This window comes from Bacillus sp. 22483, assembly GCF_052044605.1.
Lineage (GTDB): Bacteria > Bacillota > Bacilli > Bacillales > Bacillaceae > Bacillus > Bacillus altitudinis.
In genome coordinates this window covers 115,344-173,014 of record NZ_JBQENU010000007.1, presented here as the reverse complement: position 1 = coordinate 173,014, position 57,671 = coordinate 115,344, and the positions used below count along the sequence as shown (strand labels likewise).

At 40.6% G+C, this 57,671-nt stretch carries 47 protein-coding genes and 1 pseudogene (2 of these 48 cut by a window edge); 9 read left to right on the top strand and 39 right to left on the bottom strand.

All coding sequences use genetic code 11. The features are described from left to right. The 14 genes from tuaH to ACTJJQ_RS12450 all read right to left on the bottom strand — a co-directional run. A protein-coding gene (gene tuaH, locus ACTJJQ_RS12515; protein WP_440600242.1) for a teichuronic acid biosynthesis protein TuaH crosses the window boundary here: on the bottom strand, positions 1-507 show its 5' end (the start). 741 nt of this gene lie to the left of the window's left edge; 507 of the gene's 1,248 nt are visible here — the first part of the coding sequence; it begins with the start codon at positions 505-507; the stop codon falls past the left edge of the window. Continuing rightward, on the bottom strand, positions 476-1,231 hold the full coding sequence (gene tuaG, locus ACTJJQ_RS12510) for a teichuronic acid biosynthesis protein TuaG (RefSeq protein ID WP_065461158.1): 756 nt from the start codon (positions 1,229-1,231) through the stop codon (positions 476-478). Before tuaG ends, tuaH begins: the two co-directional genes overlap by 32 nt. A gap of 24 nt (positions 1,232-1,255) precedes the next feature. Next, positions 1,256-1,933, bottom strand: a complete 678-nt coding sequence (gene tuaF, locus ACTJJQ_RS12505) for a teichuronic acid biosynthesis protein TuaF (protein WP_024719248.1) — start codon at positions 1,931-1,933, stop codon at positions 1,256-1,258. A gap of 61 nt (positions 1,934-1,994) precedes the next feature. Beyond that, a complete protein-coding gene (gene tuaE, locus ACTJJQ_RS12500) occupies positions 1,995-3,461 on the bottom strand; it encodes a teichuronic acid biosynthesis protein TuaE (protein WP_159145158.1) in 1,467 nt (488 codons plus the stop codon). A gap of 39 nt (positions 3,462-3,500) precedes the next feature. Then, a complete protein-coding gene (locus ACTJJQ_RS12495) occupies positions 3,501-4,430 on the bottom strand; it encodes an NAD-dependent epimerase/dehydratase family protein (protein WP_045033975.1) in 930 nt (309 codons plus the stop codon). A gap of 14 nt (positions 4,431-4,444) precedes the next feature. Then, positions 4,445-5,782, bottom strand: coding sequence for a UDP-glucose 6-dehydrogenase TuaD (gene tuaD, locus ACTJJQ_RS12490; RefSeq protein WP_017368147.1), 1,338 nt, complete (start codon positions 5,780-5,782; stop codon positions 4,445-4,447). Between the two features lie 75 nt (positions 5,783-5,857). Next, the gene (tuaC, locus tag ACTJJQ_RS12485; protein WP_041507844.1) at positions 5,858-7,042 is read right to left on the bottom strand and encodes a teichuronic acid biosynthesis protein TuaC; all 1,185 of its coding nucleotides are present in this window, start codon (positions 7,040-7,042) and stop codon (positions 5,858-5,860) included. Next, a complete protein-coding gene (gene tuaB, locus ACTJJQ_RS12480; RefSeq protein WP_041507845.1) occupies positions 7,039-8,490 on the bottom strand; it encodes a teichuronic acid biosynthesis protein TuaB in 1,452 nt (483 codons plus the stop codon). The genes tuaC and tuaB overlap by 4 nt, the downstream gene beginning before the upstream one ends. A gap of 18 nt (positions 8,491-8,508) precedes the next feature. After that, positions 8,509-9,168, bottom strand: coding sequence for a sugar transferase (locus tag ACTJJQ_RS12475; protein WP_440600241.1), 660 nt, complete (start codon positions 9,166-9,168; stop codon positions 8,509-8,511). Between the two features lie 198 nt (positions 9,169-9,366). Further along, complete coding sequence (locus tag ACTJJQ_RS12470) at positions 9,367-9,936, bottom strand: hypothetical protein (RefSeq protein ID WP_019743577.1); 570 nt, start codon at positions 9,934-9,936, stop codon at positions 9,367-9,369. A gap of 144 nt (positions 9,937-10,080) precedes the next feature. Beyond that, positions 10,081-11,571 (bottom strand): N-acetylmuramoyl-L-alanine amidase, encoded by a 1,491-nt coding sequence (locus ACTJJQ_RS12465; RefSeq protein ID WP_440600240.1) that lies wholly within the window; start codon positions 11,569-11,571, stop codon positions 10,081-10,083. 138 nt (positions 11,572-11,709) lie between these two features. After that, entirely contained in the window at positions 11,710-13,200 is a 1,491-nt protein-coding gene (locus tag ACTJJQ_RS12460) for an N-acetylmuramoyl-L-alanine amidase (protein ID WP_073412878.1), read from the bottom strand. A gap of 21 nt (positions 13,201-13,221) precedes the next feature. Then, on the bottom strand, positions 13,222-15,330 hold the full coding sequence (locus ACTJJQ_RS12455; RefSeq protein WP_440600239.1) for a SpoIID/LytB domain-containing protein: 2,109 nt from the start codon (positions 15,328-15,330) through the stop codon (positions 13,222-13,224). A 25-nt stretch (positions 15,331-15,355) separates the two neighbouring features. Then, a complete protein-coding gene (locus ACTJJQ_RS12450) occupies positions 15,356-15,679 on the bottom strand; it encodes a hypothetical protein (protein WP_024719258.1) in 324 nt (107 codons plus the stop codon). A 182-nt stretch (positions 15,680-15,861) separates the two neighbouring features. Between ACTJJQ_RS12450 and tagU the strand changes: the two genes are divergently transcribed. Continuing rightward, a complete protein-coding gene (tagU, locus tag ACTJJQ_RS12445; protein ID WP_440600238.1) occupies positions 15,862-16,782 on the top strand; it encodes a polyisoprenyl-teichoic acid--peptidoglycan teichoic acid transferase TagU in 921 nt (306 codons plus the stop codon). Between the two features lie 234 nt (positions 16,783-17,016). Here tagU and wecB read toward each other — a convergent pair whose 3' ends face one another. Then, positions 17,017-18,156 (bottom strand): non-hydrolyzing UDP-N-acetylglucosamine 2-epimerase, encoded by a 1,140-nt coding sequence (gene wecB / locus ACTJJQ_RS12440; protein WP_008343196.1) that lies wholly within the window; start codon positions 18,154-18,156, stop codon positions 17,017-17,019. A 268-nt stretch (positions 18,157-18,424) separates the two neighbouring features. Between wecB and galU the strand changes: the two genes are divergently transcribed. Continuing rightward, on the top strand, positions 18,425-19,306 hold the full coding sequence (galU, locus tag ACTJJQ_RS12435) for a UTP--glucose-1-phosphate uridylyltransferase GalU (protein WP_008343198.1): 882 nt from the start codon (positions 18,425-18,427) through the stop codon (positions 19,304-19,306). Positions 19,307-19,332: 26 nt separating this feature from the next. Here the strand turns inward: galU and tagH are convergent, their stop codons facing one another. From tagH to tagD, 10 genes and pseudogenes are all read right to left on the bottom strand, one after another. Then, the gene (gene tagH, locus ACTJJQ_RS12430) at positions 19,333-20,931 is read right to left on the bottom strand and encodes a teichoic acids export ABC transporter ATP-binding subunit TagH (protein ID WP_440600237.1); all 1,599 of its coding nucleotides are present in this window, start codon (positions 20,929-20,931) and stop codon (positions 19,333-19,335) included. Between the two features lie 19 nt (positions 20,932-20,950). Further along, complete coding sequence (locus tag ACTJJQ_RS12425; protein WP_025208081.1) at positions 20,951-21,790, bottom strand: ABC transporter permease; 840 nt, start codon at positions 21,788-21,790, stop codon at positions 20,951-20,953. 237 nt (positions 21,791-22,027) lie between these two features. After that, entirely contained in the window at positions 22,028-24,709 is a 2,682-nt protein-coding gene (locus ACTJJQ_RS12420; protein ID WP_440600236.1) for a glycosyltransferase, read from the bottom strand. 6 nt (positions 24,710-24,715) lie between these two features. After that, on the bottom strand, positions 24,716-25,465 hold the full coding sequence (locus ACTJJQ_RS12415; protein ID WP_144679126.1) for a hypothetical protein: 750 nt from the start codon (positions 25,463-25,465) through the stop codon (positions 24,716-24,718). A 53-nt stretch (positions 25,466-25,518) separates the two neighbouring features. Continuing rightward, the gene (locus ACTJJQ_RS12410; protein WP_144679125.1) at positions 25,519-26,796 is read right to left on the bottom strand and encodes a nucleotide sugar dehydrogenase; all 1,278 of its coding nucleotides are present in this window, start codon (positions 26,794-26,796) and stop codon (positions 25,519-25,521) included. Positions 26,797-26,810: 14 nt separating this feature from the next. Next, entirely contained in the window at positions 26,811-28,100 is a 1,290-nt protein-coding gene (locus ACTJJQ_RS12405) for a glycosyltransferase (RefSeq protein WP_144679124.1), read from the bottom strand. Beyond that, positions 28,097-29,311 (bottom strand): glycosyltransferase family 4 protein, encoded by a 1,215-nt coding sequence (locus ACTJJQ_RS12400; protein WP_144679123.1) that lies wholly within the window; start codon positions 29,309-29,311, stop codon positions 28,097-28,099. The genes ACTJJQ_RS12405 and ACTJJQ_RS12400 overlap by 4 nt, the downstream gene beginning before the upstream one ends. Positions 29,312-29,597: 286 nt before the next feature. Next, positions 29,598-30,785, bottom strand: a pseudogene (locus tag ACTJJQ_RS12395) (CDP-glycerol glycerophosphotransferase family protein); the annotation flags it as partial. Positions 30,786-30,821: 36 nt separating this feature from the next. Then, the gene (locus ACTJJQ_RS12390) at positions 30,822-32,291 is read right to left on the bottom strand and encodes an alpha-glucosyltransferase N-terminal domain-containing protein (protein ID WP_144679122.1); all 1,470 of its coding nucleotides are present in this window, start codon (positions 32,289-32,291) and stop codon (positions 30,822-30,824) included. Between the two features lie 95 nt (positions 32,292-32,386). Next, positions 32,387-32,776 carry a glycerol-3-phosphate cytidylyltransferase gene (gene tagD, locus ACTJJQ_RS12385; RefSeq protein ID WP_008343212.1) on the bottom strand — a complete coding sequence of 130 codons (390 nt, stop codon included), beginning with the start codon at positions 32,774-32,776 and terminating at the stop codon, positions 32,387-32,389. A gap of 370 nt (positions 32,777-33,146) precedes the next feature. Between tagD and ACTJJQ_RS12380 the strand changes: the two genes are divergently transcribed. Both ACTJJQ_RS12380 and ACTJJQ_RS12375 read left to right on the top strand, forming a co-directional pair. Further along, entirely contained in the window at positions 33,147-33,917 is a 771-nt protein-coding gene (locus ACTJJQ_RS12380) for a WecB/TagA/CpsF family glycosyltransferase (protein ID WP_025208087.1), read from the top strand. 11 nt (positions 33,918-33,928) lie between these two features. After that, positions 33,929-35,116, top strand: coding sequence for a CDP-glycerol glycerophosphotransferase family protein (locus ACTJJQ_RS12375; RefSeq protein ID WP_440600235.1), 1,188 nt, complete (start codon positions 33,929-33,931; stop codon positions 35,114-35,116). Positions 35,117-35,133: 17 nt separating this feature from the next. On the opposite strand, the gene ACTJJQ_RS12370 is transcribed toward ACTJJQ_RS12375, so the two are convergent. The 12 genes from ACTJJQ_RS12370 to ACTJJQ_RS12315 form a co-directional block, all read right to left on the bottom strand. Then, a complete protein-coding gene (locus ACTJJQ_RS12370) occupies positions 35,134-37,764 on the bottom strand; it encodes an N-acetylglucosaminidase (protein ID WP_440600234.1) in 2,631 nt (876 codons plus the stop codon). Positions 37,765-37,888: 124 nt separating this feature from the next. Further along, a complete protein-coding gene (manA, locus tag ACTJJQ_RS12365) occupies positions 37,889-38,839 on the bottom strand; it encodes a mannose-6-phosphate isomerase, class I (protein WP_041507862.1) in 951 nt (316 codons plus the stop codon). Positions 38,840-38,986: 147 nt separating this feature from the next. Beyond that, positions 38,987-39,808 (bottom strand): carbohydrate ABC transporter permease, encoded by an 822-nt coding sequence (locus tag ACTJJQ_RS12360; RefSeq protein WP_058337004.1) that lies wholly within the window; start codon positions 39,806-39,808, stop codon positions 38,987-38,989. Next, on the bottom strand, positions 39,805-40,776 hold the full coding sequence (locus ACTJJQ_RS12355) for a carbohydrate ABC transporter permease (protein ID WP_024719268.1): 972 nt from the start codon (positions 40,774-40,776) through the stop codon (positions 39,805-39,807). The genes ACTJJQ_RS12360 and ACTJJQ_RS12355 overlap by 4 nt, the downstream gene beginning before the upstream one ends. Positions 40,777-40,833: 57 nt before the next feature. Then, entirely contained in the window at positions 40,834-42,102 is a 1,269-nt protein-coding gene (locus ACTJJQ_RS12350) for an ABC transporter substrate-binding protein (RefSeq protein WP_035389707.1), read from the bottom strand. Positions 42,103-42,201: 99 nt separating this feature from the next. After that, on the bottom strand, positions 42,202-43,623 hold the full coding sequence (locus ACTJJQ_RS12345; protein ID WP_058337005.1) for a response regulator transcription factor: 1,422 nt from the start codon (positions 43,621-43,623) through the stop codon (positions 42,202-42,204). Continuing rightward, on the bottom strand, positions 43,617-45,059 hold the full coding sequence (locus ACTJJQ_RS12340; protein ID WP_440600233.1) for a histidine kinase: 1,443 nt from the start codon (positions 45,057-45,059) through the stop codon (positions 43,617-43,619). Before ACTJJQ_RS12340 ends, ACTJJQ_RS12345 begins: the two co-directional genes overlap by 7 nt. Beyond that, a complete protein-coding gene (locus ACTJJQ_RS12335) occupies positions 45,056-46,057 on the bottom strand; it encodes a sugar-binding protein (RefSeq protein WP_440600232.1) in 1,002 nt (333 codons plus the stop codon). The genes ACTJJQ_RS12340 and ACTJJQ_RS12335 overlap by 4 nt, the downstream gene beginning before the upstream one ends. Positions 46,058-46,127: 70 nt before the next feature. Further along, positions 46,128-46,583: a GNAT family N-acetyltransferase gene (locus ACTJJQ_RS12330; RefSeq protein WP_440600231.1), complete on the bottom strand. Its 456-nt coding sequence runs from the start codon at positions 46,581-46,583 to the stop codon at positions 46,128-46,130. A gap of 109 nt (positions 46,584-46,692) precedes the next feature. After that, entirely contained in the window at positions 46,693-47,301 is a 609-nt protein-coding gene (locus ACTJJQ_RS12325; RefSeq protein WP_440600230.1) for a bifunctional 4-hydroxy-2-oxoglutarate aldolase/2-dehydro-3-deoxy-phosphogluconate aldolase, read from the bottom strand. Continuing rightward, a complete protein-coding gene (locus ACTJJQ_RS12320) occupies positions 47,273-48,289 on the bottom strand; it encodes a sugar kinase (RefSeq protein WP_076821224.1) in 1,017 nt (338 codons plus the stop codon). Before ACTJJQ_RS12320 ends, ACTJJQ_RS12325 begins: the two co-directional genes overlap by 29 nt. An 86-nt stretch (positions 48,290-48,375) precedes the next feature. Further along, positions 48,376-49,386 carry a LacI family DNA-binding transcriptional regulator gene (locus tag ACTJJQ_RS12315; RefSeq protein WP_017368168.1) on the bottom strand — a complete coding sequence of 337 codons (1,011 nt, stop codon included), beginning with the start codon at positions 49,384-49,386 and terminating at the stop codon, positions 48,376-48,378. 257 nt (positions 49,387-49,643) lie between these two features. On the opposite strand from ACTJJQ_RS12315, the gene kduI reads away from it, so the two are divergent. The 5 genes from kduI to ACTJJQ_RS12290 all read left to right on the top strand — a co-directional run bounded on the left by kduI (position 49,644) and on the right by ACTJJQ_RS12290 (position 55,066). After that, the gene (gene kduI / locus ACTJJQ_RS12310) at positions 49,644-50,471 is read left to right on the top strand and encodes a 5-dehydro-4-deoxy-D-glucuronate isomerase (RefSeq protein ID WP_008343239.1); all 828 of its coding nucleotides are present in this window, start codon (positions 49,644-49,646) and stop codon (positions 50,469-50,471) included. A gap of 4 nt (positions 50,472-50,475) precedes the next feature. Then, positions 50,476-51,249 (top strand): 2-dehydro-3-deoxy-D-gluconate 5-dehydrogenase KduD, encoded by a 774-nt coding sequence (gene kduD / locus ACTJJQ_RS12305; protein ID WP_048001908.1) that lies wholly within the window; start codon positions 50,476-50,478, stop codon positions 51,247-51,249. Between the two features lie 104 nt (positions 51,250-51,353). Then, positions 51,354-52,820, top strand: a complete 1,467-nt coding sequence (locus ACTJJQ_RS12300) for a spore germination protein (protein ID WP_017359996.1) — start codon at positions 51,354-51,356, stop codon at positions 52,818-52,820. 3 nt (positions 52,821-52,823) lie between these two features. Continuing rightward, positions 52,824-53,924 (top strand): GerAB/ArcD/ProY family transporter, encoded by a 1,101-nt coding sequence (locus ACTJJQ_RS12295; protein ID WP_017368171.1) that lies wholly within the window; start codon positions 52,824-52,826, stop codon positions 53,922-53,924. Continuing rightward, the gene (locus tag ACTJJQ_RS12290; RefSeq protein WP_025208098.1) at positions 53,921-55,066 is read left to right on the top strand and encodes a Ger(x)C family spore germination protein; all 1,146 of its coding nucleotides are present in this window, start codon (positions 53,921-53,923) and stop codon (positions 55,064-55,066) included. The genes ACTJJQ_RS12295 and ACTJJQ_RS12290 overlap by 4 nt, the downstream gene beginning before the upstream one ends. Before the next feature lie 204 nt (positions 55,067-55,270). On the opposite strand, the gene ACTJJQ_RS12285 is transcribed toward ACTJJQ_RS12290, so the two are convergent. Beyond that, complete coding sequence (locus tag ACTJJQ_RS12285; RefSeq protein WP_440600229.1) at positions 55,271-56,668, bottom strand: glycosyltransferase; 1,398 nt, start codon at positions 56,666-56,668, stop codon at positions 55,271-55,273. Positions 56,669-56,963: 295 nt separating this feature from the next. After that, a protein-coding gene (locus tag ACTJJQ_RS12280; RefSeq protein ID WP_281201195.1) for a sugar porter family MFS transporter crosses the window boundary here: on the bottom strand, positions 56,964-57,671 show its 3' portion. The gene runs 657 nt beyond the window's last position; 708 of the gene's 1,365 nt are visible here — the last part of the coding sequence; its start codon lies beyond the right edge, outside the window; its stop codon occupies positions 56,964-56,966.

The window sequence follows — 57,671 nt, the reverse complement described above, 5'->3', positions numbered from 1 at the left end:
CATATAAGAGAGAATGTTGTTTTTTCCGCTGATGGGCTCTCCCCACAGGTCACTGCAATCATACACAATATGTTTCCATTCAAATAAAGAAGATAAGAGCGGAAATCCTGGAAACGTATACCATAAACAGACGGCTATGCCCTGCTTTTCTTCTTGACGCAAATGCTCAAGAAGAGGAGATAACTTATGGAAATAAAACATATCTTGATAACGGCCAAAGCGAAAAAACTTGCTCTTGAGCACATCAGGAATGGTCATTTGCTTCATTCGATTCGTTATAGGCTGAAAGGGAGCTGAATGACGAATGGCAGATGGGCATACCCAGATGACCTCTTTCGTTTCTGGATCAGATGCAAGAAATTCCGCCAGTCGATGCCGTCTGTACCTTAGGCCATCCTGTCCCCATTCTCCCGTTGCGACAATCACATGTATGATCGACTCTGCTTTCACCTTTATCACCTTTTTTCCCTTCTGTTTATAAGCGTTTCTTGACAGCATTTGTGGCATAGTGCATAAAACACCAAGATGCTTTCACAAAATGAAGCTGCTCAATTTCTCTGTAGACAAACCATGTTTTTTTCGCTGCTTTCCACTTGTTACTAGAAATCGAGTTTCCCACGATGCGATATTCACTGAGTGGCTCACTCATTCCATAGGCAGTAAATCCTTTTTTTAAAATAGAGAGCCATGTGGCTAAGTCCTGCCTTGTTCGAATGTTTGGCATTTCCACACGTCCTACTTGTTCAAGATCGAGCATCACCGTCAAACAGCCGATAATCGTATTTTTTAAAGCTTCATTGTAGTTCAACTGAGCCGGCGCTGTGACGGTTTTTTGTAATGGCTCTCCATTTTCTGAAATGATGTCATATGCCGTGAAAGTAAAGGCATGATCATTTTCTAACATAAACTTGACCTGCTTTTCGAGCTTTGTCTGTTTCCACATATCATCGCTATCTAAAAAAGCGATAAAGCGGCCTTTCGCCTGTTTGATGGCTGTGTTTCTAGCAATAGCGGCTCCTCCGTTTTCCTCTAAATAAATGACGTTGATTCTGTCGTCCGTCTGACTTAATTCCCCTAACAGCTTCCTTGTGCCATCTGTTGAGCAATCATCTGCAATGATGAGCTCCCAGTTGGAATAGGTTTGGGCAAGGACGGAATGAACTGTATCCGTTAAATAACGTTCCGCATTATACGCCGGTGTAATAATTGATACTAACGGTTGATTGTTCACCTAAGACTCATCTCCAGTTCATCATTAAGATTCTTTGAACACTTCAGGTAACACCACAAACATAAGCGAGATGCTAAGGCCAATGACAAGTCCAAGCAGTGCTCGTTTTTTCGCTGACATGCCTTTGCCTGCTTCATCAAGCACTTGGGCAGGATCGACAATCTTTGCCTGCTTCATCCCGAGCTTTGTCGATTCCAATTCATATAAAAATCGTTCTTTATCGACCTTGGAGTCATTGCTGACAGATTCATCTTCAAGAGCGGATAGTCTTCTTTCAATGACTTGCTGTCTTTTCGTAAATAAGGCTTTGTCCTGCTTTAAAAATGTATCTGACACTTGTTTCACTACCGCCAAAGCTCGAGCTTGATCAGCATCTGTAAACGACAACTGCAATTGTGTATCGGACTGGTTCGTGAGAATCAAACGATTTTTCACATCCTGCCTTTCTTCTTCCTTTACATCACGGAGTGCTTGATTCAGAAATGCATCACTTTTTAATAGAGAAGTCACTTCTTCCATATTGTTATACACACCGTCGTCATATTTCCCAAGCGTCAAGGTCACAGCAGCTGTGTAACTAGATTGTTCTACTGTCCCCTTGGCAAAAAAGAAACCAAAAGCAGCCAATACAACGGGCAGCAGCACAAGCCAGACGATATATTTTTTCATTCGCTTCCCTATTCTTAACATAAAACCAGACATGCTCATTCTCCCAACATTGACGTATTTGCTTTTTCACTAGTGTAGCCATACAAACTCAGCATCACACGTTTGCCCACGGCTTGAAGCGCTGTTTATTTTTCATGATATTGACCGCTGCGATCACCAGCCCTAGAAACACCCAGTGGAAATATAAATTCGATACGGAACTAGGACTGATACTTGAGACGAGAAAGCTCAGCATGGCAGCAAATAGACCTTCAATGATCATCTTGGCTGATCTCGTGTCAGCCAATTGGTATTGTTTGTACAGTGAGAACATGAGATAGGCGTACACTGAGATATAACCTAGCATGACGGCAAACCCAAAATTCGTCATCACCTCTAGCAGCCAATTGTGAACTTCCACGACCTGATCTGTATCAAAGATAGAAAAGTGAGCTAAGTAATAAGACACATTGCCCGCTCCGACTCCGAAACCGTATGAATTCGTAAAGAAATACCAAGCGTTTTTGATTAAATTCGCCCGGGCAATGTTGGACGGAAGTGGTTCGCTGAAAGAATGAGCGACCTGAGAAGCGAGAAACAAGTCATAAAAGACAGAATAGATTTTGGCTGAAAAAATGGCGATACAGATGATAACAAGCCCGCCTGCTGCCATGATAGACCACTTTTTTAAAAAGCGAGGCATCAACAGCCATACATAGATTGCCGCTCCGGCTAATATGCCAAGCAAGCTGGCGCGCGATTCTGTTAACAAAATGAGATACAGCGCTAAGATGGCTCCTAGTAATCCGAACGCTTTGATATAACCATTTTTCATTTGGCGCATGCACGCCACATATAAGAAAAAGCTAATAGATAAAAAAGTCGCAAAATCATTTTGGTTAAAGAAGACAGCTGTAGGATAGTGCTGTTTGTATGCTGGTCCAAGATACAATGAGGTATTCGGTAAATGGTTCAAGGTCAAGTGATTATAGAACCCGATTCCCATCACAAATACGGTCATGACTAGCCAAATACTATAAAAAGTCACGATCTGATCCATTCGCTGAATGTACATGACCACAAGAAAGACAAAACCCATTCCCATCGCAAGAAGAGACATATATTTCAGGCCGTCTGTGACCGAATGAGCCCAAAGCAGTGAGATGAGTCCGTAAAGAAACCATACAGCGAAAAAACCAAGAATGCCTTTAACGCGAATTTGCTGCCACTGGGATATGTACGTTCCTTTGTCCCTCATCCGCCATATGAATAAAGCAAAGACAGCCAAGAGCATGATGCGGTAGAGAAAGAGACTAAAGAATCCGGCACTGATAGAGAAAAAAGCGTTATTGAGAAATGTTAATGCAATCAAAAGGTAAATGGCTGACATGAATATGTGCTCACCATTCATGTAGAGCTTCATACATATAGCAGCCGCTATGAGCACCACAATCAAAACCGGAATGACCACCATCTTCTTTAACCCGATAGGCTGTGTGGATGCCATTTGTACAAGCCCGATACCTGCTGCTAATAAAATACATCCGATTATGATTTGCCATGCTGTTTGTTTCACACTCATACCCTTGTTCCTCCTAAGCAACCCATCCGATTTGAGGGATTAAGCCTTTACTTCCTGTTCATAGTAGGAAATGGTACGAGCCAAACCTTCTTGTAAACTCACAACAGGCTCCCATGCTAAGACTTGTTTCGTTTCCTCATTTTCCAATGTACTATGCACAATATCTCCTGCACGCTGAGGCTTATAAATCGGTTCAAGATCTGATCTCGTGACTCGCTTCATCGTTTGAAACAGCTCATTCACCGTGATGGAATGACCACATGAGATATTTAAACAAACGTTTGATTGAGCTGTTAAAGCTGCAACATTCGCTGCGGCTAGATCGCCTACATAGATGAAATCTCTTGTTTGTTCCCCGTTTCCAAAGATGAAAGGTGCCTCATGCTTTGCAAACTTATCAGAAAAAATTGAGACAACACCGCCTTCACCAAGTGCGTCTTGGCGCGGACCATATACATTGCTGTACCGCATAATACAATAGTCCACATCATAGAGTGATTTTGCCATCTGTAAGTATCGTTCAACTGTCAGTTTCGACAAGCCATAAGGTGAACCAGGCTGCAGTGGATGAGCTGTGTCGACCGGCAGATAGACTGGGTCTCCATAGACTGCTGCCGATGAGGCAAACACCACTTTCTCCACCCCGGCTTCAGCCGCTGCTTTGATCACATGCAGCGAACCTTTAATATTGACCTCTTCGTCGTAGACGAAATGTTGAACCGAAACGGCTACACTCACTTGCGCTGCAAGATGAATGATATAATCTGGTGCAATGTGTTTGATCAAATCGACCGTTTCTGATTTTGTGACATCTGCTTCAATGCATTGTACGGAAAGATGAGCGATATTTTCCTTTGATCCAGTTGAAAAGTTATCAAGAACGATGGGCTCATAACCTTTCTCTAATAAAGCCTCTACCGTATGAGATCCTATAAATCCACTTCCCCCAGTTACCAATACTTTCTTCATCCAAGTCCCCCCTATTATTGTGCCTTCGATACCAATTCTGTTTCCCATACGCCTGGGCGGCCGATGGACTGGTAAATAAATCCTCTCTCTTTCATTTCTGCTGGATCAAACAAATTCCTTCCATCAATTAAAATGGGAGAACGAAGCAGCTGCTTGATCTGATCCTTATCCATCTTCTGTACGTCATCCCATTCCGTTAAGATGAGACAAGCATCTGTATCTTTCACTGTTTCATAGAGATCATTGCTGAAGACCGCCTGCGGGCCAAGCTCTCTTTCTGCTTCTACATAAGCAATTGGATCATAGGCTTTGACAAAAGCTCCGAGCTCTCTCAGCATTGGGATAATATCTAGTGCTGGGGCTGAACGCATATCGTTTGTATTTGGTTTAAATGCGAGCCCTAAAACGGAAATCGTTTTTCCTTTAATATCACCGAACACACTCATCAGTTTGCTGACAAGATGGGCTCTTTGGTGGTTGTTTGTTTCAATGACAGATTCGATCAGCTTGAACCGGTAGCCAGCTGTTTCGGCAATTTTGAGAAGAGCCATCGTATCTTTTGGGAAACAAGAACCACCAAATCCAATGCCTGCTTTTAAAAATTTATGCCCGATACGGCTGTCTAATCCAACGCCTTCGCTGACTTTTTCCACATCAGCACCAACTCTCTCGCAAATGTTCGCAATGTCATTGATGAATGAGATTTTTGTGGCGAGCATGGCATTTGCCGCATACTTAATCATTTCTGCACTTTCTAGATTGGTCTCAACCACTTCTGTTTGAAACGGATCATGCAATTTTTTAATGATCGTGGATGCATGTGCGCTTGTTGAGCCAATGACCGCTCTCTCCATATTCATCGTATCTTGAATAGCTGAACCTTCCCGCAGAAACTCTGGATTGGAGACGACATCAAATGGATATTTACTGCGTGAAGCCTTTTGAACAATGGCTTGAACAAGACGTCCTGTTCCAACCGGCACTGTGCTCTTATTCACGATGATTTTGTAGCCATTCAGGTGTTCCCCAACCGTTTGAGCCACAGCTTTCACGAATGTTAAATCCGCTTCCCCCTGAGGTGTCATTGGTGTTCCTACCGCAATATAAATAATCTCTGATTCTCGAATTGCAGCGGGAATATTGGTTGTAAAACACAATCTTCCCTCTTCTGTATTCTTCTCAATCAATTCCTTTAAGCCCGGTTCATAAATTGGAACGAGACCGCTTTTTAAGCTGTTGATTTTTGATTCGTCGATGTCACAACAAATGACGCGATTTCCGATATCAGCAAAACAAGTACCCGATACTAACCCGACATATCCTGTTCCAATCACAGCAATTTTCTTCAACATGTTTCATCCTCTCAGTAAAAGCATATTGGTCGTTCCAAACTGTTTATCTATCAGTCTTTGCACATTTCATCCTGTTTAAACGGTGGATGTTGATTGATTCAGCACCTTTTCATATTGCTGAATCAGGAGCTTAGCATTATGTGATGATGAATAATCTGTATGGACGATGTGGTGAAGATCGTTCTTCACTTGCTCGTTCCATCTGTTTTCATAAAGATAAGCGTGAATCGCTTCTTTTAACTGACTCGTTGAACGCGGTTCAATGAGCAGATGTTGATAGGTAGAAAATAGTGATGGGAGACCACCAACCCGTGTTGCGATGACAGGCATTTTTAAAGCGAGCGCCTCAAGAACGACAGTCGGCATTCCTTCACTGTAGGAAGGAAGGGCAAACAGGTCAGCTGCCATTAAATAATGTTTGACTTGTTCATTCGGCACCTGCCCCGGGAGTATAATGGATTCTCCCGCCCGTTCGGTCAGCTCCTTTGCGAGGGGGCCTTTTCCGACAAAGACGACTTTTACACCCTCCATCCCGCTGACAGCTTCCGCTAATTCAAGCAAACCTTTCTCTTTGACTAAACGGCCGACATAAACGACGAGCTTGTCGTGAAGCGGTAAACCAATCTGCTTTCTGATGGCTGTTTGATCCCCCAGTGTTCTAGCAAATGACTTGAGCGGAATTCCAAGCGGGAGGCATTGTGCATCCACCTCTGTCATGTCATGTGTTTTCTTTGCCAGCTCTTCACTCACTGTGAGAACAGCAGACGCCTGTTTTACTGCTGCTTTAAAGGCTGCAAGCGCCCCTTGACTATAGGTTGGATAGACGTTCACATCACTGCCGTGTAAGGTCAGAAGATAAGGGATGTTTGCTTCCTTTTTGATCACAGCTGCTGCGCCGCCAGACGGCATGGCAAAGTGCGCATGGATGAAATCCGGTGACAGTTCATAACGCTCCATTGTGCGCAGGACAGAAGCTGCGATTCGTTTACTCGGCTGAGCCCATTTTAGCTGTCCAGGCAGCGCTGTATAGGGCGGTCTGTAAACCGGCACGCCGCACCTCACTTCCTGCTGGGGAAGATCTTTTCTCTGACGATAGGAAGTTTTAAGCATCCGTAAGATGGGCGGATTGACAGGAGTAGGACAAATCACGCTCACTTCTACGCCCTGTTTGACCAGCTCCTGCACTTGCGTTTCATGGAAGACGCCTTCACTTGGATGTTTTTCACTAGGATATACACTTGTCAGCCATAGCACCTTCATGACGAACGACCTCTTCTCCATAATTTTCCTGCCATTTGCGGATACATTTTGACAAGTAGCAAGCTATATAAAACCGCACTTAAACCAATCGTCAGTAGTAATTGAAGCAGTATATCCGCTGATGTCAGCTTCATCCCTTGATGAATAGTCACTGCGCAGGCGGCCATTAACAACGTCATGACAGCAGGCTTTACGAGAGATTTTACATATACCTTCATATCTAGCTGAATGACATAAGCCATCAGCCACCTGCCGACAATGAAATTCAGCAGACTGACCCCTGAGTAGACCCAAGCTACAGTCAATAGACTGCCAGTATGGACTCCTGCATATAAGGCGCATCCATATACGATGAGCATGCCTGTATCCCAATAAAATGCTAAGTCAGCTCTCCCTTTTGCAAGAAGGATGGAACCATTTGGATTCATCAGCACACGGAGTAGACCGACAATGCACAAAATATTCAAAACCGGGACCGCCACTAGCCATTTCTCTCCAAACACCACTTCTATAAAGCTATCTGATACGGCAGCAAGACCGATGAGTAGTGGAAAACTAATGAGTGCAAGCATATTCGTCATGCTGAGGAAGCCCTCACGCAGCCTAGAGTGATCACGCTGACTTTTTGCGAAAACTGGGAAAGCCACTCTCGTCACAATCGGGTTAATTTTCAGCACCGGAATTGTGACGATTTGATAAGCCAGGCTGTAAATCCCTAAAGCCTCTGCTCCAAGAAACCGTCCTATTAAAATCATGTCGATGTTTGAACCTGCCCGATTGACGAGTCTTGACGCAAGCTGGAAAGCCCCGAAGGAGAAAAACTCTTTCACTTCCCCTAATGCGAAAACGGGTGCTGGGCGCCACTTCTTCCAATAAGCCGCTGCATACATGAGTCCTTTTCCTGATTGAAGCAGTACTTGAGAGATCACATAGGCCACAATTGGATTGATAAAAAAGGCTAGGATGAGTAGAACAATCAATGAAATGATCGTTGCTATCGTCTCAATCGTACTTAAGGTTTTAAAGGCTAAATCTTTCTGCATCATATATTGGTATTGCTGACCAATTGGTGCAATGAGAAACATGATTGATAATAATTTGAGCAAGCCTTCTAGCTCAGGTCTGGCATAAAAGGCGGCAATCAAGGGACTTGCGAGGATCAATACACAAAACAAGAGAATCCCCGTCAGCAAGTTGATCCAATATAATGTAGATAACTGACGTTCTGTCGTTTGTTCCTTTTGAATGATCGCAGCACCGATGCCTAGATCAAGTAAAATCTGTGTAAATATTGTGACAGTTGTGATCATGCCAACGAGTCCAAATTCTTTCAGTGACATTACGTTTCCTAAAAAGGCGAACTGTGCAATTTGGATGATGGTAATGATCAATGCGGACAAGCTTGTCCATTTTGCTCCGCCCAGCAGGCGATTTTTCATACTTGCCATTTCTCTTCCCTACTTTACTTATCTGGCTCCGTCACCAGTCACGATGACTTTTAACGTTTTTACCATAATCTTCGTGTCGAGAGAAAATGTCAAGTCTTGAATATACTGTAAGTCGTGTGATAATTTTTCACTTGGACTCATTTCATATCCCCCATTTACTTGAGCGAGACCTGTCAGCCCCGGCTTCACTGTCAGTCTTTTTGTAAAGCCTGGAATCGTCCGATTAAATTCGGCAGTAAACATTGGTCTTTCAGGACGTGGACCTACAATACTCATTTCTCCTTTTAACACGTTGATAAATTGCGGCAGTTCATCAATTCTTGTTTTTCTGATGAATGCCCCCACTTTGGTGATACGAGGGTCATTTTTTTGCGCCCATTTCGCTCCTCCGCTTTCTGCGTTGGTTCTCATCGATCTGAGCTTCCATAATTTAAAGTAGACACCGTCTTTTCCGACCCTTTCCTGCATATAAAAGGCTGGCCCTGGTGTTTCTAGCTTAATTAAAAGGGCAAACAGTAAAATGATTGGCGTACTCAACATCAATCCGATGAACGAGAACACGACATCTATGAAACGTTTTGCAAATAAATATCGAACCATATGTTCTGTTAAAGCAAAAGAGTGGTTTCGTCTCACTTCATATTCTCTGTAAAGGTTCATCGCTTTCTCTGCGCTCACTGACCTGCACCTCACCATTCAAAGTAGTTGTTGTGTAAAGAGATGTTCTATGAAAGTCAGTTTAGCAGAGCAACATTAAGCAAATGTAAATGGGCTGTTAAGTCTTGTAAAAGTGTGTTAAGAATGTGCCCTTATATCAAGTTATGCCCTTTTAAACGTAAAAAAGACCCGCATATCTGCGGGTCTACGTGTCTTTTTTTATTTTGCCTTTACGGATTCGATCGTCTTCAGTCTAAGCGTTCCGTTTGCATCTTTTGTATACGTTACTTTCACTTTTGATTCTTCTTTTAGGCTGTTCACTTGTTTAGAAAATGTATTTCCGAATTGAATGGCTACTTCTTTTCCATCAATGTTGACAGCAATTGTATGTCCATCAGCCAAACCGACATATGTGCCTTCTTTGGTGACTTCATTTTTCTTCGTTGTAGATTCTTTTTTTGTTTTAGATTCAGCTTTTGACTGATCATTTGTCGTTTCTTCTTTTGTGATTTCCTTACTTGAGCTTTCTTTTGCATCTTCATCAGATTGACCTGCTTGGTCTTCTGTTTGAGCAGCTGTTTCTTTGCTTTCATCATCTGCTTTTTCACTTGCAGACTTGTCTTCCGTCTTTTCATCTGTTGCATTTTCTTTCTTTTGATCTGCTGCTTCAGTTGTTTCTTTTTTGCTGTTATCCGTATTGTTATCGTTTGACTGATTTGATGTGCCGCATGCTGTGAGCATTACACCTAGAAGTAAGACTAAAAACGGCATTGTGATTAATTTTTTCAAGATCGTCACCTCTTCATGATTTGTCGATTTGCTGTCATTGGAAGGCAAATACGTGAAAAATCCACCCTCTATGTTTCGATTATAACAAAAATAACCTGAAATGAAATGTATTTTTAACTTGACATATCATTCATCCGATCTATTTTATTCAAAATATTGAGATACACCTGCTGCGATTCCTGAAGCCAGTCGCTCCTTGGCAGTCGTTGATTTTAATATACTGGCATCAATCGGACTGGTTACGAACCCCGTTTCAAGCAAGATGCTGGGCATTTTTGAATACTTGATCACGTAGAATCCTGCTGTTTTCACACCGCGATCTCTTGTGCCAAGGGCTTTCACCATCTGGGGCTGTACCTTTTGTGCCAGCTTTAAACTATTGGCCGAAGCATACGTCGCATCATAATACGTTTCTGTTCCATTTGCACCGCTATGATCATTTGCATTGGCATGGATGCTGATGAACACATCCGCACCAGCCTGTGATCCTTTGCTTACACGTGTTTGCAAGGAATCAAATGTATCAGATGTTCTAGACATGACCGTCAGCGCACCCGCTTGTTTGAGCCTTGCTTGCAGTTTTAACGCGACATCCAGATTAACATTTTTTTCAAACAGCCCATTTCCTACCGCTCCAGCATCCTGTGCACCATGACCTGGATCAATAAAGATGGTTTCACCTAACACATGATTTTTCAGCTGTGTGATCACACTGGTTCGTATGGTTGATGTTCCGCCCAACACTGTAAATGTTGAAATCTTTTTAGACCCAATGACACGACGAATCGCATCTGGCACTGATTGAGCGTCTGTAAGAAGAAGGGTTTGCCCTTGCTTGGCTGCCGTACTTGCCGCAGCTGCCGCATCGGCATATGCATAGCCGTTACTCATATACGTTTGGGTTGTCTTCATTGGGTATGTGTTCGCAATTCGGGCTGCCACTTCATACCGATTGGCTCCGCTGATTCTCACGGGTGATGGCAGTTTTTGATAGGCTGCTTGATTGACACTTGTTTCCCCGCCAATCGCAATCGTCCGTTTCACCGCTTTGCTTTTTAATAGATTGGCTGTTTCCTGCCGCAGCCCCTTTGCATCGGTTAATAAAATAGGAAAGCCCTGTTTTGCAGCATACGGAGCAATCGCCACAGCGTCTGCATAAGCAGAACCATTCACAATCACAGCTGTATCAGCACTCTTCATTTGCTTAGCAACGTTTGCCGCCAATTCATATCGATTCTTTCCTTGTATTCGCGATACGGATAGATTCATTGCTTTTAGCTGCGCTACGACTTTTTGCGAAATACTTGCGGTTCCGCCAAGAATGATAACACGCTTCGTTTTCAACTGCTGAAGACCTGACTTAGTTGCACCTGAAAGACTGCTAGTATTCGTTAACAGCACTGGGGCTCCTTGCTGAAAGGCATACGGCACAGCACTTAGCGCATCAGCATAAGCTTCACCGCCTACTAAAACAACTGTAGGTGCTGTCGACCAGCCTCGTTTTGCAGCGTTAACTGCCACCTCATATCGATTACTTCCCTCAATTTTCGATACATTGTGCTGCGCAAATGCTGATGGTGCATACAAACATAGTGAAACCACAATCAAAACAAAACATTTGATATAAGAACGCATGAAGTCAACCTCCTTGGTTTTGAACCCTTCATCCTGGAACCCGGAAACACTTCATGTACTTTTAAAAAAGGCTGCCGAGAGTCGTTTCTCGAGCAGCCTAAGAGGTGTATCTTCGGCACCCCTCATCTGTATGTTTTCTTATCTAAAATAGCCTGAAACACCGCTTGAAATACCTGACGCCAATCGATCTTTATAAGTAGCGGATTTCAAAATATTTGAATCAACTGGACTGGAAACAAAACCAGTTTCTAAGAGAACACTTGGCATCTTAGAATATTTAATGACGTAGAAGGCAGCTGTCTTCACGCCACGGTCTCTTGTGCCTAATGCACTGACCATTTTAGGCTGAATATTTTGCGCGAGCTTCAAGCTGTTTGTTGCCGCATATGTTTTGTCATAATATGTTTCAGTTCCATTTGCACTGCTGTTATCATTTGAGTTCGCATGGACACTGATGAAGATATCTGCATTTGCTGACGCACCTTTGCTCACCCGTGTTTGAAGACTGTCGAATGTGTCTGATGTTCTTGACATGGTAGTGAGTGCACCAGCATTTTTCAGTTTAGTGTTCACTCTCTTCGCTACGTCTAAGTTTAAATTTTTCTCATAAAGACCATATCCTACAGCACCAGAATCTTGAGCACCATGGCCAGGGTCAAGAAATACTTTTTTACCTACAACTGGGTTCTTTAATTGAGATGCTACAGTATTCGTCACTGTCGTTGAATTTCCGACTACTGTGAATTTCGATATGTTTTTACTGCCGATAATTGACCGAGTATGGACAGGCAGAGTTTTCTCATTTGTTAATAAAAGAGCTTTCTTTTCTTTCGCTGCAATTCCAGCAGCTGCTGGTGCAGAGGCATAACCAAATCCTCTCGCGACATACGTATTGCTCGTACTTAGTTTATACTTATTCACAATCTTTGCTGCAATATCATAGCGGTTAGCGCCCTTTATTCTCGTTGGCGACTTTAGCTTGTTGTATGCTGCTTTGGTAACATACGATTCGCCGCCAATCACAATTGTTTGCTTAATATTACTAGCTTTTGCGAAAGTTGAAATTTCAGAACGAAGTCCCTTTTTATCTGTATATAAAATTGGGAAACCTTTTTGTGCAGCATATGGCGCAATCGCAATCCCATGCGCATACGAATGACCTTCTACAACCACTACACCAGCTGGTTTTTTCATTTGCTTTGCAATATTCGTAGAGATTTCATATCTGTTCTTTCCCGTAATTCGTTTTGTTGAAATCCCTAGTTTTTTTACTTGATTGATGACATTATTTGAAACACTTGCCGTCGTTCCAATCGCAATCACATTTTTCGCTTTTAATGACGTTAATCCTTTCTTCGTTTCTGATGAAAGGTTTTTACTATTTGTAAAAAGAACTGGCGCATTATGTTGATACGCTAAAGGGACAGCTGCTGTTGCATCAGCGTAAGCTTTTTTCCCTACTAGCACAACGGTATTCGCTGTTCCCCAACCTTTTTTCGCCACATTGACAGATAAAGAGTAACGATTTCCCCCATCTATTCGTGATACAGAATTGTCCGCTGAAGCTGTTGGAACAATAATGAAAATGGCGATGAGGCTGAGGATGGCTGTTTTAATCATTGAGCGCATCTTCTGTGTCCTCCCTTAACTTTAATAATTTGTTAGTTTTGTACCTGGATAGTAGAACGAAAGTATAGAAGAATACGAGTTTCCAGATTCAGCTCTAGCTTTGGCGCCGTATTGACTCATCCCAATGCCGTGACCATAACCTTTTCCTGAAATCGTGAAATCATTTGTATTATTCTTTACTGACGCAAACGTACTTTTCACCTTTGTTGCGCCCATGACTGTTCTAAACTCTGTCATTTTCATACTTGCCGTTGTACTTTTGTTCACTGTATACGTACCTGTTTTGTTTTTCAGATGGTAATTCAGCTTGATTGAAACGGTCTTCGCACGCTGACCTTTTGTTTTTCCTGAGAATGTCAGGCTTGAAATAGATGCAATTCTCATGTCAGATGCAGCTGCTTCTTTATTTTTCAACAGCCATGATTTTAGACCAGCAAGGTCGGCAGCATTGGCTTCTTTTGCCTTAGACCACTCAGAAGCTGCTGTACTTGCAGTCAACGTAGTGCCTAATTGCTTTTTAGACAACTTCAGTGTCCACGCATTGACAGGATCTTTTGTGTCCTGCTTGGCGACTAAGTATGGCAGTGCATTTCCCCATACTTCTTCACTCGCCTCAGTGTATCCACCATTACTAGAATAATAGGTGGCTGAAATAAGTTGATTGTTGTATTTTAGAACCTTGCCTTTTGTGGCATCAACAGCTTTTGTCGAATTTGTGTACCAGTTATATCCTCCATATACTTGGAAGGCTGTTGTATCAGGTACGACTTTTCCAATACTTTTCACTGAATACGTTCTAGCGGCAACCGCTTGTGCTTTTAATGCCTCAACATGCCAGCTTGCAGGCATTTCGTTTGGCACAACACCTTTTAGATAGTCTTCAAATGGAATATTTTCATTAGTCGGCCTGATATATCCTGATTCAATAGCAAAGTTGACGTTACCTAAGTAAGGCTTCCCTGCGATTTGAAGGACATTTTTGGTTGAATATTTCTCAGGAACAACTCTTACTGTGTTATATGTCTTAATGCCTTTTAATGAAATTTTTCCGTTAGAAATATTCAATTGGTAGTTTTGATTTTTTTTCAGATAGACTTGTTTGGCTAAAGCGTTTTTGAGCGTATCTGAAAGCACACTTGAACTGCCTGCTATATGATATGTATGTGTGCCGTTTTCTTTTAAAAGTTTCTTTAAAGAAGAAGAGAAAGAATCTTTTTTGACATAAATCATAGTACGATTATTTTTCGCTGCTAAAAGTGACATAGGAATTGCATATTTTGAGCTAGAACCTTTAGCAAGATATACTTTATCTACATTTAACTTTAATTTCTTGATGATGTTAACTGAAAGTTCATAGCGGTTTTCACCACTGATTCGTGTAACTTGTGAAGTCTTTTTTAATTGTTTTTCTACTTTTTCGCTAATGCTTTTTGTACTTCCAACTACAATTACCTTACTAGGAATCTTATAAGTCGGAATTGAATTTTTCTTTGTTAATAAGATTGGATACCCATTTCTAGCTGCATAAGAGATCATGGATGTCCCATTCATAAAGGAAGCCCCACCAGCAACAATTGCCTGCTTATAACTCCCCATCTCTTTGGCTACTTTTTGAGATATTTCAAATTTATCTTTTCCACTTATTCTTCTAATCTTCCCGTACTTTTTTAAGGTTTTCTCAGTTGTAGACGAAATACTTTTTGTATTCCCAATGATTAAGATGTTATCGGGTTTCATTTTTTTAATTTGGTTCTCAGTTGCTTTTGTTAGCTTCGCAGCACCAGAATAAAGAATTGGTGAATTTAATTTATAAGCCAATGGAGAAACGGTCATTGCATGATCGAAAGCATCCTTATTTACGACAACGATAGTTGATGGATTCTTCCAGCCAGCATCAGCAATACTATTGGCTACTTCGTATCTATTATTCCCCTCATATCTTTTCGTCACAGCAACATTGGATCCTGACAACTTGTATTCCCCAGTTGTTGAAATATCCATGCTTGTTTTGTTTCCGATATAATTAGACAATTTCACTGAAATTGTCGAGCTGGCCATGGCAGACTGAAAAGGTGCAATTAGTAGTGTCATTGTCATGAGAACGATAAGTGTAATGCCTGTTTTCTTCAATTTTGTTCATCCCGCCCATCTTTTTTTACTTCTGTTTTTCAATTTTTTGAATTTCTTTTTGACCATTGTCATTGATAAAGTAAGAGATTTCTACTTTGTCACCTGGTTTAAATTCATTTAATACATCTTTAAAATTATCCGTAAATTCATAGCTTAAGGTCGTATTCACTTTTTTTACTTCGACTGTATGTGCATCAGCCATTCCAATAAATTCAGCTTTTTCTTCCAGCACCTGAGGAGTTGAACTGCTTGTCTTGTTTTCTCCTGAGGATTGCTCAGCCGTTCCACATGCTGTGAGCACGATACCTAGTAGTAGTATTAAGAACGGTAAAACGACGATTTTCTTCATTTTTTTCACCTCATGTCTTTGTATCGTCTTATAACTTAATATTTTAAGGTAAATTTAAGGTTTTTTGAAACCTTTTTTTTGTTACAACGTCTATATCTAGGTTCAGAGTAAAAAAATAACTTGTTTATCAAGATTCGTAAACCTATAATCATGGAAGAATCATAGAAAAGGTGAGGGACAGAATGAGAGCAGAGAGAAAAAGAAATAAGAAAAAAGCACTTTGGATTATTTTATCTATTATTGGCTTGTTTGTATTGGTAACGGGCGGCTATGCCTATCATCTTTGGAATACAGCCGCATCAACTGTCGCAGGCATTCAAGAGAACTTAAAGAAGTCAGATAAGCGTGACAAAGATGTCGATTTAAGTAAAAAAGACCCGATCTCCATTTTAGTCATGGGTGTCGATGAAAGAAAGAATGACCGAGGCCGTGCAGATACATTAATATACATGACAGTGAATCCGAAAACGAAAACAACTGAGATGGTGAGTATCCCCCGTGATACGTATACAAAAATTGTCGGAAAAGGCACAATGGATAAAATCAACCACTCCTACGCTTTCGGCGGTACACAAATGGCTGCAGATACAGTAGAGGAACTGCTTGATGTACCTGTAGATTACTTTGTAAAAGTGAATATGGAAAGTTTTAAAGACATTGTGGATACACTTGGCGGCATTACGGTGAACAGCACGTTTGCTTTCAGCTATGATGGCCATTCATTTGGTACAGGAGAAATTAACCTGAACGGCGATCAAGCCCTTGCCTATACAAGAATGAGAAAGCAAGATCCTAAAGGTGATTTCGGCCGTCAGCAAAGACAGCGTCAAGTCATTGAAGGCATCATTGCAAAAGGCGCTAACATTTCATCTATTACGAAATTCGGCGATATGTTTAAAGTCGTTGAAAACAACATGAAAACCAATATGTCCTTTGACGACATGTGGACGATGATGAATGATTATCGTGATGCAAGACAAAATGTGAAACAGCACGAGCTAAAGGGAACAGGCACACGGATCAATAATATTTATTACTATCAGCTTGATGACAGCAGTTTAGCGAAAGTGAAGAAGGAATTGAAGGATAGTTTGGAGCAGTAAAAAAGAAGACTACAGGAATGTAGTCTTCTCCGATTGTTGACAAAGGGCTAAAATGAACTTTATTTTAGCCCTTTGTCTTCTTTTCAGCGTGATAGAAAGCCCTTGAAGTCTAGGAAGGACGAGAACTGGAGCGGAGCGAATTTGATATTCGTGAGTACCAGCACGCAGGACTGACAAAGAATGCGAAGGTTTGTCTACACGCTGAGAAGACTACAGGAATGTAGTCTTCTTTTTTTATGATTGAAATGGGGCTGGTTTTTCATCACTTAAACCAAAACGATGAAGGAGTTCTTGGACAATTCGTTTCGACGCTTGTCCATCACCATATGGATTAGACGCCTTTGACATGTTGTCGTACTCTTTCTGATCGACTAGAAGCTGTTTTGCCATGTTGTAAATGGTCTCTTCATCTGTACCTGCGAGCTTAAGCGTACCAGCTTTCACGCCTTCAGGACGTTCTGTTGTATCACGAAGCACTAATACTGGCTTTCCTAAAGAAGGGGCTTCCTCTTGCACACCGCCTGAATCCGTTAAAATAAAGTGCGACGCAGCAGCGAAGTTATGGAAATCAACCACTTCAAGCGGCTCAATTAAGTGCACACGATCAAGATCACTGAATTCTGTCTGAGCAGCATCACGAACAGCAGGATTTAAATGAACAGGGTATACGACTTGAACATCTTCAAATTCTTCGACAACACGGCGAATCGCTCTAAACATGTTCTTCATCGGCTGACCAAGATTTTCTCTGCGATGAGCCGTTAATAAGATCATTTTATCTGAACCGATCTTCTCTAAAATTGGATGTTGATATTGTTCTGTGACTGTTGTTTGCAGGGCGTCAATGGCGGTATTCCCTGTCACACAGATGGTCTCTTCTTTTTTATTTTCTACTAAAAGATTCTGCTTCGCCTCAGCCGTAGGGGCAAAATGAATGTCAGCAATAGTGCCTGTCATTTGGCGGTTCAATTCCTCAGGGAACGGCGAGTATTTATTGTGTGTTCTTAAACCCGCTTCAACGTGGCCGACAGAAATTTGGTGATAGAACGCAGCCAAACTTCCTGCAAAGGTTGTCGTTGTGTCGCCATGAACAAGCACAATATCAGGTTTTTCTTCTTGGAATAATTGATCTAGTTTCAACAATGCATTTGATGTAATTTCAGATAATGTTTGGCGCTGCTTCATGATGTTTAGATCATGGTCTGGCGTAATAGAAAATGCCTCAAGAACTTGATCTAGCATTTCTCTATGCTGAGCTGTGACAGTGACAATTGAATTTATTTGTGGATGTTTATTAAGTTCAAGGACAAGTGGAGCCATTTTGATTGCTTCAGGTCTAGTACCGAAAATAGTCATTACATTTAGTTTTTTCACTTGTTTATGCCTCTTTCCTAGTATAATACTTTCAATTATACACAATTTGGAGGATAAATTTAATGATATAAAAAAGAAATTTACATTGAATTAACGTTATCATTCACCCTCCTTTACATTTAACATATAAAATGTAAACTATCTAAAAATCATTTTTAGTGAAATCATTTGTCTTTCCTATGATTTGTAAGTTACACTTTATAAAGACGACCAAGAACTAACATTGATTATTAAATCGGTTATCTATGTAAGGAAGGTGCAAAGTTCATTGAAAAAAGTACGTAAAGCCATTATACCAGCTGCAGGTCTCGGGACACGTTTCCTCCCTGCCACAAAGGCTATGCCTAAAGAAATGCTGCCAATCGTTGATAAACCAACTATTCAATATATTATTGAAGAAGCTGTTGAGTCAGGAATTGAAGACATTATTATTGTCACTGGAAAAGGGAAAAGAGCCATTGAGGATCATTTTGATTTTGCGCCAGAGCTTGAGCGCAACCTTGAAGAAAAAGGAAAAAGTGAACTTTTAGAAAAAGTGAGAAAATCCTCTAATATTGCTGATATTCATTACATCCGCCAAAAGGAACCTAAAGGACTCGGACATGCCGTTTGGTGCGCACGCAACTTTATCGGTGATGAACCCTTTGCTGTTTTATTAGGTGATGATATTGTCCAAGCCGAAACACCTGGACTTCGCCAGCTGATGGATGAATATGAAAAAACCCTATCATCAGTGATCGGCGTTCAACAAGTAGCAGACAGCGATACGCATCGCTACGGGATCATTGATCCTCTTACCCAAGAAGGACGCCGCTACCAAGTGAAAAACTTTGTTGAAAAGCCGCCGCAAGGAACCGCACCATCCAATTTAGCCATTTTAGGGCGCTACATTTTCACGCCAGAGATCTTTATGTACCTTGATCAACAAGAAATTGGTGCAGGCGGAGAAATTCAGCTGACAGATGCCATCCAAAAGCTCAATGACATCCAGCGTGTATTTGCCTATGATTTTGAAGGAAAACGATATGATGTCGGAGAGAAGCAAGGTTTCATTGAAACGACGCTAGAGTTTGCCCTTCAAGATGAAGAGCTAAAGAAAAAACTCATTCCATTTATGAAACAGCTACTTGAGAAAGAAGAAGTGAATTAAAAAAAGCTGCCGGCATCGGCAGCTTTTTATTTGCTCGCTGAAACAGTCAGCGTATGCTGTTCATTATCGATAACAAATAGATGATTTTCGCCTTTTACTGCGAATTTCGTTTGTTTTTCATTCATCCAGACATTTTGTTCTGTCAGCCCAAGCGTTGAAGGAGAGATGGGCATGATCTCGTGGAACACCATCGTATTTGCCTGGCCATTTTCAATCACATAATCGGTTTTCTCAGTGGTCAGCCGCTCAATGGTATCGCCTTGTTCACTTTTGACCGAGCTAAGTGTCTGCATTCTTTGCTTCAGCACAGACTCTTCTTTTCCAAGAAAAGAAAGTAAGTACTCATACGAACCTGCAGATGCAGGCGATACATAAGAATTAAACTGACCTGGTCCGATGGATAATGGCTTCAATTTATCCGTCGTCTTAAAGGCTTTCGGCTCCACAAAATACGTTCCTGCTGCTGTTTTAATTTGAACGATTTTTTTATTTTCACCTACAGCCTGTACTTCTTGTCCAAACGACAACGAGACGTCTGCCTTTTCCTTCATGGCTTGGTCTTTATAGACTGTTAATGGATCTTCCACAACAATACCTTGTTGATCAACCTTTTTTAAAGACGTATCCTTCGGCTGAGAACTTGTGGACTGGGGCACTTCTGTTTTATTTAACGTAATGGCCCCAAAGGTGGCCAGCGTTCGAAGTGGGCGATCTGAAAACATCGAAAGAGCAAGTAAAATCGTCAAGATTGTAACAAAGGTCACTTGAAATGCAGGACCAAAAAATGAACGTTTCTCTCCTCTATCTTTATAACGAGTGACTTTTTCTGCCTTGTGTACTCCTTTTCGAGCTTCCTTCTGTTCCATGTGATATTCTTGTTTCTCTTTCTTAGAAAGCTTGTTAAACCAATTCACAAACCCTTTGTATTCTTCTACGACCTTATCCGTAGCATCAAACATACGAAGCTCGCCATAATGCATCCATGCAACTCGGTCGCAAATTTTTTGGATTTGGCCAATGGAGTGACTGACAAAAAAGATCGTCTTTCCTTGCTCTTTAAATTCTGTAATGCGATCCACACATTTTTGATAGAAGGTTTGATCTCCTACAGACAGTGCTTCATCAATAATGAGGATATCTGGATCAATATGTGCAGAAATAGCAAAACCAAGTCGAGATTTCATTCCACTTGAATAGCTTTTTACAGGCTGTTCAATAAAATCACCAATATCCGCAAACTCTACAATTTGTTCATAAAGATCGTCTATTTCTTTGTTCGTCAACCCCATCATTAAGCATTTCAAACGAATATTGTCTTTCCCGCTTAATTGGTTGTTCAACCCTGCTGCAATGGCAATTAACGAGGGCTGACCATCCATTTCAATTTCACCGCTTGTTGGGGGAATGATTTTTGCTAAAAGATTAGACATGGTCGATTTTCCAGACCCATTGATCCCAACAAAACCAATTGTCTCACCCTCATATACATCAAAGGAAACGTTACGAACAGCAAAGAAACCTTTATTGTTTTTATTCGGAAAAAACAGCCCTTTGATTTTATCTGACTGCTTTTTATATAGAAAATACTGCTTGGATACGTTTCGAAACGAAACCTTTAGTTTCATCGTATAATCTCCTTACTTTTTAAAGAAAATCGACAAATTTATCCCTAAATTTCAAATGAAGCAATGAACCAACTATTAAAAGAAGAAGTGTAATCAGCCAAAAATAAAGCGTATATTTGACATCTTGAAAAAACCAATCTCCTTTAATAAAACTTTTCCTAAATCCATCAATAATATAATATAAGGGATTTAATTTTAGGGTAGTCGCAATCCATTCATACTTACCCGTGAATTTATCTCCAATATCCCATAAGATAGGCAGCAAAAACATGAGTAATCTTGTCAAGGATTGCAATAGTTGTTGATAATCTCGAACAAGAACACTAATCGTTGAATTAAACAGACTGAAAGCGAACATAAACGCAATCATACAGATAAAATAATAAATATATTGAATCCAATGGATATCAGGATAGATGCCATTTGCTATGAGCATAATCACATAAATAACCATCATTAAAAAGTAGCTGAATAAATTAGAAGTGATGACTACTGAAGGCAAAGCACTAATAGGAAAATTCATCTTAGATACTAAGTTTATGCGTTTAAAAACACTATTCGCACCCTCTGTAATCGTCGAACTAATAAAAAACCATGGAATTAAACCTGCTAACATCCAAATAAGAAAGGGTATACTTACATGAGAACCGTCTGCCATTTCTGCGGTTCTTCCGGCCCCTCTAAGACCTAAACCGAACACAAACCAATAAGCCATAATTTGAATTAGTGGGTTCAATAATTGCCACAGAACGCCCAAATAATTCAATTGATATTTTGATTTGGTTTCATATACAGCTAACCTTAAAATTAATGGCATTGAACCAAACTGCTCTTTTAGAATTTTATACAATGCATTCACTCTAATCTTCCTTAATTTTAATTGAATAGAATAGACTTTAAATTGATAAAAGCACCGCTCATAATTGTAACAGAAAAATTCCTTCTTTTCATCTTTGATGTATAAACAAACTTTTACATCTCGTCTTCATTATACAGACAGCTATTAATCAGGCAGTAGAATTTATGTTTTTAGACGATGTTCTTAACATACACTTCAAATACTAAACGCCTTATGTTAAACATAAGGCGTTTAGTATCAATCATTATCTTTCAGAAATTCTAATATCTTATGGCTTTTCCATTTCATACCTTCATACAAATTCAATATATCTCTTAATATTCTTTTTGCCGCTTCTTTATCATCATGTTCAATATTACTCAACTTTTTCAAATACCAATTTTCTACATAATTTTCTAATTTATCTTGCTTGTAAGATGTTAATAAATTTTCCCTTTTTAACCAATCAATTCTTTCCTTTTCGAGTATGAAATACTTTTCAAAGAATTTCTTATTGATTCGATTAATCGAAGAATTTTCTACCATGGCATAATAAATATGGACGGGTGTATTGATCACCTTGAAAGATTTGGTCTTCAACAACATTTCATGAAAGAACAAAGTATCTTCACCTATTGCTCCTTCAACCATTTTGAGCTCGTGATTTAGCAATAAGTCCCTTTTAACGATTAAGGCCTGAATACTCATGGCTTTAAATGAGGCTTTAATTAAAAAGTCTGAATGAGGTCCCCGTCTGTAATCAATTCCTTTATTAAGAGACATCATATTAGGATAATAAGAAGACAACCCTTTGACATCAGAAAGCCTAACCATGTCTCCAATAAACATGTCATGATCTTCTTCTAAGGAGCCATCTAACAGCTCTTTATATCCGTCTGTTATCGCTTCATTATCAGGATCTAAGTAAGTTATCCATTTTGCTGTAGCAAACTCCAAACCCTTATTTCTAGGCCTAGATGCGCTACCACTTCCACCTTCTGGATACATATACGTTTTCACATTGTCATAATGTTTATCAAGTGTATGCACTATGTGAGGTGTCATATTATCGGTTGATCCATCATCAATAATGATTATTTCCATTTTTTCAAAAACAGAACTTCTTTGTAAGCTTCTGAAACATTTGTAAAGCAGATGTCGTCCATTATTATATACAGGGATAATGACCGACAAATCATATTCACGTACTTGCTGATTTTTCTCTATCCCATATGAAGTTGTTGATAGCTCTAATGGATCGATACTGTATCCATTAGGAATGGACGTATTTGAAATCTCCTTAATATCTTCCCATTGAAACGAGTCTCTCCAAAACACTGTTCTAAAACGATCTTCTATTTTTTCGATATAATTATGTTCTACACCATTTGTAAACTCACCGTTATGCTCATAAGCATCTTTTGTGACATAGTCACAATTCGTGTACTTGAATGCGTTGATCATATCTTCTAAATAAAATTGACCATATTCATATTTACTGCTAAAAAAAGCTACGATATCAAAACTTCTGTACAGATCATCTGTCATTTCATCTTGAGAGACAAGCTTTTTATCAGGGTAGGATTGTTTATTAAACATGTTGATTGTATGGTCGTCTAATTTTTCCGCAATTACAAGAACATCTCGTTTCTGAAGATTATTCTGACGATCACTAACTACTTGTATCAATTCTTGTACCCTATGAAAAGCAGTTTCTGACCTTAAAACTGTTCGCACACCTTCCATTTGCGTTTGATACCTTTCTTTATCTGACAATTTCTGCAGATAAACTTCTAGCTCTTTACTCGTATTAGCTAAGAACACATTAGGGAATTTACTATTGATACCAACACTGTAGTTCGAAATGACAATTGTCCCTGTTGCTTGAAGTTCATAGACTCGATTGGCAAACATTGTATTGCTATCTTTTACAGAGTTAAGGTTTAAAGTAAAGTCATATAATTTGTGTATCTTTTGTAGAGTTTCGTGATCCGTTGACTCTACAATATAAGGCACATATTCCTTAGGATAAAAATGACGGTCTGATCCTAATTCGAAGTTTCTGTCTACAATAGTCAAATCTTTACCTGCATTTATGACGCCTTCAAATAATTCTCGTGTATCTTCTTGCCTCGTAGGATACTTTTGATACCAAGAACCTGCAAATAAAATATCTTCTCTTCTATTTATTCTAGTCCCGATTGGATTATGATAAAGCGGGTTTACTGCAAATTCTAGTACATTATATGTTTTAGCATTCGGACAATCTTTTTTGTAATCATTTAACACTTCACTACAAGTTGTAAAGATATGATCCGCTTGCTTCGCTAAGTCAACATAATATTCATAGTTAACGGGGTCTTCTTTAGAATAGAATGCAACAGGAATATTTTCACTTTTGAAAAATTGAATAATTGCTTTAATTTCGTTCCTTACCTTTTTAATTTTTGGATTGCCGAGTCCTTTCCATTTACCATCCAATCCTTTCCAAGCAGTGGACAATAAAAACAAATCAATTTTATCAGCTTCTTTTTTATAATTATCCTGATTAATATAAATGAAATTCGCTGCATCTTTTAAACTTTTATATAAAAATTCATCTGCGATAATCCCAATTGAAGCATTATTTTTTTGAAAGTATTTTGTTCCATTACTTGAAGGTAAGTTGGCAATTTGGGCTTTGACGGAATCATAAAAGCCCTTTTTGTAATTTTTTTTCAGATATTGTACATATTCTTTTCTCTTGTCTTCTAAAATCTTCACATCATTTGAGAGTTGTGAAGATTTGAAATCAGGCGTTTTTTCCAATAAACTTTCTAACTCTTTAAAGTCTTTATTTTGATTAAAAACTTTTAACATTTCTTTATAATATGCGAGCTCCTGATTTGCACTTGATTTTTTCTTTTGATTTAGCATTAAATGGTTCTGGTAATTCCCCACACAAATTCACCTATTCTTTCTTTTTTGAGATTTATATCTCCAGTAAGCTAGTGTCAATCTACCTAATTTGGATGAGGATAGAGCTTTGTAACGTTTTTTTATTAGGTTTAGTTCTTTTTCCATCTTATTAGCTTGTTCTAATATTTTTCTCTCATTATTCACCAAATTTAACTTCTCTTCCTTTGACTCTACTAATCTTTTTAGAAGTTTTGATGTTAATTCAGTGTTTTGATTTTGACTTTCATTTTGACTATTATCTTCTACCTGCTTTATTCGAGATAGTATACTCAATAGATTTTCCGCAAAGTCTATCTCACTAGAACTTATAGGAATCGCAATAAATCCTGTCCATGAAGACCTGATGACTTGTTCAATACGAAAATTCTTTTTATGCATGTAAAGTATTAAAGAAACTATTGACTTTACTTGCAATGAATTTTGATTATGGTTAATCCAAAATAACAGCACACCATCATCTTTTAAAAATGGTAATGCATCATCAACTAATCGATCAACATCTGACATAAATTCAGTTGCATTTCCTAACACAAACGTATCTATTTTCTCTGACTGATTGGACAAAGAGCCTTGTTCAATCACTTCTTTGCCAATATAGGATAGATAATTTCTTTCTGCTTCTTCTAAATCAAATTGAAAAAAAACTCTTTTTCCCCTAGTGTTTGTTAATAACCATTTTTCTGGTTGGTCAGCATTTTCTTTAAATGTCTTAATAATTTCTGTTGAAGGTATATCCATTGCTACTCCTTTCTACTAAAACCGAGCTTTACATTCACCAAGGAAAAGCAGATTTAAACCAAGGCTTCTTCTTTTTTTATTTCAGAAGAGAGATTTCCAAAATTAATATAAGTGAAATGTTCATGTCGGTTTTGCAGAACATTTTTTGTGTCAAAAATCATTTTATTTTTCATGCCATCAAGTCTATCAAAATCAAATTCTTTAAACTCTTGATGATCGGTTAGAATCAAAATTAAATCAGATTGTTGAACAGCTTCTTCTAAGTTTTTAATGACAAACTCCTCATCCACATGCGGATCATATGCATCGATTTCATATTTATTCTGATTTTTTAATAAATGATAGATTTCCATTGCTGGGCTTTCTCGAATATCATCGACGTTTCCTTTGTACGTAAGTCCAAAAATAGTCACCTTATTTCCTTCTACTTTTTGCATAAGTTTCTCAACATTTTCGACGACATAGTATGGCATAGATGTATTAATAGAGCGTGATAAGTTAATCATTTTCGCTGTTTCAGGAGCCTTCGCTACAATAAAATACGGGTCTACTGCTAAACAATGTCCGCCGACACCAGGTCCAGGTGTATGCAGGTTAACACGTGGATGCTTATTCGCCATTTCAATGACATCTAGCGCATTAATGTCTAGATCATTACATACTTTGGTAAGTTCATTTGCCAGTGCTATGTTAACATCTCTAAATGTATTTTCCATTAGTTTAGACATTTCAGCGGTTTTGGCATTTGTTCTAATAATTTCACCTTGAACAAACGTTTCGTATACTTTTGCTCCCGCCTCTGTACAAGCTTCTGTAATCCCGCCAACGATCCGGTTATTAAAGATTAGTTCATGAAGAATCTGACCCGGCAGAACTCTTTCCGGACAATGTACTAGATATAGATCTTCACCAATAACGTAACCCTTTTCTTCGAATAATGGTTTAATCACGTCATCCATGCTTCTTGGACCAATAGTAGATTCGATAATTACAACATTCCCTTTTTTCAGGAATGGAATTACTTTCTCAACAGCGCTCTCTACGTACGTTAAATCACATGATTTATACATGTCATCACGGTTCGGTGTAGGAACAGCGATGATAAAGACATCTGCTTCCTCTGGTGTTAAAGAAGCTTTAAATTTTTCAAGTTTAATAACTTCAGTCAAAGCGTCTTGGAGACCTGGCTCCTCTATGTGAATCGTTCCACTATTTAAAGAGTCTATCACACTCGGTTTCACATCTACTCCTACGACCTTAACACCATGTTTCGCAAACATAATTGAAGTTGGCAGACCAATATACCCCAAACCTACTGTACAAAGTTTCATTATTTTTACTCTCCTTATGATTGAATTTGTCCATAAACATTTAAAAGTGATTTTTTTTCTTGTTCCCAATTGTATTTAAGCCTTGCCTGCTGACAATTCTGACTGTACTGACGACGCAATTCAGGATTTAAAACTAACTTGTTTACACCCGCTGCGATTGAAATCGGATCGTGAGAGTCAACGACTACTCCAATATTTTCACTGGAAACAACTTTCTTAATTTCTGGAAAGTCACATGAAATGACAGGCACACCCGCCATAATATATTCAAATAGTTTATTTGAAGAGGCTGAATAATGGTTGAAGCACACATTATTCAATACCTGAAAACCTAAATAAGCATTTTTTGTATACCTAGGGAGATCTTCCAAAGGCACCTTTGGTAAAAATTTCACTCGATCAGTGAGCTTCATGTCTTCCGTTAATTGCATGAGGCTTTCTTTAATTCGGCCATCTCCAATAAAGACGAGGATGCCTTCTTCAAAATTAGGTGCTGCCTTAACTAAATTTTCTAAACCTCTACCAGTTTGAATTCCACCTTGATACAACAGGATCTTTTCATCCTTGGAAATGTTTAAAATCTCATGCAAATCAATTTTCTCTATCTCTTTTTTTTGATCGAACGGATAGTTATGGACAACTTTTGGGTAAAAACCATAGAGGTCTTCGTTGTATTTGGCTCTCGTGTGATTTTCGACTATCATTTGATCAACAAACTTTAAAAGGAAAGATTCCATCTTCCCATATAGTTTGCTATCATACCCAGTCCTGCTTGTTTGAACTTCATGTGAATCATAGATGAGTTTTTTTCTGTTAAAAAGTTTAAACTTTGCACAAATAACACCCTGTGGTAAAGTATTTAAATCATTAGAATGATAGATATCATAATTTTTATTCCATCCTTTTACAATCATTCTTAAAAAGATACTAGATCTAATGATTAATGTTCTTACCTTTTTAAGAAGTAAGGATGAAAATAGGATTGTGAAGGCGATCGTTATAATTGGTAAATAAAAAACACCCGCAGCCCACACTAATAATAGAAGAAGTAGAAGATACTTTTTCTTCTTTAGCAAAGTCAGCATAGACTGAAATAAAACTAACCATCGAGGGTACCTTTTAACTCGGTGGACACGAAATCTTTCATTGATTTCCTCATATGTCTTTAATCCAGGCATTGATGGATCGTGGATACAAATTAGATCGACATCAGATCCGTCTTCTGACAATGCTGTACATTCTCTCAAAACTCTGGCATCGTTGGTAAAGTGGTTCCATACAAACATACATATATTTTTTTTCATGCTTCATTAACCTTTTTTATAGTATTTTTTATTACATTATCTAAAATCATAATATTATTATCCCATAAAAAATTCTTTTCAATAAAGTTCTCGCAATTTGTTTTCATTTCTTGAACCAACTCCGGATGATGATACAAGCGTAAAATAAGAGAAACCATTTCGTCACTCGTTTTTGTTTTAGCTACTAAACCTACATTTTCTTGCTCAATTAAATTTTTTGAATATCCAGAAAGTGAAGCCACTACAGGTAACTGGCAACTCAAGTAATCTATAATACGTCCTGGCAAAACCGTTTCAAAGATGACTGAACGATTAAGCGTTGCTATACCAATATCACAATTTGCCATCATTTTGAGACACTCTTTTCTTGATAATGGATCAATAAATTCAACGTGTTTCAATTCTTTTTCAATGATATATCTCTCTAATTCTTTCTTATTGACTCCATAACCTAGGATCATAAATCTGATATGATAATCCTTTAAACTCGTAACAATATCACGAAAGACATGCACATCTTGAGCAAGACCTAAATTTCCTGCGAACACTACTTTAAACTCTTTCCTCGTGTTTTTTACTGAAATTTCTGGCAGTTCTTCACGCCTTGCAGAGTTTGGTATGAACGTTAATTTAGCTTCTTGCTCCTGTAAATGCTTTTGAAAACCTTGGCTGTTAATGATGATATGATCTGATTTTGAATAGACAAATTTTTCTGCAAGTTTAAAAAAACCGATGATCATGGGATTTTTGAATATCCCCACTCCTTTTAAAGAGTCTGGCCACAAGTCTCTTATGTCTAAAATCATTTTTGTCTTATATCTAAATTTAGCAATAATTCCAGCAAAGGCAACAAAAATCGGGGGAGTTGTAACATAAATTAGATCATATTTATTTTTATCCTTAAAAATAAATATGATCATCCTAAGCATTATTTCTAGATAATAGAAAAGTCTATTCAAAAAGTTAAAAGCATATTTTTTGTTTTTTACTTTCACTCTTATAAATCTTTCATTCTGACTATTTAATTCTTCTTCGTCCCAAAGGTCATGAGAATCATAGAAATTTTTTTCTGGATAAGTTGGATCCGTTGTTAAAACTTTCACATCGTATCCTTTTCTGTGCAGCATCAAAAATATATTCTTGAGTCTATTACCAGCGCTACCTATTTCAGGGTAGAAATTTTGAGAAATTAATAAAATCCTTTTTGACAATCAAATCCCCTGCACTTTCAATTGACAATCGATATTGGTAAACACAACATATTTAAACAATTTTTTAACTATAACAACAATTATAGGTTTATGCTTCCTTAAAAACAACATCTTTTTGATTCTAAAGACTTTAAATCTTTTAATTTTCAACAAATTTCGCTAAAAAAGTTTTATTTTTTTAGAGAGATTTTGTCATTTACAGGCTTAAAGATCTAAAACTAAAGTTACAAAAAGGGCATAAATCCGGTAAACATACAATGAAAGTATGTTACCTGATTTATGCCCTTCATCTTTTTTCCTTATTCAGAATGGTCTCTACGACTCGCTTAGATGATTCTCCGTTCTCCAAGTAGCAAAATTTTTCATAAAATGATGCGAATGAAGCTGGTAATGTAAAGGTCGATTTCTCTGTCTCTCTTATCCAGTCAATTACACTTGCTGTTTCTTTCACAAGCGGACCAGGTGCTTCTTGTTCAAAGTCAAAATAGAACCCTCTTAGTTTGTCGCGATACGTTTCGATGTCTGGAACATAGAACAGCATTGGACGCCTAAGGTTTGCATAATCAAAGAATACGGAAGAGTAATCTGTCATGAGTAGGTCAGAAATCATATAAAGGTCTCGAATGTCTTCGTAATGAGAGAAGTCATAAGCAAAGCCTTCATATGGTCCGAGATCAAAGTTTTCCGCTACTAAATAGTGCATACGAAGGATGATGATATATTCTTCTCCGATAGATGACCTCAACTCATGCAGATCAAGGTCCAATTCAAATTTATACTTTCCAATTGTATAATATTGATCGTCTCTCCAAGTCGGTGCATAGAGGATGATTTTTTTATCAAGAGGCAGGTTCATCTTTTGCTTCAGCGCTCTTATCGTTCCTTCATTATTCTGATTGTGCAGAAAATCATTTCTTGGATACCCTGATTCAATCATGGTCTGTTGAAATTGGAACGCACGTGTAAAGATCTCAGTCGAGTATGCATTAGGAGATATAAGACAATCCCATTTCGATGCTTCTTTCGTGAAATTCTTTTTATATTTCTTCGTGTTTGCTCCAGGAATATGAACTTCGTCCATATCCACAGCCAGTCGTTTTAATGGCGTCCCGTGCCATGTTTGCAAGTAAGTTGTGTGGCCTGGTTTTGGAATCCATAGCGGCAAACGGCTGTTTACAACCCAATACTCGGCTCTTGCCATTGCAAGAATCCATTTAAACGACAGACGATGAATATAATAGATGCCCTTTTCTTGAAACGGTGCTTCGTACCCTTTTTTTACGCTCCAAATCAACGTATAGTCAGGGTGATTTTCTTTCATATACTCATAAATACCACGCGGGTTGCAGCTGAATTGTTTTCCATTAAAGCTTTCAAAAATAACCGTTTTCTTTTTTGGTTGCAGTTTACTGACACCCAAAAACAAGAGTTTAAAAACGATGATATATAAAATTGTAACGATTTTTTTCATTTTCATTCACATGCTTTCACAAAGAATACAGTCCGTTCTTTAATTGATCTTCCAAGAGTAGTAACCATTTTTCGTTTGGTAAGACCACCCATCTATTGACGAAGGTTTGTTGGTAAGCAGTTCTTCTTCCACTTCTAAACGCTGTAGTACCTCTTGATGATGTGTTTTTGACTTGCTTCGGATGTAAAAATCGACATGTTTCGTTTGATTGAGTTCGATCTGTTTCTTTGTTTGAAAATGACCAATCGGGAAAATCACTTGTTGATTTTCGTTGATGGTTTGAGAAATAATTTCAGCACCATTGACTCGATCAAATCCTGCAAAATCTATTTCTACCTGATCCGCAATGTTCATTTCGCCTTCCATCTCAAGCTGCAGATGAAGGACATGATGCTCAGAGCTTACATCACGCAACATCCATCTGGCATGTTCCACAACACTTCTTAGTTCTTCTTTAAGTACTCGATTATCAAGCATATTCTGAAGAGCTGCTCCCCAAGAAGAACCATCATCCTGTGGCAATAGATAAAAGGAAGATTGTTCCCCTAAAACTTTTTCTACATCTTCCTTATGTTTCGGATGACAAAAGAAAATAGCATCTACTTGCTGCTTCCTGATTTGTTTAAATAGCTCTTCATAATGAGTGTGCAATTGACGGGGATTTTCCTCGTAGTGTGCGTCATGCACAAAAGCAGCATAAAATACTGAATCGGATTTTTCCATTTTAAACAGATCGTGATCTATCTCTCGATCTTCTGCAATCATCAATTTCATGCGTTCATTTTTTGTTTGAATATCAGATAGCCATTGCTGTACGATATCGGATTTTTTCACAAATGTGGTGATGCCTGTCTTCTTGTACCAATTAATATGCCTTACTGTATTCTTCTTGGCACTCCCAGAATATATGGTTTCCATGTAGATACTTCTATCATCTCTAATGAATTCTTCCAGAAAAGGGACACCCTTATGCGGAACATAGTGAAGTACTCTTCGTAAAGCGCCATGTATATCGTATTCTTCCCGTTTCATCAATTGCTGTTCTTCATTAAATTGATCTATATACAGAATGGGGGAAGAAGGTAGTTCGTATCTTGTCACTTGAACGGTTGAGTTGTCCTCAGATATAAAGACTTCATTAATCGATTCCGATACGGAACCTGTAATAAACTCCGAATAAACCCTTTTACTCCCGCTCTCCGGTAAAATATAGTGTTCAAAAACATTCAAGATGGAAATTTGAGGGTGAAAATTCTCCTCTAGGCTTCGAATATGCCCCTTTACATTTACATCAAAATTCAAAGTTAAGATGGTAGCTCGTTTATTCTTCTCAGCCAATGATTTTAATCTTAAGTTTAATGAATCCGTTAAGGTGTTGTCCTGTTTTGGCACATCCCCCATAATAAAGTAGTAGTCCATGTCAGGAATTTCAACCGATTTCATTGTTTCATTTCGTTTAGGTTGATCCAATGTGTGTTCACCTTTTTTCTTCATCCAATTTTGAAACACAGGAAGCTCTCCTTATAAAAATGATCACTTGCTATTGTATTTTACATGAAAAAGCACTTCTCACCAAAAGATAAGAAGTACTTTTTTTCAATCTATTATAGTCCAGCAATTTCTTCCTTAATTTGTGTTGTCGAAATACCTTCTGTTCTCTTCAAGTAAACGACTTCGCAATGCTCTTTCAAGAAATCAAATTTACCTTCCCAGTCATCCCCCATAACAAACACATCAATGTCATGTTCTTGTACGTCTCGGACTTTTTGATCCCAGCTGTTCTCTGGAATGACTTCATCTACATAACGAATGGTTTCTAAAATCAGCTTGCGATGCTCGTAGCTATGATAAGCCTTTTTTGATTTTTGTAAATTAAACTCATCTGTAGAGATGGCTACTACTAAGTAATCTCCAAGCTGTTTTGCACGCTCTAGCAGCTTGATATGCCCCCAGTGTAATAAATCAAATGTACCGTAAGTAATAACTTTCTTCATTGCAAACATAAACTCCTTTCTTCATCCTTATTCGACTGCTTCAAGCAGTAATGTTTATCCGTAATCCTATTCTCATCGGTCATGTTTTTTCGCTCTTCGGAACCTCATTATATCATAATGCCTAAAAAACGTTAAGAAAATGTAAAGACAAACTATTTCCAATTTAATGGATGAAATAGTGAAACTGCGTCAATACAGCATTTCAACGTTTTTAGAGACTAGTTGTTTATTAAAATGTCATGAAATTAAAAGGATTGTAAAGTTATTGTTAATATTTCATGGAGCAACTGTGATAAAATGATCTGTAGGTTAAGAATGAATTTACAATGATCGTACAATAGATAACAAAAAGAAAAAGGGGGTTTATACAGTGGAAACAGAAGTGGTCTCTAACCTTTCTTATGTAAATGGCGACTTAGACGAATTTATTAGTTATATGAACCAACACCACCTTTCACAGCGAAGAGGCGCAATGATTGCAACGGTGAATCCAGAAATAGGCTATGCAACTATGAAGGATCATGCATATCATAAAGTCATCTCTTCTGCAGACTATGTCTTACCTGATGGTGTAGGTGTTGTCTTGATGTCACGTCTTATAAACCATCCGTTGAAATCAAGAATTGCAGGCTTTGAGGTCTTCATGTCTATGCTTGATCTCGCAAACAAGCAATCTAAAAGTATTTTTTTATATGGGGCGAAAGAAGAAGTGCTCGAGGCTGTCAAACAGCGAATTGATACGGAATATCCAAATGTGGTGATTGCAGGCAGCTGTGATGGTTATCAAGCGGATAAACGATTTGTGGCAAAACAAATTGCTCGTTCAAAAGCAGATATGGTGTTTGTTGCTTTAGGTTATCCAAACCAAGAGAACTTTATTTATGAATACCGTCATTTGTTCCCGCAAGCTGTTTGCATCGGTTTAGGTGGAAGCTTTGATGTATTTAGCGGTACGGTGAAGCGTGCACCACGCTGGATGATTAAAACAAATACGGAATGGCTGTACAGACTCATTGTCAATCCGTGGAGATGGAAACGAATGCTGAATATCCCAAAGTACGCTTTTGCCGTATTAAAAGAAAACAAAGGGAAAAAGCGCTACTATCCTGAGCAAGTAAAAGATCAGACGAAGCAGCTGTGAGAGACTGATACATGATGAATATACGCTCAATGATCATCTCATGCTATGCAGCTTTTGTTTCTTTTGCTGGATGGCTCATGAGCGGCGTGAAACCTCGTGACAATCAGGTGACGCTGCTTGTTTCATTCCAAGAGAATGCAGCTGCTCTCATTGATACTTATCAACAACAGGCGAATATGACAATGAAGCTCACTGTCCTCTATACGAAGCATGCTTCCGTGATAGAAAAGGACGTGCCTCATGTGTCATTTCGCTATTTTCATGAAAAAAATCCCTTCCATCTCATTCAATGTATCTATACGATGCTAAAAAGCAAAGTTGTCGTCACAGATAATTATTTTCTGATGACAAGTGTGCTAAGAAATAGACCTTCTACCACTTGTATTCAAGTGTGGCACGCCAATGGTGCTTTGAAAAAGTTCGGTCTTGAAGACGCTTCAAATCATCACCGTAGTTCTCGTGATCTGCAGCGTTTCAAGCGGGTCTATGCGTCTTTCGATTATATCGTTACAGGCTCAGATCACATGCGCGAGATTTTCAAAACTTCATTTGGCGTCAAGGACGATCGTTTTCTGCCAACAGGTGTACCATTCACAGATGCGTACTATGATGAGCGCCCTATTTCCTTTCAGATGGATATTTTTCCAAAAGGCAAAAAAGTGCTGCTGTATGCGCCGACCTACCGGGACTTTGCAATGGACGGTCTTGTCTTACCTTTTTCTAAAGAACAATTGCGGAGAGAGCTGAATGGTGACTATATCCTGCTCGTCAAACTTCATCCTGCAGTGAAACATTTAGCCAAAGCAGAAACAGATGGTGAGTGGATATTTGATGTGTCCGATCAGCCGCTCTTTCCATTGCTCTCTGTATGCGATGTCCTGATTACAGATTATTCGTCCATTGTGTTTGAATATGCGCTGCTCCGAAAGCCTGTTTTGTTCTTCACTTACGATCTAGAGACTTATCGCATGAAACGCGGTTTAGTCGAACGTTATGAAGACATTATTCCAGGAAAGGCTTGCGTCACTCAAGATATGCTCTTAAAGGAGCTTAAGGGGCTATACGAATCAGCCAATCAAGACTTATTGAAAACCTTTGCTGAGGAATGGAACCAATATTCAAAAGGGAAATCAAGTCAGCAGCTTCTTTCCTTTATTGAACAGCAGATCTTACACAAAAAACGTCCGGCTTCTCATTAAGAAGCACGGACGTTTTTTTATTTGTTATACACGGGGATATCATAATACAGCGTATAGTTATCAAGTAAGTTATACAAACTATACATACGTGTGACCTGTTTAGAAGCCCAGCCAATATCCGTTGCATATTGGTGAGTGGCTGTCGCAGACCACCGCATTTTGTAAATGGTATCTTGTTTGTATGTGGCGTTATTGATATAGCTGTTGCCAATGAATTTTGCCCCGCCAATAATGGCTGCTTCTGGCGTGAACCATTGCTGTTCATACGCATACTTTGCACCGAGGTAATTCGGATTGCTGTCATATGCACCAATGCCGTACATGTTGTACACGATTTTATCATTAAACTTCGTACCGTTCGCTAAAATGGAACTGCCGTTGCCTGTTTCAAGCAATGCATGTGAAATCAGGTAGATTTCGTTAATATGATACGTTTTCGCTGCTGTGATAAAGGCTTGTCCTTTTCCGGCAAGAATGCCTTTCCCTGCTAAAATCTTCGTATTCACTTCAGTCGGGTTGAGGTTTGCAGCTTCAGAGAGTTTGAGAAATTGAAAATAAGATTGAGTGCCCTCCGCGATATTCGCTGGGTCTACATATTTTAATACTTCTGCTGAACTCGCATTTCTCCAGCCGAGGCTGATCTTGATCCAGTTGCCTTCTTTTCCAAGCTGCTTCACTTTTGTCCCTTTGTTCAGCTGTGCGACGATGTTGCTAGCCGAACTTGAATCAGGTGTAGAACGTACATTTAGCCCGTCTGTATTCACTGTGGACGTCGCTGGGTCTACATATGTCGCATAGACATAGGCTGCACCATCTGTCTGCGGCGATACCTTCATTTGTTTGTTTACCATCTCATTGACTGTGAGGTTATAATTCGTCTGCATCACCATTGGACCGTTTTTGATTTTTGTCGCTGTGGCTGTCCAGCCGTATTGGCTTTTCACAAAAGCAATGGCCGCATTCGCATTTGTTAACCCTGTAAACTGCTGTGTGATGTTGATTTTATATGCCGGTTTTGTCGTTGTTGTATAAGCAGCTGGTTCATTTCGTTTTTTGAAGAATGTCATGCCTTGATCTCTTAAGGCAACAGTCGAAATAACCCCTGTTTTGATCTGATATTGACCATAATCAGTTGCACCCGTTTTTTGAGCGGCTGCTTTCATTTTTTGTTTGGTTAAATAACTTAAGGCTTGATTCAGTTTTGTCTGATTCACAGTCGCCTCTGTCGTAATACGGTATTGCTTAACAGCTTCTGTTAATGTTTTTGTACTACTGGCAACTCCATTTTTTTTCATGATCTCTTGCGCCTGCTTTACTTTGCTTTGATCATATACAGGAGTTGTCATCAGGCTGTATGCTTTACTGACTGCTTGCCCCTTGCCTGTTGTGATGCTGCTTGTCACCTTTTGTGCCTTTAAGTATGCAGCACCTTTATTTACTTTTGTCTGATCCGTTGCTTGATTCACAACTAGTCGATACGTGCTGTCAGATGCTTTGCCTGTTTTTTTCGTTGTGGCGGATACTTTTTTCTTTTGGAAAAATGCCGTTGCTTTTTTCGCTTGATCATCGCCCAAAAGATTCCCAGTCACTACTTGATATGGCTGTGTAGAGGAGATCTTTTTAGACGTATAGCGCCATTTCTTTTTCTTGAAAAAGGCAACTGTTTTTGCGTAAGTTGTGTCATTTAATTGATTGAGCTTTACGATATAATTTTTCGTTTTTCCTACTCGCTGCACAGTACCTGACGCACCAGCTTGTTTCTTGATCTGAGCCGCCGCTGAGGCTGCTTGCTTACTGTCTTTGAAATAGCCTGATTCCATGCTATATACATTTTTAACAGCTCCAGCCTTCTGAATCTTTCCGCTGATTTTCGCTTCTTTTTGCAGCTGGGTCAGAAGGGTTTGCGCTTTAGACTGATTCGTTTGTGCAGCAGATGTGACGATGTAATACGGTTTGCCTGCTGCTACCGTTTGGAGTACTGCTTTTAAACCAGATTCCTTTTGAAAACCTTGCAGGATGGTATTTGCCTTGCTCTGTCCGACAATATTGCCTGAGATCAGCTGATACACGGTGCCAGCTTTGTTTTCGGTTTGATATGTACTCGTGACTCCGGCCTGTTTTTGTAGTTCGGTTTGAATATTTTTGACTTTCGTTTCAGAATCAATGGCTCCTGATATGACCTGATATGATGGTCTGCTTTGATTGATAGCTTCATACGTGCTATTGAGTCCTGATGTTTTCGTCAGCTCGAGCGTCAGTTTTTTCGCCTGACTTTCATCGTTGATTGGATCAGATACGATTTTCTGTAAAGGAAGGCGGTCACCTACTGGAGACACCGTACCGCTCATGCCTAGCTCTTTTTTTAATGCAGCGGCACTTGCATTAGCTGCTACTTGTGAGTCATATCCTGAGGCAGTCAGTTGATAAGTCGATGTATTTCCTGAAGTTTGATAAGTGGCTGTCCACTTCTTATCCTTTTTCAACGTGTCAACCGCTTTTTTCACTTCTGCTTCTGTTGTAAATACTTTTGAGGTGCTAATCGTATAAATGGATTGATCGACATAGGAGGCTGCTTGCACTTCTTTGCCCGTGTGTAATGTCATACCAAAGGCAGCTGCGAGTAACATAATCTTGATGGTTTTTTTCACGGTCCCTGTCCCTCTCTTAGCTTTGCATAATAGTCTACTAATCTCTTTATCGACAAAAACAAGTCTCTTTCAAGTCTTTTATGCAATAGAAAAATAGAGGACTCCCTCGAAGTCCTCTTTACCTTTATATATGTGACACAATCAGTTCACAAGATCCTTCAATGGTGAAGTTCCCTGTTTCAGCAGGCAGGATAAAATGGGCTCCTTTTGGCAGCGGATATGTATGTCCATTATGCTCTAAGGACCCTTCCCCATTAATAACGCTGCACAGCAAAAACGGATAATCTTGCGATAGCTCTACTTTTTGATCAATTTCCCATTTATACACAGAAAAATATTCTGCTTCTACAAATGTTCTAATGGTCACCCCTGGACGAGTTTCTACTGATTCATCTGCATAACCGTCTACATGAGGAACCGTGGTAACATCAATGGCCTGCGTGAAGTGAAGTTCACGTTCATGGCCATTTTGGTCTTTTCGTTCATAATCATACACCCGATAGGTCGTATCTGAACTTTGCTGCGTTTCAAGAACCAGTGTGCCTTCACATAGCGCATGAATGGTACCGCTTGGCACATAATAAAAATCGCCCGGCTTAATTTTCACTCGCCGCAAAAGGCCTTCCCAATCTCCGCTGTTCATCATGGTCACAAGCTCAGTTCTCGTCCGTGCATTATGACCATAGATCATTTCTGCGCCTTCTTTGCAGTCAATGATATACCAGCACTCTGTTTTCCCAAGCTCGCCATTTTCATGTCTTTCCGCATAATCATCATCTGGATGAACTTGAACGGATAAGTCTTGGTTTGCATCTAAAATTTTGGTTAAGAGCGGGAAGCGATCGCCTTCTATTCCCCCAAACAATTCTCTGTGATTGTTCCATAGTTCGATCAGCGTTTTCCCTTTATATGGACCGTCTTGCACGACACTTGGTCCGTTTGGATGAGCAGAAATTGCCCAGCATTCTCCCGTTTGATCAGAAGGAATATCATAGCCAAATTGATCCCTTAAGGCTGTACCTCCCCATATTCTCTCCTTCAATTCAGGCAGTAAAAAAATTGGTGACTGCTTCATTCAGGATGACTCCTCCCTTTGCTACCCTTTGATAATCCTTGCCTAGCATGATGAAAACTAGCAAGTCTCAACTTTTATTATGACGCTATCTAAAGAGAAGTCAATCCTTTCAGTACACCGAATGAAAACGATAACAAGAAAATCAATTCACCCTTTGACAGAGCCTGAAAGAAGCCCTTTCACAAAGTATTTTCCAAGTAGAATATAGACCAAAAGTGTCGGCAGCGCAGCCAAGATGGCACCTGCCATTTGAACATTCCATTGTACAATTTGACTGCCTGATAAATTTTGCAGTGCAACCATGACCGGCTGATTCTCTGCCGTGGTCATAGTAACCGCAAATAGAAACTCATTCCACACATTTGTGAACTGCCAAATGGCAACCACGACAAACCCTGTGATGGAAAGCGGCAAAATCATATGTCTGAAGATCCCGATAAATCCGGCCCCATCCATCTTCGCTGATTCAATCATTTCATCAGGAATGCTCACATAAAAATTGCGGAACATGAGTGTTGTGATTGGCAGGCCATATACGACATGGACAAGTACAAGTCCCGGAATGGAGTTATACAAGCCGATTTCACGTAAAAATTGAATAAGTGGAATGAGGATACTTTGGTATGGAATAAACATACCGAACAACATGAAGGTAAACACCACTTCTGATCCTTTAAAGCGCCATTTAGACAGCACATAGCCATTCATCGCACCTAATACAGCTGACAATAAGGTAGCAGGAATGACTAGATAAAGAGAATTCATTAAATTGGGTGATAACTTTTCAAAAGCGATTTTGTAGCTTGAGAAATCTAGTGTAGATGGGAGCGACCACATTCGCTCAAGGGTAACTTCACCTAATGGCTTTAAGCTTGTGACAAGCATGACATAAACAGGCATGAGAAAAAACAAACTGCACAGTATTAATAAAGCATAAAGAACTGGACGGACAAATCCTCTTGCGGTCATGATGAAGCCCCCTTCCGGCTAGACAGGAGATACGGCACGATAAAGACCGCAACAGAAATCAACATGACGATCGCAATGGCGGCACCACCTGCATAATGGTTTCCTCTAAAGGTCATTTCAAACATATAAACACCTGGCACATCGGTGACAAAGTTTGCACCTGGTCCTGTCATCGAGTAAATCAAATCGAAGATCTTTAAAGAAATATGTGCCATGATAATGACGACGCTCGCTGTGATTGGTTTTAACAGCGGGAAAATGATTTTCCAGTAGATTTGCCACTCGGTTGCGCCATCCATTCTAGCAGCCTCTCTCACTTCCTCTGGAATGCCTCTAAGACCAGCCAAATACATCGCAAGTGAGAACCCTGTCATCTGCCACACAGCAGCGATGACAACTGCAATCATTGCTGCCGGTACACCAAACTCAATTTTTCCCCAGACAAATCCAGCTAAAATGTTCGTATCCGTGTACCACTTGGGCTGGATGCCGAGTGTTTTTAAAAACAGATTCACCCCAGTAGATGGATTTAGGATCCATTGCCACACAACACCTGTGACAACAAAGGAAAGGGCCATCGGAAAGAAAAAGAGATTCCGAAAAAGTGATTCCCCCTTGATCTTCTGGTCTAGTAAAATGGCCAGTACAAGCCCAGAAGCAATGACTGCTCCAATAAAGAATAATGTAAAAAAGACCGTGTTTCGAAGATCTGACTGAAAGCGAAAATCTTGAAACAGCATGACATAATTTTTCATACCTGCGAAAGAAAAATCAGGAACAAGCGAGGTCCAGTTCGATAATGAAACATATCCTGTCCAGCCAATAAATCCGTAAACAAAAATGAATAATAAAACAGCTGACGGTGCTAAAAATAGCAGGGCAAGCAGCTGGTCTCCATTCCATTTTTTCCGAACACGTTTCACTTTTGCTGCTGGTGTTTTTGTGATCGGCGATGTGTCCATGCGCATGAAGCTACACTCCTTTTTTAAAAAAGAGGCGGTGCCTAACGGCCGCCTCTTTCATCTTTATTTCATTGAATCTTTTAAAGAAGAAACGAACTGACTGCTGTCTTTTTGTGTCACGAAAATATTGACGGCTTGGTTCGCCTTCGTGACAAAACCTTCTTCAGCAGCTGAGCCATGCGCAAGAGACGGTGCGAGCTTTGACTCTTTAAACGCCTTCATTGCCGATTTTCCATATTCATCATATTTTGATACGTCTGCATCCACACGTGCCGGTATTGACCCTTTCAACGGATTAAACGCATCCTGTCCTTCCACAGATCCTAAGACAGATAAGAATTTTTTCACGTTTTCTGGCTGTTTGACACCCTTCGGCAGTCCGAATGTATCCGTGATGACCATAAAGCTGCCCTCCGTACCAGGAGTAGCCACGTATCCAAAGTCTTTATTCACCTTCAAATCTAGATCATTCACAAAGTATCCTTTTGCCCAGTCGCCCATGACATTCATTGCAGCTTCCCCTTTTGCCACGAGCTGTGAGGCATCCTGCCAGTTACGCGAGCTATGATCGTCGTTGACGTATTCGAGCATACGTCCAAAGATGTCTGCCGCTTCCTTCACTTTTGCATCATCCATTTTTAAGTCGCCCGCCCAAAGTTTTTGATAGTCATCTGCACCTAGTACACCTAGAAGAACGCTTTCAAACAAATGAGTCGCTGCCCAAGGTTCTTTATCCCCAAGCGCAAGTGGAGTAATCCCTTTTTTCTTTAAGGCATCGGCTGTTTTGAAAAATTCATCAAACGTCGTTGGCGGTTCTAAGCCCTGATCTTCAAATACTTTTTTGTTATACCAAAGCACATTGCCTCTATGAATATTCACTGGAACGGAATAGATTTTCCCGTCTTTGCTCACAAGGTCAATCAGTGATTCTGGAAATTTATCCTTCCAGCCTTCTTTCTCATAAAGGTCATCCAGCGGCTCCATTTTACCTGCGGCTACCCAGCTCTCATTCAGCTCTGCTCCCCCGTGTACTTGGAAAGTAGCTGGCGGATCATCTCCTTGCATCCGGCTTGTTAGAACAGCCTTTGCATTCGTACCAGCGCCACCAGCGACAGCTGCATTTTCAATTGGAATGTCTTTATTTTTCTCTTCAAACAATTGAATGAGTGCCTTCAGTCCGTCTTCCTCACCTGCACCAGTCCACCAAGAGAAAATTTCTAGTTTCTCCGCTCCGCCCTCTTTTTTTGCATCTGAGTTCGTCGATGAACTGCAAGCAGAGACGACCAGCATACAGAGTGCCAATAAAGTAAAGCCTAATTTAAACTTCATCATGGATCCCCCATCCCTATTTTGTAAGCGTTATCAAAATAAGTATACTGGCAGATCCTTGCCTTTTTTCAGGCAAACTTCTTCACTTTTTTATGAAATTCTTCATTTTTTTACGACCTGTTTTCGATATTCCTTCGGTGAACAGCCAACCATTTTTTTAAACACACGACTGACGTAATTCGGATCAGTATATCCTGCTTGATAGGTGATTTCTTTTAAACTAAGCGAACTCTCTTTCAGTAGCTTCTTCATTTTATCCATCCTACAGGTCGTCACATATTCTTTAAACGTCAGACCTGTCTCATCCTTAAAGCGTTTGGTGAAATACGTCGGGCTTAAATCAACATAGGCGGCCGTTTGCTCCAGCGTGATATGTTCGCAAAAATGTGTTTGAATGTATCGTTTCGCCCGTTCTATATCATTCACCGTCTGGGTTCTTGCTTCATACAGATCAAATAAATGTTCACAGCATTGGCGGCATTCTGTTTCTGTAGTGATAGCTAGAATCGGCACATCTGCACGAAGTCGTGATTTGAGTAAAATGAGCAGCTCTTTCACATGAGAAATGGTTGCCCCTTCTAATTGGAAGGCATCATAGTAAGCAAGAGCATCATCTCTTCTCCCTTCTTCTAGTGCCAGCATCATGTCATCGGCAAGCTCAGGCAAGTTGATCAATACGTAAGGTTGTCTATCTGTATAGTAAAAGCCATAACGAACCGCACCGTCATCTTTTTTTCGCTGATAATAGGAAAGCTTCGCTTCTGCCGCACTTTTCTGAAGTTGAAGTGGATTTGAGACAGGATGACCCATGCCAACAATGACAGGTGAATGCTGCTCGCTTGTCATGGCAGCGCGAATGGCTTGCAGTACATTCGCCTTTAGATGACCAGGTGATTGACGGCTGTAAATCAAGCATGTAAACAGCTCACCGCTCACTTTGATAGGCACTGCTTGAAAAAGAGCAGACTCCTGCAAATGATTCAGGAGTTGATCCCCGCCTGTCCGCTGAACAGCGATCACTAGACCTGCTTGAAAATCCTGAAACAGCCGCTCAAACACTGTGGAGGAATAAGATTGACCGTTCAACACATGAGCTTCCAGCCATTTTGACTGCTGATTGACTTTCTCCGCCTGCCGCAGGGAGACCTCCTGCTGAATTTCTGCCGCAACAGAACGAATCGCTGTAATGGTTTCGTCTTTATCAGCTGGTTTGACAAGGTATTGTTTGACCCCTTCCTGCATGGCTTGCTTGGCATAATCAAATGTATCGTAGGCTGTCAGCATAATAAATTTAGTATGAGGACAGCTTGCTTTGATCTGTTTGATCGCTGTGAGTCCATCCATGCCTGGCATCTGAATATCCATGAGCACAAGGTCAATTGGCTTAGACCGCGCCAATTCCACCGCCTTTTTTCCATTCGCAGCTTCCCCTGCAATATGACAGTCTGGCAGCCATTCGGTCATGAATTTACGCATCGCCATTCGTTCAATTTTTTCATCATCCACAATCAGCACGTTCAGCATGCTCGCTCCTCCTTGATTGGTATTGTCAATTGAATGGTGGTCCCTTCGTTTGGCTTTGAATCAATTTGAAGGGCATCCTGCACTCCGTAAAACAAACGCAGCCTCGACATCACATTTCGAAGACCAATTCCTGTCGAGTGACCTTTACTACGTGTGTCTGGATGATCTTCTTCCTCTTGCGATAGCAACCTCTTTTTCTCTTGATCACTGATGCCAAGTCCATTATCCCGAATCCGAATCATGACAAAGCCATCATCTCGATCAATAGAGAGCTCTACAAGCCCCCCCTCCTCTTTTGGTTCTACCCCATGAATAAAGGCATTTTCGACAAGCGGCTGCAATGTAAGGCTCGGAATGTGAACAGATAGACACGACTCATCTATGGTCGTTTTGCATGTAATACGATCGGAAAATCTTGTTTCTTGTATATGAAAATATTCTTTTACCACTTTCACTTCTTGTTCTAACGTAACAGATGCGCTGAGAGGAGATAGCGAATACCGCATCAGCGTAGAAACGGATTGTATCAATCTCGATGTCGCATCAGCTGATTCTAAGTACGCCATACGTGAAACGATGTTTAATGTATTAAATAAAAAATGTGGATTCATTTGGTTTTGTAGTGTTTTCAGCTTCATGTCTTTAATTTTCTGATCTAAAGCGGCCTTTTGTTTCATCTCTTCAATCATGACCTTCATCTCTCGCCGCATTCGCTCAAAGGCATGATTTAACACAGAGATTTCGTCCTTCGATGACACATGCAAATTCGGACCATCAAAATTTCCTTCTGATACTTCTTTGGCACTTCGAGACAGATGAACGATCGGTCTTGAAATTCCACCCGCAATGATATAGGCCATCCATAAAGCGATGCCTATCGATAATGTAAACAGACATAGAGTAAAAAGCGCATACGTTTGATGTCTTTTTTGAAGGGATTGGTAGAGTACTTGATACTCAGATAATTCATCATCCAAAAGAGTCATTGTCTGCTCTTGGATATAAGAGGATACGGTTCTTACTTCTTTCACACTTGCAGCATATTCTTTGATTTTCCCATCTTTGACATGATTCATTGTCGCATCACTTTCGTTTATGAGCGTCCGCATCATATATTGATATTTTTCAATGGACGGGATGGCGGCATGAAGCCCTGCATTTTTGAGCAATGCTTGGTCATATGATGTCATTTTCTGTTTTGATTTTGCATACCCCTTGGCAAACGCCTGATCCTTTTCGATGGCAAAGGCGTTGACCTTTTCATACATCGTTTTTGCCTCTGTCGAAATATCATTCAGCAGGAGAAAGGAACGAAAGCTCTTGCTATATTCTGATGTGATTTTTGAACTGCTCCAATACACAAAAAAAGCGGCCACATTACCAAGGAGCACAAGAATTAAAAATGCCAATAATAATTTACTTCGTATTTTTCTCATGGCTGAACCCCCTGTGGTCTTTCCATTTGATGAAGGGGCAGGTCTCCTCGCCGAATCACACTCGTCCCTGTGTACTGAAGCGGTTCTTGTTTATCCCCTTGTTGCAAACGAACAAGAGATTCAACCGCTTGATAGCCCATTTCATAAGGGTGCTGTACAACCACTGCATCAATTTTCCCATCATCCAGCGCTTGAATCGTATCAGGCAGAGTATCAAATGCGAGCACATAAACATCTTTAGACGAATGATATTGCTCTGTTGCTTGAATAATGCCGACACCATCTAATGCACTTGTTCCATAAAATGCGGTGAGCTGCGTATGATCATTTAACAATTTATACGCAGCACCGGAAGCACCTGATTTCGTAATCGCCGACTCTTCTATTCCAGCAATATGAATGCGTTTCTCACCAGAAACGGCATCTCGAAACCCCTTCACGCGAAGCTTCTGGTGAATCGCATCAAGCCGTCCCGTCACAATGCCCACATACTGTTCGCCTTTTGTATCGGCGATGAGTGCCTGTCCGGCGATAAAGCCAGAATAATAGTTATCTGTTCCGACATACACTTGACGCTTGCTCCCCTCTGCATCGGTATCGACTGTGACGACATCTATACCTTTCTCTCTTGCTTTTTGAAAGAGCGGTTTGTATTTCTTTGCATCAAGACCTTGCGTCATAATGCCATCCACATGACCAGCAATCGCCATATCAATGGTTTTCAGGTGATCATCCAAATCAGCCTGCTTTGGACCTAGGTATTCAAGATACACCCGATGAACTTCCGCCGCATCAGCAGCTCCCTTTTGCACCAATTGCCAATATTCATTATCAAGTTCCTCCGGTACAAGAACAAAGTGATATTGGTAAGTTGATACCGCCTCATCGGAAGCGCTTTCAATTTTAACTAAATCTTGACCTAATACAGATAAAAAAAGAACAGATACGACACAAAATGTGAGAAATGCGCCTATTCCGAACAACTTCGACCTTTTCATTCACATCCGCCTCCTTCCATTGTTGCCGCATAAAAAAAGAGCTGCTTATAAAAGCATACTCTCTCGACCTCTATAATTCCTTTGTCATAAATAAACTGTTCGGATCTTCTTGGTATGAACCAAAAGGCGGACAATATCGAAATCCAAAGCTTTCATATAATCTTCTTGCTGGTTCAAAGAAAGCAATCGCACCTGTTTCAAGGCTGACTCTTTTATACCCCCGCCGCTTCGCCTCTTGGAGAAGGTGGGTCAACAGATGCTTCGCCACGCCTTTTCGCATATGGGCTGCTGCCGTCCTCATCGATTTGAGTTCACCATGTTCACTTGATAGCTCCTTGATGGCTCCGCAGCCAAGAAGCGCCTCTCCATCCCTTGCACTCCATACTGTGACGTCTTGTTTTTTCAGATCGTCTAACGGAAGGGCATGAATGCTTTCTGGCGGTGAATGTTTTTTCATCTCTTCTAAATGAGCTTTAATCAATTGTTCAATTTGACCATCTTTTAGTTCATCTTGTTGAATGTACATATCGACCTCTCCTTTATGCTCATTTTACGTGAAAAGAAGTGCCTTCCCATCTTTTATGTCAGATAAACGAACAAACAACCGGCAGTCATCCGCCGGTTGTTTATGTGAACTACATGATGGCGGAAGAAAGAACAGCCTGTAATTCTTCTGCTGTACTGCTTTCAAGCTGGCTGCCGACACCTACTGCCACAGCTCCTGCTTCAAGCCACTTTGGCACATCGACTGGATGAATGCCTCCTGTTGGGATGAACTCAATCTCTGGAAACGGGCCTTGCAAATTTTTCATATAGGACAAACCGAAGGCGCCGCTCGGAAAAAGCTTTAACACGCTGTATCCATTTGCTTTTGCCTGCATAATTTCACTCGGGGTCAAAACACCTGGAACGTAAAGTGTATCGTGAAAAGATAGGTGCTCTCCGATGACAGGAAGATATCCCGGGCTGACGATAAATTGAGAGCCGGCTTCAATGGCTGATTGTGCCTGCTCAAGCGTTGTAATCGTTCCGGCTCCGACAATCAAGTCGTGGTCATGCTGGTAAGATGCAATGATCCGCTCTGCATTGGGCGTGGTATATGTCACTTCGATGGCCCGCACCCCTTTTTTCTTTAAACGACCAATCATCTCTATCCCCTCTGCTTCACTACCTGCTCTGACCACCGCAATGAGTTTACAAGCTGCGAGCTTCTCTTTAACGCTCATACTTGCTGACTTTCCCATACCTCTCATCTCCCTTCATATCGTGTCGCCTTTGATATCGTTTGGCTTCTTTTATAAATGCCTGAAGCTCTTCCCGAGTCGGCAGTCCCTCGTGATCTCCTGGGGACATGACTGCAAGTGCTCCAATGGCATTGCCTCTTGTCACCGATTTTTCATATGATAATCCGTCCAGCAGACCGCTCATCACTCCCACTGCAAATCCATCACCAGCTCCGACTGTATCCACGACATGAGATACATGAAAACCATCCACTACACCTTGGCCCGATGCACTTTTGAAATAGGCTCCTTCCGCTCCCAGTTTAATGACCACAAGCTTGACACCTTTTTGTAAATAAACATCCGCAATCGCTTCCGGCTCATGACACCCCGTGAGTCTTTGACCTTCTGCAAGCCCAGGGAAAAACCAATCTACTTGAGCAGCCATCTGATTCACCGTATGAATCATGTCTTCTTCCTCTTCCCATAGTTGAAGTCTCAGGTTCGGGTCAAAGGAAATGGTTTTTCCTGCTTCTTTCATTTCTTTAAGGGCATGAAAAGAAAACGCTCTCATTTCACTAGACACAGCAGGCGGGATTCCGGTCATATGAAGATGTCCTGCCTGCTGAAAATAAGTGGACGGGAAATCGCTTGCGTTCAATGTGCTCGCAGCAGAGCCTTTTCGGTAGTACGTCACATCAGGGTCTCCATCGATGACTTTTGATTTAAGCAATATCCCTGTTTTGGCTCCATCATTTGAACGGAGTACTGCCTTCGTATCGACCCCTTCTTTTTGAAGCTCTTCTAAAATAAATGTACCAAGTGAGTCCGCCCCGACCTTGCTCATCCAGCCAACGCTAAAGCCTAATCTTGCCAAGCCGACCGCAACATTACTCTCTGCACCAGCAAGTGCTTTTTGAAACGTATGCACTTGGTGAAGCTCGCCAATTTCTTTTGCATAAAACATCGCCATTGATTCCCCAAATGTGATCACATCCAATGCTTTCACTGATTTCTCCCCTTTCTTGGTACCGGTTTCAAAACAGTTGAAAAAGAGAGAGCATGCACGTATGTATACTCTTCTCTGCCTGACGTTTATAAAGATTTTCTCACAATGATTTCTCCATCAAGTTGAATGGTCTGGGGTGCACTCTTATCCCCTTCAAGACGCGTCTTGATTTTTTGCATCGCCGCTCTCCCCATCTCATGAGATGGCTGCGCCACCGTAGTGATGCCTGGCCCGATCAGCTTATACCATTCTGTATCATCAAATCCAGCAATGCCTATCTCCTCAGGTATCTTCACCCCAAGATCGACGAGTTCACTGATGAGCTTCAGCATAAGTAATCCATTGCCTGCTAAAATCGCTTTTTTCTGATGGTTTGATTGTAAAAACCGACAAATCTCATCTCGCATTTGTTCCTTTTGCTTCAAATTGATTTCTGCAATCATAGGTGTCTTATGTTGACTCATGGCCGTCTGTTCATAGGCTTCTTTTCGTTCTTCACGTGGACTAATCCCATCGACCGGCTCAGTAAAGAAAGCGATATGTTCGTAGCCTTTTTCATACATCTGATGAAGTAGACGAGCCGTGATGTCACGGTTATTCGTTGTGACGGTATCGACCTTGAGTTCAGGTAACTTACGGTCAACAAGAACAATCGGTACACCGTTTTGCTTAAAGTCTTGCAAAATGTCATTGTTTTGACCGGTCGTATTGATGATCAGCCCTTCAATATAATGCGCATTCAGCTTCAGAAGCATTTCTCGTTCTTTTTCTGGACGATTATCTGTGTTGCACACCATGATGCTGTATCCATATTCATCACAAATCTCTTCCACACCACGAAGTGTCGCAACAGAGAACGGGTTCGTAATATCAGCCACAATAAAACCAATGACCTTGCTCTTTCTTACTTTCAATCCTTGGGCAAGCTGACTCGGACGGTAATGGAGCTCCTCAATGGCTTTTTTAATCTTTTTTACCTTTTCAGGAGAAATTTCATTTGTTCTGCCATTGATGTATCTGGATACCGTTGATTTTGAGACACCTGCATATGCAGCAACTTCGTTAATGGTGACTTTCGTTTGCTTTTTCTCTTTCATACAAAAAACTCCCAAGATCGATCTTCTCATTTGTTTCGAAACCGATTTCAAATAAACTTAAAAAAAGCATACCACAAGTTAAGCTGTATCAGAAGATTTTTTTCATGAACATGAAGAAAAAAAGCTTTTATACAATTAAAGAAAGCGATTTCAAATTAACGGTTGACGTCTCTCTCTTTTTCCTCTAGAATTTTCCTTGAAACCGATACCAAATAAAACAATCATATGTTTCAGATGGAAAGGGAGGCTTATCTCAAATGGAAAATCGTTATGCTGTACATCCTGAGCAGGTCAAGCGTTTTACAACAGAGGAACTTCGTCGTCATTTTCATATTCCGATACTTTTTGTCAGTGGTGAATTGAAGCTGTATTATTCGCATGAGGACCGTGTGGTGATTGGCGGTGTTATGCCGACATCAGAACCGATCAAGCTAGATGCCGGCGACTTTTTACGTACAGAATATTTCCTTGAAAGACGGGAAATTGGCATTGTGAATGTCGGCGGCCAAGGTACGGTTACAGTCGATGGTGAGTCATTTGTGCTGGAGCATAAAGATTTCTTATATATTGGACTTGGACACGAACATGTACAGTTTGCTAGTTCATCAGGTGAGCAGGCCAAATTTTATCTTGTGTCAGCCACCGCTCATAGAGCGTATCCGACACAAAAGGCTGCGATCGCTGAATTAACACCGAATCATTTAGGGGAAGCATCCGCCTCGAACGTACGGAATCTGTATCAGGTCATTCATGCAGACGGCATCCAAAGCTGCCAGCTTATGATGGGCATCACTCAGCTTGAAACCAATAACACATGGAACACGATGCCTGCTCATATACATGACCGGCGGATGGAAGTGTACTTATATCTTGATATAGAGGAAGACGCACGTGTCTTTCATTTTATGGGGGAGCCATCTGAAACGAGACATCTCGTTGTGGCAAATGAAGAAGCCGTCATCTCACCTGCCTGGTCCATTCATTCAGGCTCAGGTACCGCAAATTATTCATTTATTTGGGCAATGGCGGGAGAAAACTATACGTTTAAAGATATGGACTTTGTCCCGATGGACCAGCTGAGGTAATGAGATGACGACGACATCCTATGTAGCGTCCCTCTTTTCCCTCGAAGGCAAAACAGCTCTTGTCACAGGTCCTGGAACTGGAATTGGGCAAGGTATTGCCGTAGCGCTTGCCCGTTCAGGTGCAGATATCATCGGTACCTACCACCATACGCCGCTTGATGAAACAAAAGAACTTGTCGAACAGACCGGCAGATCATTTCATGCGATTCAAGTAGACTTTTCAGATCCTAAGTCCGCAAAGCGGGATGTTGATGCCCTTTTAAAGCAGCATTCAATTGATATTTTAATCAATAATGCTGGTACCATTAAAAGAGAAGAGGCTGCTCAATATTCAGAGGAAAACTGGCATACTGTGATGGATGTGAATATCAACAGTCTCTTTTTCCTCACGCAAAAGGTCGGACAGCAGATGCTGCAAAAAGGGCAAGGGAAAATTGTCAATATCGCTTCCCTTCTATCATTTCAAGGCGGTGTCTTTGTTCCCGCTTATACAGCAAGTAAGCATGCTGTCGCAGGTTTGACGAAAGCATTTGCAAACGAATGGGCAAGTCAGCATATTCAGGTCAATGCGATCGCGCCTGGTTATATTGCAACCAATAACACGCAAGCCATTCGTGACGATGCGAACCGGAATGAAGAGATTCTGAAACGAATCCCCGCTGGACGCTGGGGAAGGCCTGAAGATCTAGCAGGTGCCGCCGTCTTTCTCAGCTCCCCTGCATCTGATTATATGAACGGGCATATTTTAGCCGTAGATGGCGGCTGGCTGGCGAGATAAACATGTGAAGAGAATTCCTATTTTAGGGGATTCTCTTTTTTCTATTTGCATAATTCTTCTCCTTCCGAGTCACTCTATAAAAAAAGACATGAGGGTGAGGTATTATGAAAAGTCGTATTGAACAAGATATAGAGTCCGTCATTCAGCGTGTCAAAAGCTTTGCCGGCAAAAGTGATGATATCGTGTTCCACTCTTTTTCATTTGGTCCTTCCGCTGTCTCTGCATGTCTCGTGTACGTTGAAGGACTCACAGAATTTGAGATGCTTTCCAAACAAATCATTTCACCTATGCAAAAGGAACTGACCATCACCAAGGTCGACCACACCACACTTTCTTCCCTTTCTAAAACGTTCTTTGGTATTCAAAATGATGTGCTGGAAGATATGAACCTTGCCATCGAGCAGTTATACAGCGGCAGGGCTATTTTATTTGTGGATAGGGCCACTCAAGCGCTTGCGCTCCATACGAATCTTTTTCAATTTAGAGAAGTAGAGGAGCCGCAATCAGAAGTCCTTGTAAGAGGACCCCGGATTGGATTTATTGAAAATCTTGAAAAAAACACGGCATTGCTTCGTGAAAGAGCAAATGATCCGAACCTTGTCATTCAAAAGGTAAACATAGGAACTCGCAACAAGAAATCTGCTGCTCTTGTGTATGTTCGTGATATCGCAGACCCCAAACTAGTAGATGATGTATTCTCTCGTATGAAGCAAATCAAAATGGATGATATTCCTGAGTCCGGCTATATTGAACAGTTGATTGAAGACAGTCATGTCTCTATTTTTCCACAGATTCAAAATACAGAACGTCCTGATCGGGTGATTGCCTCTGTGCTCGAAGGAAAGGTGTCTATTTTGCTCGATGGGACGCCGTTTGCCCTCATTATGCCGATGACTCTCACTGCCTTGATGCAATCACCGGAGGATTATTATCAAAGATGGACAAGTGCGACTCTTTTGCGTTTGCTCCGTTATATTGCCGTGCTTTTGACGATCTTTTTACCGGGACTCTATATCGCCCTTGTTTCCTATCATCCTGGTTTATTACCAACACGAATGGCACTGACCATCGCAGGCAGCCGGCAAAATGTGCCCTTTCCTCCTGTAGTGGAAGCCATTTTGATGTCGTTTACGATTGAACTGCTGCGGGAAGCTGGACTTCGTCTTCCTAGGGCGATTGGGCAGACGATTGGACTGATTGGCGGCGTCATTATTGGACAGGCGGCTGTCCAAGCCAATATCGTCAGTGCCTTAATGGTCATTATTGTGTCTCTGACGGCACTAGCCGATTTCACTGCTCCATCATATGATTTCAGCTTTCCCTTACGCATCCTGCGGTTTATGGCGATCTTCAGTTCAGCCATGTTTGGATTATACGGCCTCATCATGTGTTATTTATTTGTACTTTGTCACTTGATGCAGCTCAAGACCTTTGGTTTTGACTATTTCACACCTGTTTTGTCTTCACCGTTTTCAGATTTAAAAGATACGTACGTTCGTTTACCAATAGGGCTATTTAAATCGAGACCGAAAACAGCCAAGACAAAAAATCTCAAAAGACAAGGAGATTAAACGATGTACAGAGCTGAGAAGCTATCATTGTTACAAGTCACCATTCTGTGCAGTTCTACAATGATAGGCGCTGGAATTTTAACCATTCCACGCAGTTCTGCCAATTCAGGATTCCCTGATGGCTGGATCATTGTATTGATACAGGGAGTCATCTTTGCTTTCGTTGCTTTTTTGCTAGGTTGGATTGCGGAGAAAAATGCACCGGATACCATTTTTGAATCGAATACAAAAGGAGCCGGTGCCTTCTTTGGCACGATTTTTAACCTAATGCTGATCGGTTATTTACTAGCCATTGTTGGTTTTGAGGCGCGTGTACTGGGGGAAGTGGTTCAATTTTTCCTGCTGCAATCGACCCCGATGACCGTGATTGTGATGATTTTTTTACTGGTGGCCACCTATCATTTAAAAAGCGGAATTTTTCCAGTAGTAAAAATGGTGACATACATTTATCCAATGACCATGATCATTTACATTGGGCTCATGCTGTTTAGTTTGAAAATATTTGATTTTGATTATTTACGCCCGGTAATGGCTCACGGGTTTAAAGATTTTAGTAATTTGTTCTCTCAAACATTTATTCAATTTACAGGCTTTGAAGTCATTTTGTTTGTCGTACCGCTTGTCTATAAAGACAAATGGTCAAAAGCGAAATGGGCCGCAGCGATCGGGGTAGGGATCACCACACTTATTTACTCCCTCACGCTCTTTATTGTGATTGGTTCCATGACAGTTGGAGAAACGAAATCACTCACCTGGCCCACTGTCTCACTCATTCAAGCGCTAGAACTAGAAGGGGTCTTCATTGAACGCTTTGATATTTTCTTACTGACGATCTGGACGTGCCAGCAGTTTATTTGTATGCTTGGCTTTTTCCAATTTGCGATTAAAGGCTGTCAAACGGTGTTTAAGACAACCAATTTAACGAGACTGCTATGGTTACTGTTTTTGCTGACCTCAGCTCTCTCTCTTTTTCCGAGAAATATCAATGAAGTCTTTTACTACTCGACTTTACTCGGCTATGCATTATTCGCTGTTTTAGCGATTCCTTTTATAACAGCTATTCTGCTCATGATACGTAAAAAATGGGGAGGTCGATCTGCATGAAAGGACGGCGTTTATGGCTCATCTTTTTGTCTTGCTGTCTTTTGCTTTTATCGACAGGTTGCTGGGACTTAAAAGATATTGAGAAATTATCGTTTGTGCGCGGTGTTGGCATTGACGAGGAAGATGATAACGGAGTCAAACTCACCTATCAAAACCTTGTCCCTAAAATGGGCGGAACACAAGAAGCAGACTCCCCTGGCTATGTGAATGTCGTCTCAAAGGGGAAAAATGTACTGGAAGCAGTCAGCAATGTCGCTTTGAAGGACCCGCCGATTTACAGTGATCACCTCAAAATCTTTTTGTTTGGCAAAGATCAAGCTGAACATCATGATATTCAAGGGACACTCAACCACTTTATACGAGATGATGAGGTTCGAAGAAGCAGCTACCTCTTAGTGTCACGCCATGAGGCATCAAAAGTCATCAATCAAAAATTAAAATCACAACAAAAGGTTCCAGTCGAGCATATTTTTGAAACATCAAAAAACCGGAGCTTTAACGGGAAGATTTTACTGCCAACACGTATTGGCCGAGCGTCGGATTACTTTCAGATGGGTACAAGCTTTCTTGTCCAAAGTGTGGATGTCGTAAACGGAGAACTCACCTATGATGGTGCAGGCATTATCCATGGGAAAACGCGAAAGCTGATAGGATTCATACCAGCAAAAGATGTCCAATCTTTAAACTGGGTCATGAATCGCATCTCAGGCGGAGTCGTACCTGCCACCTACAAAGGCTTTCCGATTACGTATGAAATCAAGAAAGCAAAGTCCAAGATTGAACCCTATCTGAAGAACGGAAAGATCTCCTTTAAAATTAGTGTACAAACAAACGGGAAACTATCAGAAGATCAATATCCCCCTGAAAACTCATACGATGAGCAATACATCAAACGATTTGAGCGCATTTTTGAACGCAAAATCAAAGAGCGCATTCAAAAAGCTGTCAATCACATGCAAAAAGATGTGGGTGTTGACCCGATTTTTTTAAACCGGCAGGTGCGCATCAAGTATCCAGACTTTTGGGATCAGCACCGCAACGAATGGGATACACTATTTCAAGAAGTAGACATTGCATATGACGTAAAAGTGAGCATTTTGAACTTTGGTGCAGAAGGCGCAACGAAAAACTTTAAATGGTAGCACAAAAGGCGGATGACCGCCTTAGATGGTTGACAAAGGGCTAAAATGAACTTTGTTTTAGCCCTTTGTCTTCTTTTCAGCGTGATAGAAAACCTTTGCAGTCTAGGAAGGACGAGTACCGGAGCGGAGCGAATGAAGGATTTCCGAGCACCGGCGCGCAGGACTGACAAAGAATGCGAGGGTTTGCCTACACGCTGAGGCGAATTACCCGGAGGGGGAACCGCCTTTTTTACGTGCAACGATCAAAAGCTGATAGAGCGTCACTTGATCAGATAATGCTTTTGTTTGAAATCCAAGTGACTCTCCTACTCTCGCCACTTCGTCAAAAAACAATTGAACGTTTTGATCAATTGGCACATTGATTGGCTGTTCAATCACGCGATGAAATAAATGGTCTGGAAAGAGCGCCCGCATTGTGTTTGGTGTGAAAAATCTCATATGTGTTCGATCTAAAATCCCCACATCTTGATACGTAAAATCACCTGCCATTAAAGGCAGCAGTACTTCCGCATGCATCATATTAGGTAAGCAGCAAATGATCACGCCACTTGGTTTTAAAGACGCATGCGCATGAGCTATCAACTGCCATGGGTCTGACACATGCTCTAACACATCAGAAAAGATCACAGCATCAAAAAAAGCTTCTTTCTCTGACCAAGGATACGCCTCCGCTTTTGTCTCAATCACTTCTTTGTAATACGCCTTTGCCATCTCTGCTTTTAATGCATCCGCCTCTACTCCGTACATGTCAACGGACTGCCGGTTGATCAGTTCAAGTCCTGTCGCCCCAGCACCACAGCCAACATCCAGCACACATCCGGCATCCTCAGGGAGCAGTGTTGCAAAATATGGATGGGGCGTTATCAGATTTAAATCAATGCCCCATTTATCTAAAAAACGAAGCCTGTTCTCCGCAAACAATGTAGAGATGTTCGTTTCTTCATTGGCATTGAAGGTAGCATGACCGTGATGATGCACAAAAGAATCATGGACGATTTGCAGCTGGTACCCCTTCAGCAATGAGCGCAGACAAAGGTCATCATCCTCAAATGATCCATATACAAACCGCTCATCAAATAACCCTACATCCTCGATCAGCTCTCTTTTGACCAGCAGACAAAAACCAACAAGTCTGTGCACATATGTTCTTTGACCTTTTCTCGAAGCCGTATATGCCTTCGCAAAGGCAGGAAGCTCCTTCACATCTGTGTAAGATGGCTGAACGAGCTGAGGACCACTCACATAATTGGAGACAGGGCCTACCATGCCAATACGATCTGATGCAAAAAGGGCTTCTCTTAAAGGCAAAAGCCAGTTTTCGGTCACAATCGTGTCGTTATTTAAAAAAAGAAGACTATCTCCTGTTGCCTTTTTCGCCCCTTGGTTACAGCCCTTGGCAAAACCTTGATTCTTCTCGTTGTCAATCAACACGACATCTTCCAGTTGTCTCACATATTCCTTTGTTCCGTCTGATGAAGCATTATCCACGATAATGAGTTCATATTCATCACGCCGAGTATGCTCCTTGATACTGTCGATACATTTTTTCGTTAGGTGCAGTTCATTGTACGTCAGCATCACAATGCTCGTTTTTCCTTTCATCTCATTTCCACCTTTCGCCCGCCTGTTCCATATGTATGTCATAGGCAGCACGTTCAGAAGATGAGTGATTGTCCTTTCTTGATTAAACGTTTGTTTAACAAAGGGCTAAAATGAACTTGATTTTAGCCCTTTGTCTTCTTTTCAGCGTGATAGAAAACCTTTGCAGCCCTAGGAAGGACGAGTACTGGCGCGGAGCGAATTTCACATTCGTGAGCACCAGCACGCAGGACTGACAAAGAATGCGAGGGTTTGTCTACACGCTGAGACCAGCTGCCTCATGCAGCTGGTCTTTTTTTCATACCGTTTCCCCTTCGTCATTCACGACGGCACGGTTTCTCTTTTTTAAATCTTCTTCAATCTCTTCAAGACTTTTCCCTTTCGTTTCTGTGACTAAATATTTCACAAATAAGAAGGCACCTATGCCAATGGCTGCATAAATAAGGAAAAGGTTACTGATGCCAATTGCACTTAACAAGGTTGGGAATGTGAGCGAGATGATCAAATTCCCTGTATGCAGTAGGAAGGTCGATACCCCCGTACCAATTCCCCGGACATGTACCGGGAACAGCTCCGGCAGCATCACCCATACGACCGGGCCCCAGCTGACAGCAAAAATGACGATGAAAAGTCCTAAACATATAATCGTTGTCCACCCTGCAGCTGTTGATCCCTCGAAAAAACGATTGACCACTGCTAGAACAATCAAACTAAGAACCATCCCTACATTTCCAAATAGGAGTAACGCTTTCCGCCCGACACGATCAATGATTTTAATCGCAACAAACGTCATGACAACATTGACTGCACCAATTCCTACAGTTCCTAAAATGGCTGCTGAATCGCCAAAGCCGACACTTGTGAATGTTTTTGGTGCATAATAAATGATTGTATTTGTCCCAATAAACTGCTGTAAAAAGGCTAAACCGACACCAGCAATTAAAGCGGGGCGCACCCATGGTTCGAGTAATTCCTTAAGACCGCCTTTTTCTTCACTTTCTGCTTT

Coding starts and splice junctions, on each gene's coding strand:
- tuaF (WP_024719248.1), bottom strand. CDS start 1,933: ATGTCTGGTTTTATGTTAAGAATAGGGAAGCGAATGAAAAAATATATC.
- tuaE (WP_159145158.1), bottom strand. CDS start 3,461: ATGAGTGTGAAACAAACAGCATGGCAAATCATAATCGGATGTATTTTA.
- ACTJJQ_RS12495 (WP_045033975.1), bottom strand. CDS start 4,430: ATGAAGAAAGTATTGGTAACTGGGGGAAGTGGATTTATAGGATCTCAT.
- tuaD (WP_017368147.1), bottom strand. CDS start 5,782: ATGTTGAAGAAAATTGCTGTGATTGGAACAGGATATGTCGGGTTAGTA.
- tuaC (WP_041507844.1), bottom strand. CDS start 7,042: ATGAAGGTGCTATGGCTGACAAGTGTATATCCTAGTGAAAAACATCCA.
- tuaB (WP_041507845.1), bottom strand. CDS start 8,490: ATGGCAAGTATGAAAAATCGCCTGCTGGGCGGAGCAAAATGGACAAGC.
- ACTJJQ_RS12465 (WP_440600240.1), bottom strand. CDS start 11,571: ATGCGTTCTTATATCAAATGTTTTGTTTTGATTGTGGTTTCACTATGT.
- ACTJJQ_RS12460 (WP_073412878.1), bottom strand. CDS start 13,200: ATGCGCTCAATGATTAAAACAGCCATCCTCAGCCTCATCGCCATTTTC.
- ACTJJQ_RS12450 (WP_024719258.1), bottom strand. CDS start 15,679: ATGAAGAAAATCGTCGTTTTACCGTTCTTAATACTACTACTAGGTATC.
- tagU (WP_440600238.1), top strand. CDS start 15,862: ATGAGAGCAGAGAGAAAAAGAAATAAGAAAAAAGCACTTTGGATTATT.
- tagH (WP_440600237.1), bottom strand. CDS start 20,931: ATGAAACTAAAGGTTTCGTTTCGAAACGTATCCAAGCAGTATTTTCTA.
- ACTJJQ_RS12415 (WP_144679126.1), bottom strand. CDS start 25,465: ATGGATATACCTTCAACAGAAATTATTAAGACATTTAAAGAAAATGCT.
- ACTJJQ_RS12410 (WP_144679125.1), bottom strand. CDS start 26,796: ATGAAACTTTGTACAGTAGGTTTGGGGTATATTGGTCTGCCAACTTCA.
- ACTJJQ_RS12405 (WP_144679124.1), bottom strand. CDS start 28,100: ATGAAAAAAAATATATGTATGTTTGTATGGAACCACTTTACCAACGAT.
- tagD (WP_008343212.1), bottom strand. CDS start 32,776: ATGAAGAAAGTTATTACTTACGGTACATTTGATTTATTACACTGGGGG.
- ACTJJQ_RS12375 (WP_440600235.1), top strand. CDS start 33,929: ATGATGAATATACGCTCAATGATCATCTCATGCTATGCAGCTTTTGTT.
- manA (WP_041507862.1), bottom strand. CDS start 38,839: ATGAAGCAGTCACCAATTTTTTTACTGCCTGAATTGAAGGAGAGAATA.
- ACTJJQ_RS12360 (WP_058337004.1), bottom strand. CDS start 39,808: ATGACCGCAAGAGGATTTGTCCGTCCAGTTCTTTATGCTTTATTAATA.
- ACTJJQ_RS12355 (WP_024719268.1), bottom strand. CDS start 40,776: ATGCGCATGGACACATCGCCGATCACAAAAACACCAGCAGCAAAAGTG.
- ACTJJQ_RS12350 (WP_035389707.1), bottom strand. CDS start 42,102: ATGATGAAGTTTAAATTAGGCTTTACTTTATTGGCACTCTGTATGCTG.
- ACTJJQ_RS12345 (WP_058337005.1), bottom strand. CDS start 43,623: ATGCTGAACGTGCTGATTGTGGATGATGAAAAAATTGAACGAATGGCG.
- ACTJJQ_RS12340 (WP_440600233.1), bottom strand. CDS start 45,059: ATGAGAAAAATACGAAGTAAATTATTATTGGCATTTTTAATTCTTGTG.
- ACTJJQ_RS12335 (WP_440600232.1), bottom strand. CDS start 46,057: ATGAAAAGGTCGAAGTTGTTCGGAATAGGCGCATTTCTCACATTTTGT.
- ACTJJQ_RS12330 (WP_440600231.1), bottom strand. CDS start 46,583: ATGTACATTCAACAAGATGAACTAAAAGATGGTCAAATTGAACAATTG.
- ACTJJQ_RS12325 (WP_440600230.1), bottom strand. CDS start 47,301: ATGGGAAAGTCAGCAAGTATGAGCGTTAAAGAGAAGCTCGCAGCTTGT.
- ACTJJQ_RS12315 (WP_017368168.1), bottom strand. CDS start 49,386: ATGAAAGAGAAAAAGCAAACGAAAGTCACCATTAACGAAGTTGCTGCA.
- kduI (WP_008343239.1), top strand. CDS start 49,644: ATGGAAAATCGTTATGCTGTACATCCTGAGCAGGTCAAGCGTTTTACA.
- kduD (WP_048001908.1), top strand. CDS start 50,476: ATGACGACGACATCCTATGTAGCGTCCCTCTTTTCCCTCGAAGGCAAA.
- ACTJJQ_RS12300 (WP_017359996.1), top strand. CDS start 51,354: ATGAAAAGTCGTATTGAACAAGATATAGAGTCCGTCATTCAGCGTGTC.
- ACTJJQ_RS12295 (WP_017368171.1), top strand. CDS start 52,824: ATGTACAGAGCTGAGAAGCTATCATTGTTACAAGTCACCATTCTGTGC.
- ACTJJQ_RS12290 (WP_025208098.1), top strand. CDS start 53,921: ATGAAAGGACGGCGTTTATGGCTCATCTTTTTGTCTTGCTGTCTTTTG.
- ACTJJQ_RS12285 (WP_440600229.1), bottom strand. CDS start 56,668: ATGAAAGGAAAAACGAGCATTGTGATGCTGACGTACAATGAACTGCAC.